We start from the raw sequence: 55886 nt of genomic DNA, 5'->3' as shown, positions 1-55886 counted from the left end.
CGGTCATGGTGCCTCTTGCCGAGCCCGATCAGCCGACGCTCATCGTGGTCCAAAAAAAACTGAAGCGTAAACTACGAAAAACGTCGTCAATGCCAATGCGAGGGCGAGCATTCCCAGCAGAAAAATAATTCTCGTACTGCTCCTCAATGTGCCGCTCCACTCGTGGCTCACGTTGCGCGAGTGAAAATGGAAACTACTCTTCTATCGCGCGCGCGATAAGTTGCAGCTGAACCTGACGTCAACCTTAAGGCACTACACGATCCGCGCGCCAGGCGGCTATAACTACGCCCCCTATTGCAACTCCCTCAAGCGCCGAATTGGCTCAATCGCCGTTTCGCGCAAAGTGTTGGCGACGGCACCCGCTACAGCCATCAACGCCGCAATCCCAACTATTGAAAGAAAGCCCCAGGGAACCGAAACGGCTTCAGGTGGCGGATCGAAGACCCCTTGCAGGACCGAAACTAGGACTTGGGCGACTGCCAGCCCAGTGGCGGCTCCAAAAATTACCCCACCCGTAACGATAACGAGGGCTTCTGCGACAATGAATGTTCCGAGTTGGACTTGACGTGCCCCAAGTATGGCAAGAATTGCAAAACTCCGCCTCCGATCGGCGAAACCCAGTGCAAGGACAAGTCCCGTCGAGCCCGCCGCGAGCAATACGGCGGCGCTGAGTTCTAACGCTGTTAGTCCGGCAAGGTCGACCGATGTCAGGCTAGAACCCACCAGATGAATGGCCTGACCTAGCTCCGTTACGTTGGCACCCGGCATCGCCTTCACAATGTCCGAGGCAGCTGACTTCACCGCTAGACGGTCCGCTGAGGTTCGCAAGAGGGCGACTTCCGAAGCATCAACCCCCGTCATCTTCGCGACATAGGCGGCGTTGGCAACCAGAAAGCTATCGCGTGGTGCAGTCGGAAATTCGCGCACCACACCGACGAATGTAAATGGGACACGTCGATATTGGCCGTCGGCACCCTGGAGCCGTAAGTTGATTGTATCACCTAGCGTCAGCTGAAAGTCTCCTACCGTCTCGTCTGAGACCAGGACGGCGTCTGGTTTGCCAGCTAGCGTCGCGATGGTGCCCGCCGCATCGCCATTTTGGAAATAGGCATTCGAAAGCGTTGTGGCATTGCCAATGAGGGCGGGATCTATGCCGTAGAGGTCCTGTAAGTCGGTCCCGACGTAGGCGAAGCGATGCTGCATGAGTTCGGCACTGTCCACCCCCGAAATAGCCCGAAGTTGGTTGATGACCTGACTGGCGGGAAATGACGTTGTGCCAGTTACGGTCACGTCCGCGCCGTTTGTTAGCAGAGCGTCGACCCTGGCCTGACCCTGGTATGTCGTGTTGAACACGGCGGTTGATACCGCAAATGCAATAGCGAGAGCGGCGAACCCAACTCCGGCGGCGAGCCGCTGCCTTTGCCGCGACAGTGAGGACGCCACGGCGGGTGCAACCCCCGCAGCACCTGCCAGCAGCTGATCTAGTGATTTGCGTCCATACTGAAGCAACGAACGAACCAACCGCAGCGTCAGAAGCGCCGCCCCGATCCAGAGCAGGAGTGGGGCGAGGAATGAAGCGTAGTCGACCGATATGGCCGTCACACCCTCAGTCGCAAGTACCACCTGATAGCCGGTGGCGGCGGTGTTCCAAAATACGACTGCTGCGATGCCGAGGCAGATCAAATCGAGATAGAGGCGTTCCCAGATCGGTGTGGAGTTGGTTAAGAGCGTTTGTCGGACTGCGGCAACGGAGAGACTGCGCGCTGAGCGCCACGACGGAACAACCACCGCGCCGACAGCAAGTGCGAGACCACCAACTCCGGCAACAACCGACCAGTGCGCGCGAGTGACACTAAACAATTCCTGACCAAATAGCGGAGCGGTAAGCGCAGCAATTGCAGCGCCGACGCCAGCGCCGACGATGCCAACGGTTAGCGCCTCGAAAGCCGCGAACCTAATGATCGTGGCCAGTGAAGCACCTCGTAGACGAAGCAAGGACTGGTCGCGCCGGCGTCGTTCGCCACCAGAAGCCGCCAACGTGATCGTGAGCAAGCCCGCAAGTACAACACCAGGGGCACCGAGGAAAAGGAACAAGACCCGCGCATAGAGGGCGTCACCACGAGCAGCATCGAGTTGCGCTGCAATGTTGTTGGCAAGGAGGGCAGATCCAGCGATCCGCGCTTCGAAATTATGGCCAGCCTGGAGGACGTATCGATAGGCGTCGTTTGGATCGGAAGGGAGGTTTTGGTGGTCGAGGACGACATGAATCTGTGTCCTTACGCTTTGTGGTCGGGCGATAGCCTCTGCGTCGAATATTGCATGCCACTCTGGCATTGGCAGCAGCACTGCGTTGTCCGGCGGCGCTTGTGGAGCAGCGCCTGGCGGCACCCCGATGGCCTGGAACAGGCTATCCGCCGTCTTCAAATCTACGATCCCCGATATAGTGATGCTCGCATCATCGAGTCCTGGTCGATGAACCAGGACTTTGTCGCCCGGTACTGCGTGCAGATTAGCGGCGGTCTGCTGCAGGAGCAGGGCGCCAGTCGCGTCTCCTGACAGCATTCGAAATCCGGCGGGTAGATTGGTCGCATACGAGGGCTGGAACCCCACTACCTGACCGCTCCCAGTTGACTGCGTGCCACTTGCAGTGGTGAGCTCGAAGCCGTCAACGTCGGCATATCCGACCAGCTCTTTGTGTTTGGTGGGCATAGCGGCCTCAATCGCCGCCGATACGGTCTCGATGCTTCCACCGTGGACAAGCTCCACCTGCCAATCCACAGGGATGGCGGCTATGGCTCTGGTAGTCATGGTGGAAGCGCTGTGTTCGATGAATGTCCCGAGGTCTGCGAGGAGTGCTACCGCCAGCGCGATCCCGGTCGTCATCCCGAAAAGTCGTCCGGCTCGAGTTCTTACCAGTCCGAATAGCCAGGGGCCGATCATGATGCGAGCCTCTCCAGTTCGGTGGTCAGTACGCCGCGGTGCATCTGCCATCTGGTAGCTAAACGCTCTGCGACCGTTATATCGTGGGTAGCAACGACGATGGCAGTATGTTCCTCGTCCGCCCACGCAAGCAAAATGTCTAGCAGGTGCGCGGCGGTGCTATGGTCCAGCTGTCCGGTCGGCTCATCGGCGATCAGCAACGCCGGACTCGTAACTGTGGCGCGTACCAAGGACACGCGCTGTGCTTGGCCGCCTGACAGCTCTTCCGGGAGTTTTGAGGCGAGGTGGTCAAGGTCGAAACGACGCAACGCGGCTTTTACAACCTGCTGGGCCCCGAAGCCTCTTCCTGCCAATTGCAATGGCAGCGCAACATTTTCAGCCACATCCAGCCAAGGTATGAGGCTAGGGGATTGAAAAACAATTCCGACATGTTTCGGGCGAAGTGTTTCTCTAGCCCCCAAGGCAGGCCAAGAAACCACTCCGGATGTGGGGGTCTCCAGCCCTGCAATAAGGTGCAGGAAAGTTGATTTCCCGCTGCCAGATCGGCCAACAACCGCGATCCGATCGTTGCCACTAATTTGGCAAGTTGCGTGCGCAACTGCCGCTAACACAGTGCCGCCTAGAGCGTACGTACGTCCCGCGTCGCGGACGTCGACGAGGATCGAGCGGTTCGTGATCATTTGACGACCCTGCCGTCGTCCAGCATTACGACACGGTTGCACTCCTTCGCCAGGACTGCACTATGGGTGGCAACCAATACAGCAGCGCCGCGGCCCGCCTCTTCATGCAGCAAACGAATGATGTCTCTTTCCGTCTCGGCGTCTACCTCAGCAGTGGGTTCATCGCAGATCAGCAGGCTCGGCTCCCCTGATATGGCAACCGCAAGTCCGGCCCGTGCGGCTTCACCTCCTGAAAGTTGTGAGGGAAACGACACGCGGCGATGCGATAGACCCAGCCGACCAAGAAGCTCCGATGGGTCCTTGGTAGAGCGGTTCTTTGCCAGACTGCGTTGCAGCGCCATGTTGCCCTCAACGCTTAGATGTTCGAGCAAATTTCCAGATTGCATCAGCATGCCCACGAACCGCGCGCGAATACTGGCCCGTTGAGATTCCGGCCGTCGGCTCAGCCGCTCTCCATTTAGTTCGACCGTTCCGCCGTCGGGATCGTCGAGGCCTGCGAGGCAGGAGAGGAGCGTAGACTTGCCACTACCGGATGGTCCCATCAGGGCGACGAACTCACCGGCCGCCAGTCCAATATCTACGCCTTTGAGAGCGGCCGTCTCTGCGTCACCGTTGTGAAAGAAGCGGTACAGCCCACCGGCCACGAGCACCGTCGTCAATCGAGTTTCACGGAGTTTGCCATGACCAGCCATTGGTCGACGTTGTCCGCGCCCGCCGGCGCAGCCATATCGAGGCGCACTAGCTTGCCACCCTTAAAGTAGAGGTAGCGCACGCGTTCCAGTCGAACCTGTTTGCCGGTCACATCGTTGGGATCAGAGTTCGATTGATACTCGATCTGGATAGCTTCACCCCCGTCGAGGGCAACCGACTTGATGCCAGTTATTTCTACCGCATGCCCGCTTGCCGACATCGCGGCGGCTTCATCCAGCTTCGCACTCTCCACGGTGGGCGCTACCGGTGCGTCGGCAATCGTCACCGCAATCAGGTTGTATTTATCGGAGAAGGTAGCGCCACCAGCGACGTTGTTGCGCGACCAGCCTTCCGGTACCTGCATCGAGAACCCAGGGCCGGTGTAAGCGATGAAGACCTGACTATCGGAGATATCTCCTGGCGGATTTCGTTCGGGTGACACTGCCTGTTCAGCGGCCAAGACAAAGGTCGGCAATATAGCGAAAGAAGTCGATAACACCGAAGTCACGACGATAGCTGCTGTGAGGACGATTGAGCGACGTTTCATGAGAGGGCTCCTTATTGGACGCAAAGCGCCCAGCACCCGCACCGTCCACTGCACGTGTCACGCCGCGCTGTCGTCCTCCTTACAGATTTGTAATCGAAGAGCCGACGCTGGATGGAAATCGGACTGTGACACAGAGGCCAGGACCATTTTCCGAGAGCGCCAAGGTTGCGCCATGAAGGTCGGCAACTGCTTTTACGAGGCTGAGTCCCAGCCCAGTCCCGGGGGTGGTACGGCTCTTTTCGACCCGGTAAAGGCGCTGAAAGACCTTGTCGCGTTCGCTCTCAGGAATACCGGGTCCGGTATCTTTTACGATCACTGTGACGTGCTGGCTTTCCATTCGGCACAACAGCTCGATTTGTGTTCCCGGCGGACAATGGCGGATGGCGTTTTCCACCAGATTTGCAAACATCTGAACCAACAGATCCCGGTCCCCAGAAATGTCCAGCGTGCCGACCAGATCCAATTTCAGCGTTTGGCCGTGTTCTCTTGCAACCTCACCGTAGGCATCGGCGATGGTTTCCAGCAGGTCCCCCAGCCCAAGCGCTGTAAACCGGGAGCGACGTGCACCGGCTTCAATGTTGGCGATGCGTAGCAACGCATCAAAGGTCGCGTTGAGCTGGCGAATTTCCCCTTGAGCCTCAGCCAGAAACTCCGCTGCCGGGCGCCCCGCCTCTTCCGCCTCGACGGCGTCTTCTACAGTGATCGATAACCGGTTGAGCGGAGTCTTCAGGTCATGCGCGATGTCAACACTGACTTGCCTCATCCCCTCGACCAGACCAGCGAGCCGGTCGAGGGCCGCATTGACTTCGGACACCAGCGCATCGACGTCATCATTACGGCCGCTGGTCGCGATGCGCGCGGTAAGTTCGCCTCTCCCGATACGGTGCATCGTGGCGGCGATCCCATCAAGGCGCCGCTGTCCGCGATTAGCGATGATCAGTCCCGTGATCACTACTAGGGCAGTGAGCACAACTCCCGCCCAGCCAAGGCTCGTAAACGTCAGGCGACCGATGGCGTTAGTTTCGCTAAAACTGGCGCCCACCAGGAGTTTGTAGATGCCAACGTCGCCAACAAAGAGACGATAGTCATTGGACTCATCGGTAACACCAATCATTTCGGCCTTAGCGGTCAACCACCCGGCCGCTGGCGGTACCTGCGTGACGTTGCCAGCCAATATCCGACCAGCAGAGTTGGCTAAGGCGTAGACCTTGTCATGGTGAGGCGTCGTTCGGGCGTGACTGTTGACCGTGTCGATAAGGTCGGTGAGGTCGTTCTCTCCGTAGGACTGGGAGATAACGCTGTAGCTATCGGACACGTTGAGGTCGATGCGTGTCGCAAGTTCCTGGCGGATCAACTCAAACGCCGTGATTCCCGCGATTGTAAGAGCTATGAGGAATACCGCGCCAAGTATAAGCGTAAGCCGGAGTGGCGTGCTGGGAAGCAGCCCCTTACGCATGCACGCTGTATCCGGTGTTTCTAACCGTGTGTAACAACTGCTGCTCGAACGGCCGATCGATCTTTGCCCTCAGACGGCTGATGTGCGTCTCGACTACACTGGTTTGTGGATCAAAATGAAATTCCCAGACCCGCTCAAGCAGCATCGTCCGCGTAACGACCCTACCCTCGTTACGCATCAGGTACTCAAGTAGGGAAAACTCGCGCGGGAGAAGTTCGATGGCTTTACCCGCGCGGCGGCAGGTCCGGCGCATCACATCGAGTTCAAGGTCCAGCACTGCAAGCTTAGACCTCTCGGCTTGTGCAGGAGGGCGTCGTGCCAATGCATTCAAACGTGCCATGAGTTCTGAGAATGCGAAGGGCTTGACCAAGTAGTCGTCCCCGCCGGCCTCGAGCCCATCCACCCGATCATCGACCCCTCCCACCGCAGTCAGGAATAGTACTGGGGTTGTGTTGCCGGAGGCGCGAAGTGCTTTTACTAGCGACAGACCGTCGAGTCCGGGGATCATGCGGTCGATGACCAGCACGTCGTATGGCTCTCGTGAGGCGTGGGCCAGCGCATCTTGTCCATCGACCAGCACGTCGGCCACATGGCCCGCCTCCGCGAACCCTTTCCTGACGTATTCGTAGGTTCGCTTGTCGTCCTCTACTACCAGGATGCGCATGAGAGAAGGATGTCCTCGGGATTGACGGTTCATCGCGATAGCGAACCAGATTAGGCTGCGCCACCGCGATGTCGGTTGCAAGGCGTCGAGCGGTCCGCGCCGGTGCTACTAAGTCGTAGGTCCGGAAGTGACGAGCTCACCCTCGCGGTTCATCCAGCTCATGTAGAGCACGATGGCCGCAATAGCCGCTAAGAACAGCAGGCTGGTGACTATAGTGCCGAGACCTAGGCCACCATACTCGACCGGTTGTGAAAGCAGATCGCCGAACGAGGCCCCAAGTGGCCGCGTCAGGATGTATGCCAGCCAGAAGGCAAGGATACCGTTGATCTTCAGGACGAAGTACGCGAGGGCAATCAGCGCGATGACAGCGGCAAAGAGAAGTCCGGTGTTGAGGTACCCGACATCAAGTTTTTCAGCCACGAAGTCGCCCGCCGCAGTTCCGAGTGCGAAGGTGAACAGGATGGCTAGCCAGTAAAAGGCCTCCCGCTTAGTTGTGATGATAGTGTGGATCGAAAGGGTACGCTCGCTCCAGTACCAGGCTGCGAAAGTGCCTGCGAGCAGGATGGTGCAGGCCACCGTGGTCACGACGAGGGGGACGCCAAAGTTGTCGACGAGATTGTCGGTCAGCAGCGTGCCGACGACACTGATCAGCACCACGGCAAGCCAATAGGCCCAGGGCACGTAGCGCTTCTGAGCGAACTGCAAGATCAAGGCAATGATAAGTACGCCGGTCATGATCATCGAGGTGAGCGGCAAGCCGAGGCCCAGATTGACGGCGAGATAGTCCGCAGCGGTTTCACCGACGGTAACCGCCATCAGCTTGATCAACCAGAAGTCGATGGTGACGCGGGGTACGCGATTGAAGGCGGCGGTGGCCATAGTAGTCGCAGACATGTTGTTCACTCCTGCTGGTGATCAGTGGCCAAGAATGGCAAGCGCCTGGGAGAAGAACCCATCGGCACGTTTGTCATCGTCAGCGTTACAGCGCTCGATACCCTTGTTCTGGAGCTCGTCGACTTTCGCCTTGTCAGCCGCAGGGGGTGACGTCGCGTCCAGCACTGTGCGCAACTCCTTCAGCGTCACCTCGCAGGGGACTGGGCTGCCATCGGCATTGGTGATTGCAAATGGGAGGGCAGCGTCGGCCGGCATAGCTGCAGCTGTTCCGCCCGGACTTTCAAGGGCTGCCAGCAGCGCCTGCAGCGCCGGTGTCACCGTAGCAGGATCTGGCGGCGAACTCCGAAGCGCCTCGATTGCGGCATCGGCAGCGTGATCGATGAACGTCCACTTGTCAGTGCTGAGCGGTCGTAAGGCCGCAGCGGCGGCATCCCAGGCCGCTTCGAAATCGGTTATGCGCTTTTCCGCGGCGGTCAGATCGCCGGTTGTTGCGATGTCGATCGTGTCAGCAACTATGGTCTGGAAGTTGGACATGTCGCCCAGCTCAGTCACCACAACGGCGGCGAAAGAAGGCGTTGCTAACATGGTGGAAGCGCCTGCGGGCAGCATTACAGCCATGGCAACAGCCAGAAGCAGTCTGTTCATTTTTGGGTGCTCCAAAGCGAGGGCCTACAAAATGTCAACCCAGCGCCTTCGGAAGTTGCCTGCATTCGATCACTGAGACCTGTATGGCACCTTACAGTTCTGTAAAATTTGCCGCCTCATCAGGCGGAGAGTGGACAGCCGGCGCAGCAAAATGTTAGTCCCTCGCCGCTCGCGCCAGCCGTCGTTTTTGCAAGTCCGCTACGCCATTTTGTCGATGGCAAGCCCGGTGCCAGCAGGCGGTGCTGCTTTCGGAGCAGCAGTGGCAACTGCCCCCGGCAGATCATCTGCATCGTGATCGTTGACAGGGGCGCTTGTCTTCGGAGCAGCCGTGAGTATTTGTGGGGGCGAAGAGGCTATGCTTGAGATACTCATTTCTTGGGTCCTTTTCGGAATGGGAGGCTACTGCCTCACGCGAAAGCTGCTCCCCAAATCTTACAGGGACCTGTCAGACGCGATACAAATCTCCTAATAGATTATTAACATCAAAGGGTTGAAAATCGCCTCTCAACTGGATCGGAGCGCCAGGCCGCAGATGCGGACTGGTGCTTGGTGCATCTAAATCGGGCATCTGCAAAAACAAGCGATGGCGCATAGTACATCCATTTTTACCACGCAGGGGCGGTAGTGGGTGACCTATCCACCAGCAGTGCGCAATGCCTGAGGCTAGCCCCATTGCCAAGTAAAGTCGGCAACTTTCGGCCGCACCTGGAGCTAGAATGCTTAGCAGTCAGAGAACCGACTGGACTCCGCCTCCATAGCAAGCATTGCTGTTCGTCGCGGACTTCGGACTCCACGACCCAGGCCAGCCCGGTTCCACTCCGGGCTTCAGTCAGTGCAAGCCCAACGATCAGCGTTGGGCTCCTGACTGAAGGAGGGGCATATGCCCAAACCAAACCTTACCGATGCCCAACGCGTCATCCTCGCGGCCGCAGGAGCCCGCGACAGCGGCCTGGTCCTGCCAACGCCGAAGTCACTTGGAGATAACCGCGGAACACTAGGCGTCATCCTGAAAAGCCTCCTTACCCGAGGGCTCATCACGGAGCGCCCAATTATGCCTGATGAGATGCTGTGGCGAGACACCGCGGAGTTAGGACGAACAACTCTGGTCATCTCGGCGTCGGGTCTGGAGCAGATGGGAATCGACCCCAACGAGCATGTGAAGCATGAGAGTGACAATTCTCGGCTGGTCGACGAGACGCATGAAACGGCGACCACCGGGCGCCTCGGCGGCGCTCTAGGAACAGCCGCACCCGCCCAGGAGAGCGCGCCCAAGCCAGGCAGTAAGCTCGATGCCTTGATCAATGCGCTTCGCACGAGCGACGGAGCGACCATCGCGGAGTTGATGACCGCGACAGGGTGGCAGGCCCACTCGGTGCGCGGCGCGATCAGTGGCAACCTCAAAAAGAAGCGCGGTCTCGAAGTCACGTCTGAGACGGTCGAGGGTCGAGGACGAGTCTATCGCATTGCGACAGACGAGGCGCCCGAATGAAGCGGCCAACGAGAGAAGAGGTCGAGCGCGAGATTGTCGCCCTCGACGGCCTCGACACCAAAGCGCTGCAGGTGAGGTGGCTTGAAGTCTATGGGAAGGAGCCACCGTCCCGCATCAGGGCCGGTCTACTGCGGCTCGGCATTTCCTATCGCCTGCAGGAGAAGGCGTTCGGTGGCCTCAAGCCCCAAACCGTTCGGCACCTGCGAAAGCTCGCCGCCGAACTGGGCGCTGAAAGAGCATCGAAACAAGTCGGGTCGGACGGCACACTTGCTGCAGCACCCCATTGGCCCGCGGAACGGACTCTGCTCTCTCCGGGCACACAGCTCATGCGCGAATGGAACGGCACCACTGAGGTCGTCGATGTCGCTTCCGATGGCTACACGTGGCGGGGGGGTACCTACCGCACTCTATCGGCCGTCGCAGTCGCCATCACCGGTACAAAATGGTCAGGCCCGAAGTTCTTCGGGCTCACTGGTACGGCAAAGGATCGGGTTCGGGCCGAAGGCACAATGGCGCCGGCGCCCCGACGCCCTGCCATTCACGATATGAAGGCAACCTGATGGCCGACAAGACGACGTTTCGCTGCGCCATCTACACCCGCAAGTCATCGGAAGAGGGTCTGGAACAGGACTTTAACTCGCTGGAGGCCCAACGCGAGGCCTGCGAGGCCTATGTGAGATCCCAGGAGCACGAAGGTTGGCGGCTCCTGCCAGAACGCTTCGATGACGGCGGCTTTTCTGGTGGCAATATGGAGCGCCCGGCGCTCAAGCAACTGATCCAGCTGGTGGACGATGGACGCATCGACATCATCGTCGTTTACAAGATCGACCGGCTGACCCGATCCCTCACCGACTTCGCCAGACTGGCAGAAACGCTGGACAAACGCGGCGTGTCCTTCGTCTCAGTCACCCAGCAGTTCAACACCACCACCTCCATGGGTCGACTGATGCTGAATGTGCTGTTGTCCTTCGCTCAGTTCGAGCGTGAGATCACCGGCGAGCGGATCCGGGACAAGATCGCAGCATCAAAGAAGAAGGGGATGTGGATGGGTGGTGTGCCACCCATGGGTTACGACGTCATCGGCCGGCAACTGGTGATCAACGAGGCAGACGCAGCGACCATCAACCGGATATTCGCCCTGTACCTGGAGGAGGGCAACGTCCCTGCCCTGCTCGAACGTCTGGAACGGGAAGGTATTCGAACCGCGGCTCGATACTCGACTAAGGGCAACCACTACGGCAATCGACCCTTGACCCGCGGCCATCTCTACAAGCTCTTGTCCAGTCCCATCTACATCGGGCGGGTTCCGCACAAGGCGATCTCGCACCGCGGGCAACACACCGCCATCATCGAGAAGTCAACCTGGGACAAGGTGCAGGCACAGCTTGCCGAGAACACCCAAGGCTCTCGGAGCCGTCGCCGCCGCATTGCTCCGAAGGTCCACCTTCTTGAGGGCTCGCTCCACACGCAGGCGGGAGCGCGGTTCATCGCAAGCGGCGCCAACAAAGGTGCGAAACGCTATCGGTACTATGTCGAGGATCAGAGCGGCGAGGGCGATAGCAATCTTCCAGCGGTCCGGATCCCCGCGACCGAGATAGAGATGGCGGTCATCACCGGCCTCAGGGGCATTCTGGCCGATCACCGAGCCCTGCTCGCTCACCTCGAAGTCGCGAGTTCGGTCGAGGCACCTGCAGCAGTGCGAGCTGCCAGCGTACTGCAAAATGCACTGGCCGGTCGCATCGACGGGGAGCTGATGACAAAGGTACGCCAGGTCCTTCGCAGGGTGACGGTTGGTCACGACCGCTTGGTGCTCAGCTTCTCAATCAGAGGCCTCCGGAATGTTCTTGGAATTGCGACATCGACAACGCTTTGGCCAACTAATGAACCTGAGGCTGACGAGGGCTTCTCCGTCACCGTGCCGTATCGAGCTGCGCGGCGTGGGCGACAGATGAAACTGATCCTGCCGAATTCCGGCGGCGGAGGAGCCGTTGACCGCTCATTGGTCACGGCCGTGGTCCGGGCCTGGGACTGGGCGGAGCGGCTCAAGTCAGGCGAGGTCCCGTCCATGGCGGAGATTTGCGCGGCGGAGGGCTTCACCGACAGCTACGTCGGCCAGGTGCTGCCGCTCGCGTTTCTGTCGCCGGAGATTGTTGAGAGCATCCTCTGCGGTACGCAGCCGCCAGCGCTGACAGCCAATCGGTTGATTTGGGGCGGTCGTTTGTCGGCGGTTTGGAGCGAGCAACTGGCGAGAGTCGAGTACTAGAGTGGGTCTGAGTTGCAGCTACCACTTAGCCAAGCCTCGCGAAGAAGCGCTCCATATCGCATATTATGCGAATCAGGCGGCCGGCGCGACCGGGGCGCCTACCGTGTCCCTCGCAATCCAATTTGACACTGGCCATATTCCAATTTGGCACTGAGGCTCCCATCCCGAACCTGCCCCCAGAAGGTCACCTAAGATCGTGCGGCGTCTTTCTGCGGGCTTGGACAGTGGCTACGACGATGCTGTACTCGGTCGCCGAGGTCTGGGGGATCTTTCGTTCAACGCTGATCTGCTCAGTGATATGGCGCTGATGCCCATGGCGGTCCGTTAGGTCTAAGACCAGCAGGAACCCATACCGAAGTCCCGTAGTGAGATATCCGGTCGCCTGACCGGCGTACCGCTTAGCGAGCGAGGCATTGTCGCGGACGTCATCGTCCTTTTTCACTTCGACGACGCTTTGACCGCCCTGATATTCCACGGAGATGTCCGCACGGCCGCCGCCCTTGTCGCGTTCTTCAGCTCGGAACGATGGACTGGCTCCCGTCTGCAGAAACTTCAGGAAATCCAGCTGCAGGTCGTGCTCCACGGGCAGATCTTTGCCACGTCGGAACAAGTATTCCGTTGCCGGCTCGGTGCTCACGCCGACGTTCGCTCGAGCCTCCAAGAACCGGAGCAATTGCAGCACCATGATTTCCATAAGTGTGCGACCTCGCGTGCCCCCATCGCAGTCCGGATGCCCTTTGAATTCGGCCGTGATGGATTGCCAGAGATCTGCAACTCGGCTGTTGCGGTCGGCGCCGGCATGCAATTCGGCTACGCCCATCTTAGCCTCTGCATCGGTGAAGCCAGCTTGGACCAGAACCTCGACCAACTGGCCAATGGTCGAGAGGTCAAAAGGGCGGCGGTAAAGCGAGGCCTCCATCGACGTTCGGACGGTCGCGCGAAGCGCCGCTACCGGAGCGGCCTTGCCGTGAGCCTGGTTGTCGGCAAGCCACTGGTCGATGGCTTGGAGATAGTAGCGTTGCTTCTGGAGGCTTTCGATGACGGCGCCCTGAGCCAATTCGTCGAATGCTGCTGCTCCCTCCAGGCCGAACACTTCGCGACTCGGATAGAAAATGGCCAAAAGTTCGTCTTCGATAACCAGTGCCGCGTTCAGCCACACTTCCTTCGTGAATGATCGAGTCAGCGAAGTGAGCTTGGCCGACAGCGATATCCAGTGGAACCGTTCGGTTTCGGATACTGCCAGCCAGGACCTGGCAGAGTGGCGAGTATAAGCGAACGCGGTGTACTCAAGAGCGGCCCTGCTCAGATCTGGCAAACGCGACGGCAGGTCCGCGCTGAGGCCGTGATTCTGCACGTCGATAAGGATAGACGTGCACAGTGCGTAGAGATTGGCGTCAGGTCGTTGCTCGCTGGTTTCCAACGCCTTTGTGAACCACCTATGCGCTGACGAAAGTGCATTTTGCACTCCATCGCGACTGGGTGCCGCCAACGCACTCTTGAGGTCATCAAGGCCCAATTCCAAAGAGGCTTCGTCGGCGGCGCGATCCAGTTCTGCCAACTGAGCCAGGAGATGCCGGAAGTCCGGGTCGGGATATTGACGAAGAACGGCGCCCGACACCTTGGCAACGTAACGTAGGTATTCGGCGTCATCATCTAGATGCACGTCGAGAAGGGCAGCCTGAAGCATCTTCACAAGGACCGGGGTGCCCTGCGCTACCAACATGGCGCCTCTTAGAGCCTGCGCCCTGCCCCAGTAATGCTCGTCCCGATTTTCGAATCGAACCTTCAGTCGATCCCAGGCCGGTCGCTTGAAGGCGTTGGGGACGTCCATCATCTCGAGGCAGTCGACCATTCCGGCTAAGGCCGGCGCATCGTCAGGCCAAGTAAGCATATCGAGGAGCACGTGCTGGACCTCGGCACTCGCAATCCATTGGGAAAGCCAGCAAAAACCTTCTGCCCGTGGTCCACCTTCCGGGAGCGACCGGACCGCCTTCAGCATCAGTTCGCCTGGTAACGCGGACGGATCGGCCGGCGAACTGGGATCGCCACGCAATATGTCGATGAGAGCTTCCATCGTCGGGCTCAGAAGAGGTAGTCGTCCCCCGTAGCGTGCAGTCGATGGTCGCGAGGCACAACGCCTAGTACGGAAGGTCGTGCGGTGGTGCCGATGATGACCTGAACGTCTGCCATTTCCGACACCACCGATGATACGCTGTCCAGCATCTGCTCGAAGTCGGTATCCACGACCTCCTCAGAGGCAGGGGAGTCGATGACCAGTAATCCGGGGTGGCGACCATGACCTCGCCGCTTCGCAACCTCAACGGCTGCCAGCGAGACGGCTATCTTGATTCGTAGCCGCTCGCCCATGGTCAGGTTGCTGAAATAGTCGTCAGCACCGCCTTGGTGCACCTTCAGCTTACCGCCATTGTCCAAGTGCATCGACGTCACATTGGACATGCCGAACTTGCGTGCCATTGCCATCACTGAATCGGTCAGTTCCGTGAGAATGTCAGCCTGTTTTGCGGTCATCAGTATCTTGCTGACGTCAGTCGCGGCTCGGAGGATTTCCACCTCTTCCGAGGAAACGGCGTCTTCAACGTCGTCTTGACCAAGACTACTGATCAAGTCCTTCAGTTGCGCGGCCTGTGCTTCGAGCTGCACCACCTCAACCTCGGGATCTGGGATGCGGACCGAAAGCTCGCTCTGGACTGCAGCGACGCTGTCCAGGAGCGCTTTTAGCGTCCTTGCTCTCTCTCCGGCAGCCTTCTCAGCCGCCTTGAATAGGGCTCTCGCGACCTTGAGCGAGGTTTCCAGTGCCTCAGCCTCTTCCTTGGCAGCATTGATGCGTTCGTCATCCTCGTCGTCTGAAGCGGGCGGCAGTTCGTTCTTGCACAGGGCACAGGAATTGGCGTCTACGACCTCGAGCGCCACGGGCGTTGTCTTGAAGGACGCTTCGCAGGCAGGGCAGCAGGACGGGCTGAGTTTTCGGAAGGAGTATCCGGCAGACTGCTCATCCTCCAAGCGCTTGATGCGTCGTCTGACTTCGTCAAAATTCTCGGAGACCATCTTCATGGATGTCTCAGCCTGCGCCAATGAGGAACGCGCGTCCCCCAGGTCCTTGCGGGCCGCCATGATCTGATCGTCTAGCTGATCGAGCTGTGATCTGAGGCCCGAGCGACGTTCTGGCTGGCTGGTTGCACTTCGAGCGGCCTTGAGCTTGGTCTCGATGTTTTCCAGCCTCTGGGTCAGGGCAGCATCAACTCCGGTCTTCCCGGACGACGTCACCCTGCCCTGCTCCAACTGCTTCGATGCCGTCAGGGCGGCGCTGTAGGTCGACACCCAGGGAAGCCCGATGAACAGCTGAAGCAGCCTTAGCGGTAGAGCATCCAGATAAATGTCTCCGAAGAGCGACTTCGCTTCACTAGAGCTGGACATGAACAGCGACGAAGAGATCGCCGGCCATCCATGCTGATGGCCCCCAGTGTTCTTGTTATGCGCGTAGATGATGGGAAAATCGAGCTCCTCCATCATAAGCCTATCCATCTCGGATTTCAGGCCTTCACCGCCTTCTCCTTCGTACAATGTGACCCAACCGTCGCCGTCTTCGGACCGACTTATTCTTGCAGTGCTTCTCGCGGGGTTCTCCTCGCCTGCTGGCTTGCTGAGCTCCGTGCGATGCAACACGCCGTCAATGGTGAAGGTGACTTCGACCGCATCCAGCCACTTCCAGACGTCTGACTTGACGCGCCCCGGAAACTCGCCGCGAAGGGCGGCGTAGAGCAGGTTCAAGATCGACGATTTCCCTCGCAGGTTGCGATCGGACATCGCGGCCCATAGGCCTGGGCCCAAGTCTTTCCATTCCCGCGAAAAGGGCCCGTCCCGATCGGACTCTGCCCTAACCCCCGAGAATCGGATGCTGCTGAAGCGCAACTTCTTAGCGCGCGGAGGAGTGCTCTGGGCGCGAACACCATACTTCAATAATGTCGACTTGACCGCGTCCAAAGGTGCACCGGAGTCCTCGGCTATCGCCTCCAGCCACGCCTTCTCGGTCGACGGGATTACGCGCTCTTTTGCCACTTCACGCCTCCAAATACTTGGCGAGACGCTGCTCGACATGAGCGCGGATACTGGGGATCAGGTCGCCATGCAGTGTATTGCTGTAGGACGGGTGTTCGTATTGCCATTCCTTCAACGCCGAACCGCTCTTGCCGGCGGCAACGCGCATGACAAGTTGCATGCGGTCACGGTACCACCCGAGTTCCGGGTGTTCGGTAACGCATTGGTCCAGGAAAACGCTCGCCTTCTTGGCTATGAGGTACTCATATCTCCGGATCTTGCCGTCCTCGGCCTTCAACTGCATGGGCTGGACCAAGCCGTAATAACTGAGCAGCGACAAGGCGTCCTCAATGTTCTCGTACGCCCCTCGCTTCCAGCGCACCATCTTTACCAACCGTACCGAAGGCTCATCCGATTGAAATATACTCTGAATCCGCTCGAGGAGATCGGGGTCGGGCTCCGCGTCCAGGATGTCGAGCAACGCATCGGCAAGATAGTCCGGATAGCGAACCAAGAAGTCCATCGCCATCAGTCTCTTCTCGGCGCGGAATATCTTCGCGACCTCCTCGGTTGGAGGCTCTGCGGCCTCGGACCCCGCCACCATGATGAAAAGCAGCCGCAGCGTATCGCGATAACGCGAGCTGGGGTCAGCGGAAGTCGGTGCCGGCTGGACCGGCACGGCGCCGGTGGCTTCCCCTTCGGTCAACAGATCCATTTCCATATGCGACGCTGCGCCCAAAATTTATGTAAGTATAACGTAAGTAGCTCGTCTCTGCGAATCTTTGAGCTGTGACGATGGTCGTTAGCTGCGATCAACTTAGAACCGATGGCGATCCAGCAGCTTCAATTGTCTCTTAGCTTACCGAGATAATGCGTTGGTCGCGGAAGGCGGCACAAGGGGGGCCACCATTCGCGCCATTCGTCGGCAATCCCAGAGACAAATAGGAATGGTGCCTCGGTTCGCTTCTAGCAGAGGGCACATGTGGCGCGCATTTGAGGGCTGGTAGCAGCGCTCAATTCGAATCGATAGGCTGACCACGCTTTTTGGAGTGCCACGCGATGGAAATGGAAGTCGAAGTTCCCGCTGAATTCCGGGCCCACGTTGGGGCTGCGACAATGCGTTTGGGCTACCTCCACCCGTCGTGGACCATCAGTGCGGCCAAGCCGGAAGCGATCGTGGTGAGTTTGGTGCGGGCCGAGGATGCGGGCGAAGCGAGGCGGGAGATCACCTACGCGCTCTATCGCGAGCGCATACGGTCCGAGGGCGCGCCGCTCAGGGAACTGCTGCTCAAGACGATGGTGGCCTGATGCACACCTGGCCGCTGCGATTCCGTGACGTCGGCGACGCCGTGGTGATGTCGAACGAGGCAGGCGCCTGGTTCCGGGCGTCCCACCATTTCGTCGATCGCTACGCCTCGGCACGCCTGACCGAAGAGGACCGGGGGTTCCTCCTCGCAAGCGGTCTGGCTTTCGAAAAGACGGGCGACCTGTCCTTCACGTCCCATGCCTACCGCTGGAGCGTACGTCGCACGGCGGCGAACCGCTCGATCGACTACGTGATCCTGGTCCCTACGCTGCGATGCAACCTGTCGTGCTCCTACTGCCAGGTATCGCGGGCAGCCGAGAAAGCCACCGGCTACGATTGGGACGATAAGACGCTCTCAGCGGTTCTCAGATTCCTGGATGGCCTGGAGACGGAGCGCGTTCAGATCGAATTCCAGGGTGGCGAACCCCTGCTCCGGCTGGACCTCCTGAACGCCGTGCGCGACTTCTGCCGGCGTCGGTTCAAGCAATCCCGGTTCGTGGTCTGCTCGAACTTCCAGGTCGTCGACGAAGCCATTTGGGCCTTCTTCGATACCGATGACACCCAGCTCAGCACCTCGATAGACGGCGACGTCGGCACCCATACGCGACAGCGCACCGGCAGCGAGGCGGCCACGGCGGCATTCTTGGGCAACCTCGAGAAGTTCGTGGGCAGGTTCGGAGCCGGACGGGTGTCTGCGCTTCCTACCATCGACCCAACCAGCCCGCCCGACCTGGAAGAGCTTCTGTCCACCTACGGCCGCTTCGGCATCCGGTCGATCTACCTGCGTCCGATCAATCGCCAGGGCTTCGCTCGCCGCCGGCCGGAGGCAGAGGGCGAGCTGAAGGCATGGAACGCCTTGCATGGCGCATTCATCGATCGGCTCGTCGAGCTGAACTACGGCCGGGACGAGGTCCTCGAGGAGTACTACTTCAGCCACCTGCTCAGGCGAATTCTCGGTCGGGGCGCCAATGGCCACGTCGACATCCGGAACCCCAATCCTGTAGGCACCAACTACGTCGTCGTCGACTACGACGGCGCTTTCTACCCGACCGACGAGGCCCGGATGATGTCCCGCGTCGGCCAGATCGATCTGTCCATCGGCAATGTACGCGACGGACTGGACTACTCGATGGTCGACCAGCTCAACGCGGCCTCTTTCAACGACCTGGACCCCGATTGCCAGCACTGCGCCTACCAGCCGTTCTGCGGCGTCGACCTGATCGACGACATCTCCAGGTACGGCAGGATCGACCTGCCGAGGCACCAGACCTACTTCTGCCGGCGCCACATCGCCTTGTTCGACAAGGCGTTCGAGATGATCATCAGCCCTGATCTGAAGGTCCAGCACTCGCTGAGCAAGTGGACCGGCGTCGACCGCTGGCCCTCAGCATTCCGCGAGGTCTGGGCATGATACCGCTGGTCTTCGCCGCCGAGGTCCGGGGCACCGATGCGCCCTTCGTCGTCAGGCTGTCCGCTACGGGGGAGACGCCGGACGATGCATTGCTGCGTCGGACGGACCAGAGCACCTTGGTGATATCGCACGGGCGTGCCCGGGCACGCATAGCGGGGAGCGACCCTACCCCCTTTCTCGGCGACATCGTGCTGCTCGATCCAGCCCGGTCCACGATGCAGCGTCTGATCCGCGCCGGGTCGAGGCACAACACCTTTCTCGTCACCGAACGGTGCGACCAGCTCTGCGTGATGTGCTCGCAGCCCCCCAAGAAGACGCACCACGACAATTTCGTCCACTACGAACGGGCAGCGCTGCTTGCCCCTCAGAACGCCGTTCTGGGGTTTTCGGGCGGCGAGCCCACCCTCTACAAGCGAGAGCTCTTTGGTCTGCTGGAGCGGGTGCATGCCGCCCGGGCGGATCTGCGTTTCCACGTCCTCACCAACGCGCAGCACTTTTCGAAGGAAGACATCCCGTTTCTTTCCTCGTCCGCGGGCCGCACGGTGCAGTGGGGCGTCCCTCTCTATGCCGCTGATGCCGACCTGCATGACGACATAGTCGGCAAGGACGGAGCCTTCAGAACCCTGCTCGATGGACTGTCGGTCCTATGCCAGGCCGCGGCCAACGTGGAACTGCGGACGGTCCTGACGACCATGAACGCGGCGGTCCTTCCGCGCCTGGCGCACTTCATCACCAGGTTCGTGCCGTTCGCCGCACCATGGGCGATCATGCAGCTCGAGCGGATCGGCTACGCCAGCAATCGATGGAACGAGCTCTTCTTCGACAGCAGTGCCGATTTCGAGCCCGTGGCCGCGGCGATAGACATCGCCAGGCTTTCGGAGATACCGACGCTGCTCTACAACTTCCCCCTATGCACGGTGCCGCCAGCCTACCGTGTATTGGCTCCGGCCACGATTTCGGACTGGAAGAACAAGTTTCTCGAAGACTGCAAAACGTGTAGTCTTCGCTCGTCATGCGGCGGGTTCTTCGCATGGCACACCGACCAGGCGTATTCGAGGCTCGAGCCGCAATGAGACTGAGGCGTTTCCTGATACCGTCGCTCGCGGCCGCAGGCCTGCTGCCCCAGCCGGCGGTCGCCATCCCGACCGAAGACTTCGCCGCGCCCGACTTGGCCAAGACCACGCTGTTCCAGGCGTTCAAGCTTCAGCACGTCTACCTGCTCGCCGGTCACCGTTCCCATTCCAGCCATGCGTCGCACTCGAGCCATCGGTCGTCCTCGGGCGGCTCCGTCTATCGCGCCCCGGTCTACACGGCGCCGGCAACGCCTGCGACGCCGCTCTACACCCCGCCCGCGTCCGACAGCACGGCCCCAGCCACGATCCTTCCGAGCTCGCCCGATGCGGCGCTTAAGACGCTGCCCGGCAATTCCGACAAGTTCGTCGAGATCGCCAAGCAGGTGCAGTTGGCGCTCTACAGCTGGGGCTACTATTCCGGCGTGATCGACGGCGTCGTCGGCCCGGCGACGCGAACGGCGATCTCGACCATGCAGGCCGACTGGAACCTCAAGGTCACGGGCACCATCACTCCGGAAGTCCTGAATGCTCTCAAGATTGTGGCGGAGTAGCCTGTTCGGCATCGCGATGTTCGTCGCCGGGGGCGCCACCGCCATCCTGGCGACCCCACTATGGCGCGCCGGCGTGACCGCAGCGTTCCAGGAGGAGTATGCCACCCTCACCTATCGCTGCGACTACGCCATGCGCGACCACCTCATCGCCAAGCAGCGGCTCGATCAGGATCCGTCCGCCGCCAATGTCGAGGGCTTGAGGGCAATGGAGGTCGGGCTGATCAGCTGCCAGGACTACGATCTGATGCGGAAGCGCCTGATCCAGTGGGGGCTGTCCGAGAACGACCTGAGCGAAATGGCCCTGGTGGCCGTCGAACAACGAGCCGAGAACCTGGCCGACGTGGTGCGCATCCATGAAATTCGCTACTAACCTCGCCGTGATCGTCGGCATCGCCGCCATGGTCCCGTTGGCGGTCCTCGCAGACGGAATGCGCGACAACGTCCTGCGCCAGGCGATAGTCCGTGGCGGCCTGCTCCCCTTCCAAGACACCCACGTGGCCGTCTCCGAGGATCTGGTGAAGGTGGGCAAGCTCCTGTTCCAGACCAAGGACATCTCGCTCGATCGTAAGACCGCCTGCGCATCGTGCCACGTCGACCGGTTCGGCTCGGGTGACGGCATCGCCAACGCGATTGGTACCGGTGGCGCCGGCGAAGGGCTGGAGCGCCTGGCGGGCGGCGGCGACATCATCCCGCGCAACACGCTGCCCTTCTGGGGTCGCGGCAGCAAGGGTTTCGACGTCTTCTTCTGGGACGGGAAGGTCGACGCGTCGTCGGGCACGATCCACAGCCAGTTCGCCGGCCAGGAGCCCTCCACCGATCCACTGGTGGTCGCGGCGCATCTGCCGCCGGTGGAGGTGGGGGAGATGGTCGCCGACCTGGCACAGAACGACCATCTCGAAGGCGAGAGCGTCGAGGCAGCCGGCGTGGTCTACGACATTCTTGCCGATAGGATCGCGGCACGGCCCGACATCGGCCCTGCCCTGGCCGCGGCGCGCGGAAAGGCGGTGGAGGATCTCGAGTTCATCGATATCGCCGAGGGCATCGCTGCATTTATCCGCACAAACTTCCAGCTGCAGGACAACCCCCTCAACCGCTTCGCCTTCGCCGAAGGGACCATGTCCGAGAGCGAGCAGAAAGGTGGGCTGATCTTCTACGGCAAGGGGCGCTGCAGCTCCTGCCACAACGGCCCCTACTTCACCGACTTCGAGTTCCACGCCATCGCCACACCGCAGCTGGGTTTCGGCAAGAACGGCTTCGGCATCGACTACGGCCGCTACAATTCCACCCTTCGGGAAGAGGATCGGTATCGTTTCCGCACCCCGCCGCTCTGGAACGTCACCAAGACAGCGCCCTACTTCCATTCCGGTTCGGTGCAGAGGCTCGAGGACGCCATCCTGCTGCATGTCGATCCGCTGGCGGGCCTTTCTCCCGAAACCATGACGGGCGAGCAGCGGGTGCAGTTCTACGAACAGCTCAAGGCGTGGTCGGGCGAGGTAGTATCCGGGGTCGCTCTGGATCGAGACGAGATCGCCGACTTGGTGTCGTTCCTGTCCCTGCTTTCGTTCGAGAGCCGTCAGCCGGTTCTCGAGACCGACTAGACAATTTGCCCGACCGACCTGAGGCGGAACCGCGACATGCTGTGGGTAGGGGTATGGTATCAGCCTAAGGCCGCAGTTGCGGATACTATAGTGGATTGTTCGCTCGACGGCTAACTGTTCAGTGCACTGGTGTGCTTGCATTCTGGATATCGGCTGCACCCCATGAACGACGCCCGCTTCTTCGAACGCCGCTCCACCAGATAGCCAGCGGAACACTTCGGACACGCCGGCAAAGCTTGACCATCCACGCCCTCGAACCGGATCTCCTTGCCGGCAATGTCGGCAAGCTCATCGATGTAGCGTGACTGCTGATCCGCGTTCGTCAGTAGGAAGACGCCGCGGCTGGCACGCGTCAGCGCCACGTAGAACAGTCGCCGCTCCTCGGCATAGGGGAAGGTCTCGGGCTCTGGTATTACCAGGTGGAGCAGCTCGTCGTCCTCGATGCGGCTGGGCACGCCGTAGTCGCCCTCGCTGACATCGATCAGGATGGTGTAGTCCGCCTCGAGGCCCTTGGCCCTATGGAATGAGAGAGCCTCTACTTCGAGGTGCTCGAACTTGGGTATTCGGCTCTCGAACGGGTCGAGGTAGTTATAGCGCCACAGCACCAACGCCTTCAGCTTCGGCTTTGCGTCGGTTCGCCATTGGCCAGCAATGCCGCCGAGGAAGCCGTCGAGGCGCTCGAGCACCTGCCGGCAGGCCGGACCGTAGTCGACCTTGCCGCGCACCGGCTTCACGGGGACGACGCGGATGGACTTCGAGATCGCCGGCCTTGTTGAGCGCACCGATTTCTTCAGCTGTGCGGGATTGCGCTGGACGAACTTCGCGGCGACATCGGCGATCAGCTGATTGCAGCGATAAGTCTGCTCGAGCCTGCCCTGCCAGCTGGTGCCGAAGTTCTCGTGGAAACGGGTAAAGATCGAGATGTCGGAACCAGCGAAGCGATAGATCGACTGCCAGTCGTCACCGACCGCGAACACCTTGGCGAAAGGATTCTGCTGTCGAAGCGCCTTGATGAGGTTGGCACGAGGCTCGGAGATGTCCTGGAATTCGTCCACGAGGATGAGCGAGTACGGGCTGACGTACTGCCGTGTTTCCACAAGCCGGGTGGCGTCGCCAATCATCGAGTCGAAATCGATCCGGCCAGCGTCGGCCAGCTTCTTGGAATAGGCCTCGGTGATCAACCATATGACCCGAGCAAAGATCCGGGCACGCTCCTTGTCGTGGAGGGACTTGGCGCGCTCGAACAGCATGTCGAGGGTCAGCTGGCTGGAGCGGATGTGCTTGATGCAGGTCCCAATAAGCTGGTGGTAGTGCTTGACCACCCGGGGGTTGAGCGCCTTCTGGATCTCGTCAGGCGACCGCTGGATCAGTGGTATCTCCCGGCGCTCCAGCTCCGACTTCAGAACGGTCAGCAGTGTGCCATCAGTGGCCTGTGCAGAGGTTGTCTCGAAGAAGTCCATCTCGGCCTCGCGATAGACGCTACGCTTGCTCTCGGCATGCATGACGTAATTGGCGAAGGGTGAGGTACCATCGGCGTTTATGGCGAAGTGCTCATGCACCGTGTTGGTGGCCGGATAGTAGAAGTCCGGGTGGACGTGGCGCACCGCGTCGGCCTCATCGTCTCCTTCGTCCTCAGCGCCACTTTCATCGCTGTCGTCTACATCGTCGACCGCAACCTGCTTCTCGTACTCGAACTCCACCGAGTTCAGCCACAACCAGCTGGCGATCGACTGCTCCTTCAGCGACTTCACATAGATGTCGCCAAGGGCGCGGATCGACGCCCTGCCCTTAGATCGCCGCTCGCTGACGTAGCGCTCGTAGTCCGTGTCGGAATCGAAGACCTCCCGGGGAATGTCCGCCTTCGGGTGCAAGATCAGCAACTCGATCCATAACCGCTGAAACTCGGAATCGGCCTTGGCGAGATCCTGTATGATCTCCTCGATGGCCTTTGCCTCGCCGGCGGGGTGCTCGACCCAATTGGCCAACTGCGGCGGCTTGCCCTCGATTTCCTGAATGATGCCGCGACCCAGCGCATGAAACGTCGTCACTCGACAGCCAACCGCTTCCTCGTCGACCTTCATCTGTTTCGTGATGCGGGCCTTCAGCTCATCCGCTGCGCTCTTGTTGAAAGCGAGGACGAGTATCTCAGCGGGCCGATAGAGCTTCTTCTCGAGAACGTAAGCCACCTTGCCAACCATGGTGGCCGACTTGCCAGAACCTGCCGATGCAACCAGCAGATTGTTGTCCTCAAGGCGTATGCAGGCCTCGCGCTGCTGGTCCGACAACGAGCGGCCATCGAGATCGTCGAAAAAGGCGCGAAACGTCGCCAGCTCCGCGCTGAGGAATTCACGGTTGTATCGATCGCGGACTAGGGGATCCGTCAGCAGGTCGAACGACACCGGTAGCGCAGCCTTCAGCGTGGAGGCGGTAAGGTCCGGATCGAGCATCGAATGCGACAGGGCAGCAGCCGCCCTGCCCGGCACGCTGGCGATGGCCCGGCTGAGATCTGCGTGCGCCAGATACTGTGCCTTTGCGCCGACGATGGTATGCAGCCTGTTATCTATCTCGCGGAGTCTGTCACCGTCCGAGACGATGAGCTCGCAGAGATGGTCATTCACGAACCGCTTCAGGTCAGCGGCGAGCTTGGCCGCGGCGTCACCTGATAGTCCGGACAGCCGATCCACGCGAGAATGCGATCGGAGCTCCAGCGTGTGCCAGAGGAGTCCTTTCGTCGAGGATACGGCGACCACGCCGAGGCACGGCAGTTCGATATCGCCACCATCTTCCAGCCTGATGACGTCCGAGCTCTTTCGAGAGAGCGTGATCTTCCAACTGCCTGCATTGAACAGACGTGCGATCAGTCCGGGGCGATAGGTTCGATTGTGTCCAAGCATCGGGTCGAATTGGTCGCATAGTCAGGCTTTATGCTTTGATAAGTCGACGCCAATGGCCCGCCAAAACTGCGAAGGTGCCGCCCGCCGAAACCGAAGGGCCACTTGCGGTTCCCAGGACGCATGCAACCTCCCTTCGCCTCTTTTGACTGCGCCCTCCTGTATCAGTTCGGCTGTTTCACCGCGCGAACTGCACAGCCATCACGCCTTCCAGCTCTCGTTGGGGCTGCAGAGCAAAGTCTATATCATCTCTTCGCTACTGCTGCCGGACGCTCAGCCAAGCGGATCGCACGATTTGGGCAACGCTATCATCCGGAATTCGCCCGCCAGCGCTGTTCCTAAGGATCGCATATGCTGGCCCCATAATAAGCGCGTACGCAACATCCCAGGGTAGGTCCTGAACGAGCTTTGCGCTGACCCACCGCGCATAAGCGTCTCCTGCTGCCCGGCGACCTGAATTGAGCATGTCAGCTACAGGCCCGAAGTCTTCTGTCACGCGCGAGCGAGCAAGCAGATCGTCCATAAAGGCAAAGAGCCGAGGGTTCTCCTGCCCCCAAATAAGGAAGCCGGCAACTGAGGCCTTGATTGATCGTTCAGCATCTTCACCCAGTTCGACGTCCCGAGAACGCAGCGACCATTCGAGCGTCGCCTTTTCCAATAGAGCGGCCGCCATCTCCGCCTTGCCGTTGAAGAAGTGGTAGATGCTCCCGGTTGAGGCACCACTGCGCTCGCGGATTGCTGCCATGGTCGCGCCATCGAAACCGCGCTGAAGGAAAACCTCGAGAGCGCCGTCCAGAATTTCCTGTCGTCGATTTTCCATTGACATCCCCTAGAACGCCGTTCTATCTGAACTAGAACGATGTTCTAGTCTAGAGGATTGTGACAGTGACCCAGTTGATTGACGTTGTACGTGCCTACTTCCGTGGAATCGAGCAGGGCGATCTGGACGCAGTTTTGGCCTGCTATTGGCATGACGCGCTGCAGATCGAATGGCCAAACAGGCTGAAGTCGAAGGGGGACAGGAGGCTTGTAGGCCAGCTCGTAGCGGACTTTGCGAGGGGCCAGAGGATATTGTCGAGCCAAACCTATGAAGTGCAGCGCTTCGCCGAAACCTCAGACTTTGTCATGGTCGAGGTCCTTTGGAAGGGAGAGCTAGCCATTCCGGTGGGGAAACTCGCGCCAGGCGACCAGATGATCGCTCACAGCAGCATCGCTTTTGACTTCAAAGATGAAAGAATCGTCTCGCAGCGGAATTATGACTGTTTCGAAGAGTTCTGACCTCGACTATGGGCCACCAGCAAACCTGCGCCTCGGGTGAGAGTGCGAAAGCGCCAAATGCGGTCGTTCAATCGGCTCGATAGCGGACGGCATCGACAAACAACTGGAACGCCGCTGAGTGCTGCCGGCTCGGATAGTAGAGGTGATAGCCCTCGAACGTCGGCATCCAGTCGGCGAGCACCTGGACCAGTTCTCCTGTTGCAAAGTGGGCGGCGGCCATGTCGGCCGGTACGCAGGCGAGACCATGTCCGGCCAAGGCGGCCGTCAGGGCATGGGTAGAGCTGTTGAACTTTAATTGCCCGTCGACCCTCACGTTCAGCCGCCGGCCGGCTTTTTCGAACTCCCAGGCATAAAAGCTGCCCTTGGTAACGAGCCGCAGATTGATGCAGTTATGGCCTGTCAGATCGTCCGGCGTATTGGGCACCTGGCGGCCAGCGAGATAGGCCGGAGCACAGACCACCGCCATGCTCCAGTCCGGAGCGATGCGTGTGGCGATCATGTCCCGCGCGACCTGCTCGCCCAGTCGTACTCCCGCATCATATCCCTGCTCGACGATATCGATTAGCCCGTTCTCGGAATCGACCTCGACGTTGATATCAGGATAGCGCCTGGCGAAATCGTCGATCTTTGGCCATAGCACCGTGCGGAGCGCATGGTCCGCTGCATTGATGCGGATGCTCCCGGCGGGTGTATCCCGAAAGCTGGCGAGCGCGGCAACAGCGTCGGCGATCTCATCCATCCGTGGACCCACCGTGTCCAGCAGCTTCTGTCCGGCATGGGTCGGCGAGACACTCCGGGTCGTGCGCTCTAGCAGTCGAACGCCGAGCCGCTGCTCCATCAGACGGATCGTATGGCTCAGCGCTGATTGCGACACGCCAAGTCCGGCCGCCGCCCGGGTGAAACTCCTTTCCCGCGCCACAGCCAGAAAGGCCACAAGGTCACGGGTATCCACCCGGTTATTCATGCGAAATCCTCATAAGACTATGTCGATCATACTCCATTATCGCACATTCGGCGATGACCTATTCCTTGACCAGCGACGGTCGCGGTCCCCAAAGCGACGCCGCCGAATGGAGACCTGCATGACAGCCATACCGAACATCACACTTAACAATGGCGTCGACTTGCCTGCTATCGGCTTCGGTGTATTTCAAACCCCACCCGCAGAGACCGTGAGCGCCGTTTCAGAAGCGCTCCGCGTCGGTTATCGGCACATCGATACAGCCGCCCTCTATGGCAACGAGCGGCAAGTGGGCGAGGCGCTCACCGCTTCTGGGCTTCGGCGCAGCGACGTCTTCGTCGAGACTAAGATCTGGATCAACGATTTCGGCTATGACGAGACGCTGCATAGCTTTGACAAGAGTGCGCGCAAGCTCGGGGTCGAGCAGATCGACCTCCTCGTCCTGCATCAGGCGCTGCCCTCGGCCTTTGAGAAAACGCTCGGCGCCTACCGTGCGCTCGAAAAGTTGCTCGCTGGCGGACGGGTGCGCGCCATCGGGGTCAGCAATTTCATGGTCGATCACCTCGAACAGCTCCTCGCGGAAACCGACATCGTCCCCTCGGTCAACCAGATCGAAGTGCATCCGTATTTCCAGCAGCGCGCCGTACAGGACCATTGCAAGGCGCACGGCATCGTCACCCAGGCCTGGTCGCCCATTGGCGGCATAACCTTCTACCGCGGCAATGGCCGCAGTACGCTCGAAGATCCGACAATCGTTGCTATCGGCAAGGCTCATGGCAAATCGCCCGCCCAAGTGATGTTGCGCTGGCATGTCGAGGAGGGTCGGCAAGTGATCCCAAAATCGGTCAAGCCCTCCCGCATCGCCGAGAACTTCAACGTTTTCGATTTCAGTCTGACCGTCGACGAAATCGCCGCTCTCGATGCTCTTGAGACCGGCGTACGTGGCGGACCGGAACCTGCCAACGTCACCCTAGAAACCTTCAGCCGCATTATCCCGGAGTCATGACCATGAAAACCCGCATGCTCGGCACTGCCGGCCTCGAAGTCTCCGCCATCGGCTTTGGCTGTATGGGCATTAGCCAGTCCTATGGCGAGCCGCTGCCCACCGCCGACGGCGTCAAGCTGATCCGTGACGCCTTCGAGCGTGGCATCACCTTCTTCGACACCGCCGAAGTCTATGGTCCCTACAAGAACGAGGAAGTGGTTGGCGAAGCGCTGGCCCCAATCCGAGACCAGGTGGTCATCGCCACCAAGTTCGGCTTCGACATCGACGGGAGTGGCGTGCCCGACAGTCGTCCCGAGCGTATCCGCCACGCCGTCGAAGGCTCGCTGCGTCGGCTCCGGACCGACCGTATCGATCTGCTGTACCAGCATCGCATCGACCGCAATACGCCCATCGAAGACGTCGCCGGCACGGTCAAGGACCTGATCGCCGAAGGCAAGGTGAAGCATTTCGGCATGTCTGAAGCTGGTATCGCCAATATCCGCCGCGCCAATGCCGTACTGCAGGTCACGGCGCTACAAAGCGAATATTCTCTGATGTGGCGCGAGCCCGAAGATCAGATCCTGCCAGTGCTCGACGAGCTCTGCATCGGCTTCGTGCCCTTCAGCCCGCTCGGCAAAGGCTGGCTTACCGGCACGATCGATCAGGCCACTACGTTCTCGCCCAAGGACTTCCGCAACTCCGTACCGCGCTTTGACCCCGAGAACCGCGCCGCCAACCAGGTGATGGTTGAGACGGTCCGCCGCATCGCAGCCGAAAAGCTCATCAGCCCCGCACAACTGGCGCTCGCCTGGGTGCTGGCGCAGAAGCCTTGGATCGTGCCGATCCCGGGCACCACAAAGCTGCACAGGCTCGAGGAAAACATCGGCGCTGCCTTGGTCGAACTCTCCGCCAAAGACCTAGCAGAGATCGAGGCCTCTGTTTCCGGCATTGCCATCAAGGGCGACCGCTATTCTGCGGTGAACCAGGCCAGGATCGATCGTTAGGCTATGTCGGACGCTGTCGCTCCACCCGCCTTGCCGCTCCGAACACACGGCCTACGGCTGACGTTATTGCTCAGCCTGCTACTCGGCTTTGCGTCGATTTCGACCGACCTCTACCTTCCTGCGCTGCCGACCATGGGGCGCAGCCTCGGAGCGGCGCAGGGCACGCTCGAACTTACGGTCTCCGGTTATCTGCTTGGCTTTGCGATCGGGCAGTTGTTCTGGGGGCCCCTTAGCGACCGGTTGGGCCGCAAACTCCCGCTGCTGCTAGGGGTCGGGATATTCGTCCTCGGAGCGGCAGGATGCGCACTCTCCAGCGATGCCACGCAGCTCATTGTCTGGCGTATCGTGCAGGCGCTCGGGGCCAGCGCGGCAGTGGTGCTGGCTCGCGCGATGGTACGAGACCTGTTCCATCGCGACGAGGCGGCGCGCAAGCTCTCAACTCTGATGATGATTATGGGAATCGCGCCCATGATCGGCCCGAGCCTCGGGGCGCAGATCCTAACGCTGTCCTCGTGGCAGATGATCTTCTGGCTATTGGTCATGGTGGGGTTTGCCACGGCGCTGGGGGTCTTCCGCACCGACGAGACCTTGGCGGTGGGGCAGCGGGCGCAGCAATCCCTTCTACAATCCTTCTCGGTCTACCTCGTCCACCTGCGCAACTGGCAGCTCATGGCGCATGCCGGGATTCTAGGCTTCAGCGCCGCAGGCATTTTTGCTTACGTCGCCGGCTCGTCCTTCGTCTTCATCAGCTACTTCGGACTCAGTCCTCAGGCATATGGGTTCGTGTTCGCCAGCGGCATCGTCGGCATCATGCTGGCTAACGCTCTCAACCGCAGGATCGTCGGGCGGTTTGGCTCCACCCGCATGGTCTTGGTGGGGACCATCATCGGCGCAGGTGCAGGGCTTTTCCTCATCGTCGAAACCTTGACAGGATGGGGCGGCATATTCGGTTTCGGTGCCCTGCTCTTCGTCTTCGTCGCCATGAACGGTCTCGTCGGCGCCAACGCCATCGCTGGTGGACTTTCCTCGGTTACGGAGGGTACCGGGGCAGCGTCGGCACTGCTTGGTTGCGCGCAGTATGGCGGTGGAATGATGGGCAGCGCATTGATCGGCTTCATGGCCAACGGCACCCCAGTCCCGATGGCGGTGATTATCGCAGGCGGCTCTTTAGCCGCGGTCGGTTGCGCCTCATATCTGGCGAGGAATGCGATTCACTAGGGGGCCGCTTTGGGCCAGAAGCGGCCCCTCAAGCTGACTGCCGCCGAGCATGTAGTCCGCCAACGAACCGGTGGTGGAATTAAGCGCACCAATGCCAAGTGCCCATTTGCCCATTAGAGAATTGCTCAAATGCATCGCGAACTCGGCCTCAAAATTGGCCGTCTCCAGTTGGGTTCGCGTGATGGCCACGGCGAATAGACGCGACCTTCCCGAGGGTTAGCCGAGGCACCCTCGAGAGACAAAAAACACCAGCAATATCAATGATTTAGTGGCGGGGGGGGAGGGATTCGAACTGGCGGTGGAGTTCGGCTTCCTAACCCTCGGATATGTCGAAGGAATTTCCGACACAATCTCGCTAAATGGCTGCTAGAGAATAACAATCTACCATCACGTTCGGGTCAAACCCTTCGAACTCAACCAGTTTGCGGTATGTGGCTGCGCTAGGCAGTTCGTGGAAAGCAATCCTCCAATAGGCGGTTGCTGCCGGATGTCGGCTCCGCGCCAGAAGTGGCCATTCATGTCCGTCTGCTCACTTTTCCATCACCAGTGACCGATGCATTGCCATCGCTGCCATCACGCCATCCGCGCAGGCAAAAGTGATGTTGTGCATGGAGCGAGAGATGTCGCCGGCGGCAAAGACACCTTCGACTGACGTCATCTGCCAGTCGTCGACCGTGATGACTTGACCAAGGGGGCCGCTCTGGACGTCGCAGTCTAGCTTGTCGGCGAGCGTGCTGTTGAGGCGGTTGCGTGGACTGATGAACAGTGCATCGAGGGGTTGAGTGTCACCGCCAGAAAGCCGGATGGCAGACAGCGCCTGCCCCATCCCCTCCAGTCCGGCGACCCGCCCGCGCTCAATGGCGATCCCACGCCGGTTCAGCTGACCGAGGCCAGGTTCGTCGATATCCTCACCGTTCAGGTAATAGGTGGTTGGACCCCAGTCCGACACTAGCAGGGCTTGCTGCAAGGATGCCGACGAGACACTCAAAACACCGAGGCGCCGACCACTGACCTCGTATCCATGGCAATAGGGGCAGTGGAGCACCGACTTTCCCCAACGTTCTGGCAGACCTGGGATAGTCGGCAGAATGTCGGAGATCCCGAATGCCAGCAGCAGTCGAGCTCCTGTGATTGTTGACCCACCGGATAGGCTAACCTGAAATCCGCCGCCATCTTTGGCCGCATCGATAGCGGCCTCGTTGATGAACTGGACCTTCGGGTAGGCTGATATCTGCTTTCGCATCGTGGCGAGCAGTGTTCCTGGATCAGCTCCATCGTGAGCAAAGAAGCCATGGGACGCCTCGGCGAAGCGGTTGCGCGGTTGTGACGTGTCCAGAACGCACACCGATCGGTGCGCCCGGCCGAGGTAGAGTGCGGCAGCCAAACCGGCAAAGCTTCCGCCAACGATGACGACATCGTAATGCATCGAAAGTCTCCTGCTGAGGTTGCGCAAGGGCTAGGTGTGGTCAGCGCAGGGCCACGGGTACGAGGCGTGGCGGCACATCCTTTGAGGTCCTGGCCCGCCACTTGGCCGTCGTCTCCCACTGCCTGTCCCCCACAGTCAGGACCACACTGCCGCGCTTGCGGCCGGTATCCACGTAGGCGTGGGCCTCTGCTGCGTCCTCCAGCCGGTAGATGCGATCAACCACTGGCTTCAGTTCGCCGTTCGACGCCAGACGGACGATGTAGCGAAGATCTTCAGGCCTTGCCGGCACGTAGCCGGCAATGACCGCTTTGCCGCTCGCCTTCGACGGCTTGCCGATGCCCAGCGTTTGCGCGAATGACCCCTGGATGGCGACGAGACGGCCGCCGGGCCGCAGCGACGTGTCACAGCGGGCGAAGGACACCGTCCCGGTGGTGTCGACGATGATGTCCCAGGTGTCGCCGGTCGTGGCGAAGTCGGTCTTGGTGTAGTCGAGGACCCGTTGCGCACCGAGACCGGCCGCCAGCTCCACATTCGAGGTGCTTGTGACACCCGTGACCTCGGCACCAAAGTGCCGTGCGATCTGAACGGCGGCCGTGCCCACCGCCCCGGAGGCGCCAACGACGAGAACTTTGTCTCCGGCCTTGATCCGCGCCTTGTCGCGCAGGAACGGCAGGGCAGTCATACTGCCAAAGGAGAGCGAGGCGGCCTCTTCAAAGGAGAGGTTCCCCGGCTTGAGTGCAATCGTGCCCGCCTCTGGCACCGTCCGATATTCGGCATGGCTGCCGTAGGCGCCGCCGGTGAAGGCGATGACTTCGTCGCCCGGGTTGAAGTTCACCACCTCGGCACCAACAGCTTCGACGATACCCGCCAGTTCCGTCCCCAGTATCGGCTGCCGCGGCCGCGTGAGACCGAAGACGAGGCGGCCGATCAGGCGAAAGCCGGCTGGCATGTTGAGGCTGCGGGCCCGGTGGTCACCAGACGTGACGGTGGTGGCGAGAATGCGGATCAGGACTTCGTCCGGCTTGGGCGTGGGCTTGTTGACGTCGCTGAGGGTGACGACTTCGGGGCCACCATACTGGCGGTAGGTCATGGCTTTCATGGCAAGTCTCCTTGATGCGAGACCGCCTTCGAGGGGGCTCGCGGTTGGTTGGTTGAGGCGTTTGAGGATCGGCGGTTAGTCGTCGGCGCGGACTAAGGCCACCACGTCGTCAATGGCCTTCGAAACGATGGCTGGATCTTCGAGTTGAACCGCATGGCCACTGTGCTCTGCGACGACCAGTCTCCCCCGCGTGCTGAGCGCGGCCATCTTGTGCTGGGCGGCCGGCCAGTTCGGGATCTCTGCCATGCTCGCTGCGGCCGCAATGACCACGAGCGGCCGTGAGCCCAGACTGGTGTTGGCAAGCGCGGCATCGTCGGCGGCCCGCGCCAGCCCCTCACTGGTCGTTTCGTCGATGGCAGAGGCCTGGGTCTGCAACAGCACCATTTCTTCGGCTTCTGCCGGCGAGAGCAACGGCGCGCTGGCAAGGCTGGCACCGAACATCCGCGCCACACCCAGGTGACGCGCCACCCCATAGAGGCCCCCCTGCATACCGAGTGCTGTGCTGAACGCGTCGGCCTCGGCCTTCGGGGTAAGACTGTCGACCAGCTCGCTGCGGGCATCAACGAGCACCATCCCTGCCACGTCATCGGGATGCGTGGCCGCAAACATCCGGATGTTCTTGCCGGCCAGCGAATGACCGACGAGGACGAAGGGGCCGGGAATGCCAGCGTTCAGCAGGAGTATGTGGAGTTCATCGGCGATGTGTCCGGGAGTGCGCGGCAGTGGACTCTCATCGCTCCAGCCCATCCCAGCGCGATCATAGGTGCACACCTGCGTCGTGGTTGTGAGTTCCGCGCGCACCAGGTTCCAGTCGAGCGACGACCCGCCCAGACCAGCATCCATGACAACGGTCGGTGAGCCTTCCCCGCGGCAGTCGAGATGGATGCGATAGCCGCCAACATCGACGTGACGACCAGCCGGCGGATAGAACGAGAGGTCCTGGGACCCAGAAATCGCTTCGTAAGTCGCTCCCAAAGCCGCGACCACTGGAATAGCGCCGACGCTGACAGCGGCTGCGCGGAGCAAGATGCGAAGACCTCGGGAGCCCTTGTCCCGTGCGGTCGGCTGGGCCGTTTTGCTGGTGGCTGGTGCGGCTATATGGAACGGTCTGTCTTCTGTGGCGACGCTCATTTTGTGATCCCTCTCCAATCGATGTTGAATGGATAAGCGACTTGGCGATGTTGGGATTGAACGCAGGGGCTACCCGGCCGACTTGTCTGTCGGGAGCGCCGGAGCTGTGGTTCCGCTCAGGAAGTCTGCCTCAGGCGACTGCACATAGAGCCGCCGCACCTCGCGCACCTTGCTCATGGGCATGGTGACAATGACATTGCCCTGGGAGATCAGCAGGTAGGCCGATGTCACCCTGACAACGCTGCCGCTCAGGACGCCCCTGTCCGTTTCGATCTGGGACACCGGTCGACCATGGCCGGACGCCACGATGCTGTCAGAAATCCCAACGGCAGTCGGGATGTAGATCAGCGAAAATACCAGCCAGGCGAACGGCATGTGCCGGGACTTCATCAGGACATTGGCACCTGCTGCCATGACGCCGAGGATCAGGTAGCCGCACGCCAGGTGGCCCAGTGTCCACTGCCAGGGGCCGCTGAAGAACATGCAGAAGCCGACGCCTCCCACGACAAGCAGGGGCAGGCCCACTGCCAGTGCAAGACGCTTGCGCTCGGGAGCCGACCGAATGAGGCGCCCGATCAGCATTGCGATCCATGCCGCCGCAGCCATCGGCGCCGCGGCGACGCCAGCCCCCACCAGCAAGTCCTGGACTGTCAGCAGGGAAATCAGGCTCCACTCGATCGGAGCAAAAAAGCCGAAATTGTAGAGCGTCGCGCCGACCACTGCGGCAGCGCTGAGGCCGGTCGCGATCTCGGTGATCGAGCGGCGTTCGAGGGCAAGATGCTCCTTGATCATCGTACGGTCGATCATCACTGGCCTCCACCGACACTGGTTTCGGTCAGCGTTCCGAGAAAGGCCTCGAGCGCCGTGAGCTCTGCCTGGCTCATGGCCAGGGGCTTGAGCTCGCTGTGCCCGCCGGGTGCGCCCGGCGCCTCATTGTAGTGGCGGAGTACCGCCGCGAGGCTATCGAACTGGCCGGCGTGCATGTAGGGAGGCCGGGCCGCAACCCCGCGCAGCGATGGCGGCTTATAGGCACGGACCAGGTCCTCCCCATCCCGGTCCATGTAACGCAACTCGGCGCAATCGTCGGGACCGGCATCACTGTAAGCGCCGAGGCAGTTGAACGGATCGGAGAGAACCTGCGCCGTCGCAACGATGCGCCCCTGATCGTCCGGCAATCCGGGCGAAGCAGGGACGCCCGTATTGTGGAAGTGCTGGTCGGTGAACAACGGGCCGTTGTGGCACTTGGTGCACTCGGCCTTGCCGACAAAAAGCCGAAGCCCATCCGCTTCCTCGGGGGTGAGAAGGCCGTTTGTATCGCGCCCGGCGACCAGCGCATCGGCAAAGGCATCGAACCGCGTCGGACGCGGATTGATCGTTCGCTCGAATGCAGCGATGGCCTTTCCGACATTGGCAAAGACGCGGTTCACGGCATCCCGCTGCTGCTCGGGGAGAGCAGTCCACGCCACCTTCGCGGCATCGGTGCCAAGCGGTGTGGCGTGCTCCGGCAGTGCCGTCACTTCGGGCAACAGGCCGAACAAGGCTTCGTAGACCGCGGCATAGTTGGCTGCGACAAGCCGCGTGATCTGAGTGCGGTCGGCGCCATGCTCCACGAGACTCTCGAGCGGCCCGAGAGCCTGCGCCCATTGGCTGTCCCGCCGCCCGTCCCAGAACAGCCAGGGGCTGTAGGCGGTGCCAGCGATCGGCATGGTGCGCCGATTGGTCTTGCCCATGCCGGTCGCCCGCGGGGTGCCGTCCTGGAACTGCCGATCGGGCAGATGGCAGGACGCACAGGCGACCTTGCCGTTGCCGCTGAGCCGCGTGTCAAAGAAAAGCGCCCGCCCGAGTGCGGCCGCGGCAGGGTCGTCACCGACAGCATTTGACGGATCGGGTGGCAGCTTCGGAAGCGCCGATAGCGATAGCGACGCAATGAGCTTGGTCTCTGCCGGGCTCCAGACGGGCTTTCCAAGGTCAAAAAAGGTCCAGCCGGCCACGAGAGTGCCAAGCACCCCCGCGGCGAAAAGCAAAGGCAAGCGCATGATCGGCCTCACAGGGTAAGGTTGAAGGTGGCGCTGTCAGTGCCGGCGGCTCCCGAGACCTTGAGCGTGATCGTCCACCAGCCAGGCATGTTGAACTTCATCCCCTCGACCTTATAGCGCCCCCCACCGAGTTCTTCGGTGACCTGTGGTTCGGTTGGGAGGCCGTGACCGTGCTGCGGCATGCCGCCATCGATCGAGAGGTTGGCGTGCTCGAGCGGTGTGCCGTCCGGATTGGTGACCGAGACGGTCCAGGTCTGCATCGTGCCGACCGGAATGGGCGAGACGCCGGGCTCGAGCGTCCCGACATAAAGCCCATGCTCGGTCGCATGAGTCAGCGACAGGTCGAGATCGGCGGGGGGCGGCTGCATCATTGCGGCGACGCCGATTCCGCCAACCCCGATCAGGGCGACTGGCAGCAACCAGAGCAGGCGGAGCGATGACTTGGACATGGGCATGGGAACCTCCTTCGTTTAACGATGGAGGGGAAATAGACACTCGGGGGCCGCCGCGATTGAACGTAGGGGCTAGATGGTGGCCTTCAGGCTGACTGCCGAAGCTCCAGGTCCACGACGCGGGCCGAGGTGGGCGCCAGGCCGAACATTCGCCGGCAGGTGCGGGAGAGGTGCGCCGAGTCGGAGAAGTTGGCGGCGTGGGCCGCCTCGGTCCAGGACCCTTCAGCAAAGCCGATCGACAAAGCCCGGTTGAGCCGCTCCCACAGGACAAAGGCCCGAAGCGACACGCCGGTCTCGGCTACGAACAGATGCCGGAACCGGCCCGGCGAGAGGCCGACCAGGCGCGCCAGCGGTGCGAGCAGGATCGGCTCGTCGATACGGGCGCGTATCTCGGCGATCGCCCTGATGATCCGAGTGTCGACGGGAGCTGGTTGAACCGACACGCCGGCCGCGGCGGCTATTGTACGCTGCGCCAGCTTGCGCAATTCGTCATCGCTTGCCCCTCCGAAATAGGCAGCAGCAAGGGGCGCGGCAAGGGGAGCCATGGTTGCCGCATCCAGTAGGGTTAGGCCCCGACGGACGCACTTGGCCAGCAGGCTTCGTCCCAAAGCCGATTCAGGCTCAAACAGGATATTTGCGACGACCTTGCCAGGAGCCTGAAAGGCATGCGGCGCATCCGGCGTGATCAATGCACCGTGGCAAGAGATCCAGTCTCCATCAGGCTCGGTCTGGAACTGCGCCATGCCGTCGAGGGGCACCGACAACTGCACGGCATGATGCGCGTGGCGCTTGGTAATACCAGTGATCAGCGCAAGCCAGAGGCTCCCGCCTTCCCAGAACACGACCCTGCCGAACCCCGCGATGTCCATGAGGTATATTAGGCGATTTTTGGTGTCTGGAAAATGGGGTGCAAGTCAGAGAGGTCAACGTCCTTCCAAGGGACCCGAAGTTGACAAAGTGCATCCCGCAAGCACGGGCAGTTGTCCTTCCTGCGTGGACCATGTTGGTCTGCGGGAGGCTAGGGGATGGCAACTGCACTCTTGGCGCCAGTGAAGCGCAATGGCATGGTCTGTCGCGGTGTTGGGAGGACGCCGCAGTGCTGATTTCGGGGTTTGGGCAGTTTATCTTCTGGAAGGACGGAAGCCTCTATATCGGTTCGGCCGTTTCACCGAGCGAACTGCACAGCCATCACGCCATCCAGCTCTCGTTGGGACTGCAGGGCAAAGTGCAGTTCAAAACCACCCCTGCATCAGACTGGATTGAATATGACGGCGCAGTCATTCCGCCGGACTTGCTCCACACGTTCCAGGCGCCTGGAAGAGTGCTGGCCCACATTTTCACGCAGCCAGAGTCTCAGCTAGGCCGGCGAATTCTCAGCCGGTTCGGGTCTCAAGAGATATCACGCCTATCGACCGAAGAAGCACATAGGCTCGCTGCACCGTTGAAGCACGCCTATTTCAATGACGTTCCAGATGCAGACCTCATCCAGATTGCACGACAGACGTGTGCGCAACTGGTTGGAGCAATGGAGCCTGAACACATTGTCGATCCGCGCATTCTGCGCGCCTTTACCGAGATCGACCACCGTCTGGATAGTTCATTTTCGCTTGGAGAAATTGCCTCCCGCGTTGGCCTGTCCGAGGGACGGTTTCGGCATCTTTTTGTGACGGAAACGGGAGTGGCTTTTCGCCCGTATGTGCTCTGGGCGAGACTGAACCGGGCGCTCGCGCTCGGCTACTCTGGCGTGTCTTGGACGGAAGCCGCTCATGCAGCGTATTTCGCCGACTCGGCCCATCTGACTCGAACCTGCCGTCGGATGTTTGGCATCGCACCCAGTTCGATCAAGGATGCTGGCCGAGCCGTCGCCGGGATCAAAACGGCTTAGACTGCGACACCTGCATCGCCGAGTTCACCCGGCTTCACAGGAGAGTCCCTTGGCCGCAGAGTTCAGCCCCTACGTTCAATTCTGCAAATGAGAGCGTGCGTATATCGGCCCCATTCGATCATGGAGGTCTGAAATGTTCACCACTCGTATCCTGAACTACCTGATTGCCAACCGCCGCCGTAGGCGCACCACGCTCGTGCTTGCAGACCTCAGTGACCATCAACTGAGGGACATTGGCATCTCTCGCCACGACCTTGTCGCCGCCCACGGACACCGGTGACTCGAGCAGAAAGGAGAAGAATTCCATGAGCGAAGCCCTCATCGGCGCGCGGAACGCGCTACGCCTCCCTGCAACCCTACTTGTGGCGAGTCAGCTTGCATACATTGCCGTCACGCAGTTCCATGCGGGCGGACACGCCAACGATCATCACGAGATTTTCGAGACCTACGCCCATGATGCTCTTTGGGGTGGGGTTCATCTGGGGCAGTTCGTCGCGATGGCAATTCTTGTTGCCGGACTTCTGGCTCTTGCGTCTTTGCTGGCCTCCCGAGACGCATTGACACTCTGGCTCGGGCGCCTCGGTGCCGCATCTGCCGTGACTGCGTTGGCCCTCTATGGTGTTCTTCAAGCGGTTGATGGCGTCGCGCTGAAGCAAGCCGTCATCGCTTGGGCAGGTGCACCGGCGGCCGAGCAGTCAGCGCGCTTTGCAAGTGCCGAGACAGTGCGCTGGCTGGAATGGGGAATGCGCAGCTATGAAGATTTCGCGATCGGAATTGCGCTGGCTCTATTCGCGGGTGCTATCACAGCGAGCCAAAGGTTCCCCAGAGGCGTCGGGCTCATCATAGCTCTTTCGGGTGTGGCGTATCTCGCGCAGGGATGGATCGCTGGAGCAGAAGGATTCTCGCCGGCTCAGTCATTGGCGATCGTGCTTGGCTGGAGCTTGTGCTTGGTCTGGATGACTTGGCTGGCCATTTGGGCTTGGCTTCCCTTCCCTTCAGGGAAAGGATCCGCTGTCCATGTCGATCAAGCCCACCTTATCAATAACTAGCTGCGCCCGCCCCTGCCAGTCCAGCGACCGAGGCATCGCCCCCCTTGCAGGACTCAAGTACGATGTATCCTGCCGGGTGTCTGACGAATTTCCGTTTTGGGCCACAAGCGGCCTTGGACAATGACCACAAACCGACTGCTCACCAGTCGTCACTCAGCGCAAACCGGTGGTGGAGTGAAGCGCCCTAATGCCAAGTGCGAAATAGGCCATAAGAGAATGGCCCGATTGCATCACGATTTCGGGTTCCGAATTGGCCGTCTCCAGTTGGGTTCGCGCGACCGCCGGGGCGAATAGACGCGACCTTTCCAAGGGTTAGCTGACGCTCCCTACGGAAACCAAAAACACCATTAATATCAAGGGGTTAATGGCGGGGAGGGATAGACTCGAACTGGCGATGGAGTTGAGCTTGCTAACCCTCGGAAATGTCTAGCGAATTTCCGCTGCTACCAGTCTCTAAGTTATTGATCGCGTTCAGCTTATCGACTTGTCCTGCGCCCAGACGACGACCCCACTCCACCACCGGTTTTCGACACGTCCCTGTCTCCGACCAAGGAGTCAGTTCAGTAAACGGGTGGTGGAGTGAAGCGCCCTAATGCCAAGTGCGAAATAGGCCATTAGAGAATGGCCCGACTGCATCGCGATTTCGGGTTCCGAATTGGCCGTCTCCAGTTGGGTTCGCGCGACCGCCGGGGCGAATAGACGCGACCTTTCCGAGGGTTAGCTGACGCACCCAACGGAGACCAAAAACACCAGTAATATCAAAGGGTTAATGGCGGTCCGGGAGGGATTCGAACCGGTGGTGGAGTTCGGTATCCTAACCCTCGGAAATGTCTAAGGAATTTCCGACACAATCTGGCTAAATGCCTGTCAGAGAATAACAATCTAGCATCATGACGACATCCGTGACCAGGTATGCGTCGTCAAGCGGCAGCTTTTGGCCAAGACGGCCCGACTACGCGATCAAGATCTCAGGGCCTTGCGCACCTTTTCAACCGCTCCTCCCATTCCGGGATGCGCACTGGAGTGAGTGCAGTGCAAAAGTCCCCCCGATAGTCAATCTGTGATTAGATTTGGCGGCGCCACGAAAGGGTATTTTCTTGTCACAAGCAGTATGTGACACCTGCTCTTCTGAGTAGCGACGCGTCCATCCCAATAGCAAGATTTCTCTTAATGTAGAGGAAGCCGCAATGGATCGACCACAGGTTTCCCAGCGATACGGTGTTACCCTTACGCCTTCGCCGGCAATTGGCATCCTCGTGCGCTCACCAGCATTCGTAGTGGTGCTCGTCTACGCACTGTTGTTTCAATTCGCACCTGGGCAGCTGCTCGAGGTACTTCGGATCCTGATCGGCGATCCGGCCAAACTCATCTTTACGGCGCTCATCCCTCTGGCGGTATTCGCAGCGGTGCAGTTGGCGGTGATCGCCGGCGCTGGCCCCATCAATCGGATTGCTGATGCTGCCTTGGTGAGCCTGCCTGGGATCATCCTCGCGGCACTCATATTCGAAGCTGCTCCGTCCGTTTTCGCCGCTGAGGCCGCGATCCTGGCCTGCGCAGCGCTGTTTGCGTGGTCATGGTGGGTTGCCTCGATCATTCCTCGCCCCTCGATCTGGCTGTGGGCAGCCGCTGCATTTGCGGTCGCGGTAGCTTTCCTCGCCCTCGAGTTTGCGACCGTTCACTCGCCGGTCTTCTGGCCCCGGACGTTCGGCTCAACCGGCATCCTCATTGCTGCCCTTGGCTTGGCATCGGTAGCCGCCAGCTGCCTGCTCCGATGGCCCAGATGGGCGCTAGCAGTCTTTCTGTCCATGCTGGTCTTCACCTTTCTCGAGGCGCCGCCTGCCTCGCTGAGACGGCTTGACTACACGCCTGCGAAACCCGAGCCACTCGAAGCTGCCTTCTACGACTGGCTGAACGATCGAAACGATCTCGACGCCTACAAGACTGCCAGGCGTCCGTACCCGATCCTGGTTTCGGCTGCGTCCGGGGGAGGCATTTACGCAGCCGCCCACGCCTACGGCGTGCTTGCGACGGCAGCGGCCGCTTGTCCGCGCTTCGCGAGCCATCTTTTCTCCAGCGTTGGCGTCTCAGGCGGCAGCTTTGGAACCGCGCTCTATGCCGCTGATATGGCGGCCAAGCCAGCAGCGAGCAGTGGGCCGAAATGCACCAGCGCGACGGTCAGCAATCCCACACTCGAGGCAGACCATTTGGCGCCCATCCTCTCCTGGCTGCTCTTCATTGACATCCCAAGCATCCTGCTGCCGGGCCGGTTTTCTGAATACGACTCCGGAACCGCACTCGAATGGTCGTTCGAGGATCGCTCGCAGGGCGAGGACGCCGCCTCATTCTTGACGAAGGATGTCGCCGAGGTCTGGTCGGCAAACGGCGACGTGCCGCTACTCAACTTCGTTTCCTCCAACATCGAGAGTGGAGGGCAGTTCGTCTTCGGCGAGCACGAGCCAGCATTCTACGAGAGCCTCTCGGACTGGTTCGGTCGCTACAAGCCGGTTGAGGAGGGCAGCGTTCGCGTCGTCACTGCCGCCGGGATCAGTGCGCGTTTTCCATGGGTGACGTCATCGGCGGCGCTGGCTCTCGACCCGACACCACAAGTGGACATGAGCAGCGGGGAACCGGTGGAACTCCCAATGACCACGGACTACCGGATGTTGGCCGATGGCGGGTACTTCGACAACGCCGGCACTGACGCCACGTCTATTGTCCTTGGGACTATCGAAAACCTCGCCACCGTGACCGACGAATGTTTTGCCGGCACCTGGAGAAACTGCCCCAGATGGACGTCGAAGGCAGAGCGATGCCGACTAGTCATCCACAGGGATCCGTTCGAGGTCGTCGACTGGAATGGGTGCGACAAGCACGTATTCCTAGGCGTCATGTTGATCGGAAAGCGAGGGGGAGTCTTCCCAGGCTACAGCTACGGACCCCAGCCGATCGGCCAGCGCTCGGCGCTCTGGGAGCCGATCAAGATTCTCCTCAATGCCTGGGTGGCACGGGAAACTTTGAGTGCGGAACGTCTTCAGGTGAATCGGAGCGGTCCGAACGGCGATGGCGTCTCGGTGTTTCCGTTGGACACCTCGGTGCTGCCGCTGGGCTGGACCCTATCCTCCGGAACCGTCCGGCAGATTCTCAATACGTCGATCACCGACACTGACCTCGGCACGTTGTCTGACTTGCTCGATCCATCGGTGAAGCGGGAGCCGGCGCAAACGCTCTAGGAGGAGGACAGCTGGAGCAGCCGCAGAACAGCTGCTGCGCCACGCACAATGGTCATCGTCTACGCGACGTGAGAAAGCTCGCGCCAAGACTGGGGGCGGGACGTCGCGCCCATGTTGGCCATCAACGACCGTTCATGGCGCGCCTGCGGACTTTACGCCTACCACTAAGTCAGCACGGTAAACCGGTGGTGGAATGAAGCACCCCAATGCCAAGTGCCAAATTGGCCATTGGAGAATGGCCCGAGTGCATCGCGAATTCGGCGTCGGATGGGGCCGTCTCCAGTTGGCTTCGCGCAGCCGACAGCTCGAATAGACTCGACCTTTCCGAGGGTTAGCCAACACGGTTCACGGAGACAAAATACACAAGTAATATCAATGAGTTAATGGCGGAGCGGGAGGGATTCGAACTGGCGGTGGAGTTCGGCTTCCTAACCCTCGGAAATGTCGAGCGAATTTCCGACACAATCCCGCTAAATATCTGCTAGAGAATAACAATCTACAATCAGGCTCGGATCACACCCTTCGAACTCCACCGGTTTGTAGGTCTCTCCCGCTAGGCACTTAGTGCAAAGCAATCCCTCCACTAGGCGGTTGCTGCCCAATGTCCGCTTTGCGCGGTGGGTTCAACCGATCGCTGCAACACACTCGGCGAACTTCTCTGCTGGCGTCTGATAGAGCAAGGTCTTTCTGGGGCGCTCGTTGAGCTGTCGCGCTATGGCGCTGAGTTTTGCCTGGCTGTGCTCGGACAGGTCGGTGCCCCTCGGCAGGTATTGGCGCAGCAGTCGGTTGGTGTTCTCGTTTGAGCCGCGCTGCCAGGGTGATCGCGGATCGCAGAAGTAAACCCGGACGTCGGTGGCCAGCGTCAGCCGCTGGTGGTCAGCAAGCTCCTTGCCGCGGTCCCATGTCAGCGATCGATACAGTTCGCCGGGAAGTTTCTGTGCGTTCTTGATCAGCGCGCTGACAACGCCTTCGGTATCCTTGTTGGCAACCTTGATCAGCATCACGAAGCGCGACTGGCGTTCGACCAGCGTCGCCACATAGCTGTTCTTGGACCCGCCGATGAGGTCGCCTTCCCAGTGGCCCGGAATGGCTCGATCTTCGACAGACGCAGGCCGTTCACTGATCGGAACCGCATCCTTGATCTGCCCCAGCCCGCTCTGCTTCATGCTGGCGTGCCGGGAGCGGCGGATTGTTCGCCGGGCCCTAAGGTGCTCAAGCAACTCCTTCTTCAGCACCCCACGGGCCTGGATGAACAGGCTGCGGTAGATCGTCTCGTGCGACACCTGACGATGCGCCTCTCCCGGATAGGTGCGCTTCAGCCAGCCGGCGATCTGCTCGGGTGACCACTTCCGCTGCAGCTTGGCAGATACTGTCCGGGCCAGGGATGGACAGCAAGCCAGCTTGCATGGCTTGGGCCGCAAAGCACGATCCCAGGCGGCCTGGTCGGAACGGGCCGCTCTATATCGATCGGGGCCGCCGTTGCGGCGAACTTCACGGCTGACGGTGGATGGCGACCGACCCAGCGTACGGGCGATAGAGCGCAAAGATCGTCGTGTACTCAGGCCTATCGAGATCTCCTCCCGTTCGCCCAGGCTGAGTGACTTGGGTGCCCGTCGTCGGTCGGCCGGACGTATGCCACCGGTCGGCGAGATAACCGAAAAGACCGAGGACGACGCTCGGTCAAACCGGCGTCCGATCGACTTCATCAACTCCCCTGCCTGCCATCGATCCCAGATCTCAGCGCGCTGAGCTGAGGAATAGTAGATGCGACGTCGCTGCTTCATGGCCCACACTCCATCTCCAATCGAAGACTAGTGTGTTGCGCTCACCGGTTGAGCCCACCGCCAGAAGCGGACCCAGAGCTTCTCTGATCTGAGTTCCCATCTCTAGTGTGCCTTGTGGACCACCGACCTTGCGGCGGCCGACGTCGCCCCAGGCTGCCCTCGTCAGGCCGCGAGCGCCGTGACTCCGGCCACTGCTATGTCTAGCGCCGCTTCGAGCGGCCGCACCGTACGCTCCACCTGAGCCAGCAACAGTCCGCCCTGAAGCGCAGCCAGCGTGGCAATCGCCAGCTGTTCGGGGTTGGCCGATGGCCGCAACTGTCCGCTCGTCCGCATCCGACCGTAGCCGGCCACGAGGAATGCCTCCCAGCTCGAGAAGCCCTGTGCAATTGCTGCACGAGCCCTCGGCGACTCTCCCAGTTCGCCCACCAGTGAGCCGAGCGGGCACCCTCCGGCGCAATCGACCTGGCGCGACGAGGCGACGAGTTCATCGCGCCAGCGCACCAGATGGGCCAGCGAATTCATGTCCCGCAGGAGGGGCTGGTGCGCGTTCAGGACCATGTCGATCTTCCGCGCCACCACCGCCAGGATGAGATCCTCGCGGTCGGCGAAGTAGTGATAGAGCTGCGACTTGCTCGTATGGGACTCCGCAAGCACCGCGTCGAGGCTCGTATTGGCCAGCCCCTGCGTCTCGATCAGATGTGCTGCCGCGTCGACGATGCGGGCTCTGGTCGCCGCCCCGCGGCCGGTCAGTTGCGTTGGTTCGATAGCCATACGCCGAAGTTACTTGACCGCGAACGTGCTGGCAAGCGAAGTGGACTGATTAGTCCAATTCGCTAAGGAGGCGACACAGGATGAAACTGCAGAACAGGGATCTCTTCCCCGAGATCGAGGTAACGACCATCGACCACGGGACGTTGTCGCTTCCCGGTTTCCTTCACGGGCAATACGGAGTGGTGCTGTTCTACCGGGGAGCGTGGTGCCCCTACTGCAACGCCCAGCTGGCTGCGTTCGTGCGCGCCAGCGACCAGCTCGAAGAGGTCGGGGTCCGCGTCGTCGCCCTGTCGGTGGACGATGCCGAAACCTCAAGGGCGACTGCCGAGAAGCGCCGAATCCTCTTTCCGCTCGGGCATAGTGCCGATGCGGGGGCGCTGGCCGGATTGACGGGCGCCTACCTGGGCGGCGGCGGCAGCTACCTCGAGTCGACCGGTTTCCTGCTCGACCCGGAGGGCCGGATCGTAACGTCGGTCTATTCCAGCAACGCGATCGGCCGCCTGTTGCCGGAGGATGTCGTGGGCTTCATCAAGCACATGCAGGAAGCGGGCTGACCCCTCCCCGCTTCCAGCAAGGGGGAACCCGCCGTCGGCTCCCCATACTACGCGGCGTCGGCCACGCCATCCTGGCGCGGCGTCAGAAGCGCGATGCCATTAAGTGACGCCAGGCGCTGGGGTCGCTTAGTCCTGCGTCTGGCCGCGGAACAGGAAGAAGGCGGCGGTCGCCGCGCACAGCGCAATGCCGCATGCGCAGAGCAGGCTCGTCTGCATGGCCTGCTGGTACGCGAGCCGCGCCGCCGCCAGTAGCGACGCGCCGGACGCTCCGAGCCCCGACGCGGCTTCGCTGGCCGCGCCGATCCCCCGCAGGGCGATGACCCTGGTGCTCTCATCGAGGCCGGCCGGAGCCGCATGGACGAAGCTTGTCCGGTAGACATAGGTCGCGAGGCTGCCGAGCAGCGCAATGCCCGTCGCTCCGCCGAATTCAGAACTCGTTTCATTGAGGGCGGACGCCGCGCCCGCCCGCTCCGTCGGCGAGGCACCGACGACGAGATCGGCAATGATCGTGGCGCAGGGGGCGAGCCCGACGGAGAACAGCGTGATACCGGCGACGAGGACGTAGAGGCTGCCAGGGCCACCGACCAGCGTCATGACGAACAGCCCGAGTGCTCCGACGATCAGCCCAAGACAGAGGACGTAAGCCGGACGCATCAAGCCGAGCCAGACCGGCGTCAGCAACGATCCGGCGACGAAGCCCAGACCGTCGGGCAGGCTCCACAGCCCGGCCTCGAGCGGGGAGAGCCCGAGCACCAGCTGCATGTACTGGGTGGTGATCAGCACGATGCCAAAGATCAGGAAGAAATCCACGAGGTTTAGGCCCAGCGCGGCGGAGATCTTGAACTGCCGGAACATGCGCAAGTCGAGTAGAGGCTCATCGAGCGTGAGCTGCCGTCGCACGAACAGGACGCCGCAAGCAACGCCCGGAAGGGCCGAGGCCGCGGCCAGGGCCGGCGTGCTGCCCTCGGCCAGAAGCTTGATGCCGAAGATCACCGGCAGCACCGTTGCTACGGACAACACGGCGCTGGCGATGTCCAGACGGCCAGCAGTGTGGTTCCGATACTCGGGCAGCAGCCTGGGGCCGACCACGAGGAGCATGAGCATCACCGGTACGGGCACGAGGAACAGGACACGCCAGGGAAAGAACGCCAGGAGGATGCCGCCGACCACCGGGCCGACCGCGGCGCCGAACGAGAAGCTGGCAATCCATATGCTGACCGCAAGGGTGCGCTGCCGATCCTGCCGGAACATGCTGCTGATGAGCGATAGCGTCGAGGGGGCGAGGGTCGCGCCGGCGAGACCCAGCAACGCGCGCGCCGCGATCAGCATCGGTGCGCTGGAGGCGAGACCCGCCAGGATCGAGACCAGCGCAAAGCTGGTCGCGCCCGCCATCAACAGCCGGCGGCGACCGATCCTGTCGCCCAGCGTGCCCATCACGAGTAGTGACCCGGCAACGATGAAGCCGTAGATGTCGACGATCCACAGCAGCTGGGCCGCGCTCGGCATCAGCTCCCTGGTGATGGCCGGGACGGCGAGGTTCAGGATCGTCAGGTCCATCGTGTAGAGCATGCAGGGCAGAGCGATGACGCCGAGGCCGATCCACTCTCGGATCGTCGCGTCGCCGACCGGCGTTGCTGCGGTGGGAATGCTGGTCATGGGGTACTTTCGGGGGGCAAGGGTCCCTCGCCACGGGGGTGTGGAACCACCTTCGATCAGGCTACTGCCATCTGGTGGGACGACTGCTTTCGGTTTGCCGCCTGGAGGGCCTCGCCGGCCGACCACAGCGCGGCGCCAAGGAGCGTCAGGTCCTTGACGATAAAGGCGCCCAGCGCCGGATCGAGCCCCGGCGTGGTCACGAGAAAGCTCAACGTGATCAACAGCGCGAAAGCAGTGCCGAGACCACCCAGAGCCGAGAGGCGCGGCGTAATCGGACGGGAGGCCATCAGCAGCGCCAATGCGATCTCGATCACCCCAATCACGTTCGAAGACCCCTGTTGGCCGAACAACGTGTCGAGCCAGAAGAGGACCGGGCTATGTGATAGCGCAGGGTGAATGGCCGCCGCTTCGCCCGGAGTGAACTTAAGGATGCCGAAGCCCAGGAAGAACAGCACAAGGCTGTAGCGCAGGACGACCTGCCCGATGCGCAAGCCCCAAATTTCAACGCGGCCCATCACAATCTCCTTGTACTTGCGTGCAGCACGCACCTATAAGCATGCAGCATCTTGCTTCGTCAAGCGCGTATCGACGAGAGTACGACATGTCCCGACTGAGAACCGCAAATCTGCTGGCCGCTTTCGCCCGTGACGTCACGACGCGAGCGGAGGAACAGCTCAAGACCCACCACAGCCAGACTGACTCCGCGTTGGCGGCGCTCAATACGATGAGCTACTGGGAGGGCATCACCAACTCGCAGCTGGCGAGGGCCTTGGGACTCTCCCACACCGCTACCGTCAGGCTGGTCGACAAGCTGGAATCGCAGGGGCTCGTGGAGGCCTCTTCCGGCACCGACCTTCGGGCCACCCATCTCAACCTCACCGCTGCCGGCAAAGCGGCGGCTCAGCCCGCATTGACCGCGCGTTGTGCCGCGGTGGGCAGCTACCTCGATGGGCTCGACGCGGCAGAACAGGACCAACTGGCGCACCTCCTTGAAAAGCTCATCAGGCCGCTGGCGACCGACGACGAGGCCGTCAGCCATTTCTGCCGCCTCTGCGATTTCACCTCGTGCCCGGACGATCAGTGCCCGATGCACGCAGGCGACCATGCATAGCCGTCAGAACATTCAGGGGATGCTCATGCAGTTCGAAACCAGCTCGTCGGGAGCGGCAGAACCGGGGATCCGGATCCGCCCGAGCCGCCTCGAGGAGGCTGGTCGCATGCTGGAGATCTGGCGCTCGTCGGTAGCGGCCACGCATCACTTCGTGCGGCCCGACGACTTCGAGACGATCGAACGGGACACGTTGCACTACCTGTCGAATGCCGAACTCACGGTCGCCGTGGACGAGGCGGATATGCCGCTGGCCTTCATGAGCTTCGGTCCTGGTCGGCTCGATGCGCTGTTTGTGGACGCGGCACACCGCGGCAAGGGGATCGGCCGTTTGCTGGTGATACATGCCATGGAGCAAAACGCGTTCCTTGACACAGAGGTGAATACCGACAACGAACAGGCCCTTCAGTTCTATCGGCGCCTTGGATTTGAGGAGACCGGGTACTCAGCAACGGATGACGATGGTCGCCCCTACCCCATCACACGCATGCGGCTGACATCGGGGCCGACCTTGGACAAACCGCCCGCCGCTCCGCGACCGCTCGTGACCATCGGCCGGGCAACGCTTGAGGACGCGGAGGACCTGGGCGCTCTCGCCGCGAGAACATATGCCGATACGTTCGGCGCCGAGTTCATGCCGGACGAGCTCGAGCGCTATCTCGATGACACGGTCTCCGTCGTCCGCTGGGTGGAGTATCTCGCCCACGACCGTGTGCTACTGGCGCGGCGAGACGGCGTTTCGATCGGCTTCGTGCAGTTCGGCCCCGGTGAGGCTGCCGGCGAGGTGACGATCCATCGGCTCTACGTCGATAGGTCCATGCACGGCATTGGCGTGGGAACCGAGATGCTCGTTACGGCACTGGCGGACGAGATGGTGCGCCAAGCCACCACCGTTCGCGTCGAGGTGTGGGAGAACAACCACGGGGCGCGCCGCCTGTACGAGCGATTCGGGTTCAGGCACGAAGGAGAAATGGAGCCGTTTGTCTCGGAAACCGGTGACATTAAAGGCTACGATGTAGTTTTGCGTCTTCGGCATTGACCTATGCCTCCCGGTTTGGACTGCAAATGGCCACAAACGAAATGAGGTCGACCTCGTGGCCGACTTCGCTGCCGAGGTGCTATCCACCTAGAAGTGTATCCCTTTCGATTTGCGAGTTTTCGAAAGGGACCCACGGTCTGGTGTCCGCATAGGGCCAGCAGCAGCCGCTCGCTGAAGACCGCTATGCGCTAGTAGCTATCGCTGACCCAAGACATTGAATTGCCACCGCAGTGTCCAGGCCCGTCCAGTGGAAGTCGAACCCTACTTCGCCCAGTAGCGGAACTAGGCAGCCGCGGCGAGATCGAGGAAGTTCCAGTCTCGCGTCGCCACCGCCTGCTCCAGAAAAGCGCGGACCTTGACCGAGAGCAGGCGGGAGGTCGGGTAGACGATCTGGACGGGATAGGGTTGAGGCTCGAAATCCTCCAGAACCACGCTCAGTCTGCCCTCTCGCACCTGATCGGCGACCTGATAACTCAACGCCAGCGTCAGGCCCCCGCCTTGCGAGGCGTGCCAGATCGCGGCATCCGCACTGTTTGTGACCAGCCGCGGCCGCACCTGAACATCATGTTGCGTGCCAGCGCTCCAGAAACTCCAGCGATCCGGCCGTGCCAGCGCGGTAAAAGCGATCAGGTGATGCTCGCTGAGCTCTGCGGGCAATCGTGGGACGCCCTGAGCCGCGAGATAGTCAGGCGACGCAACGAGGACACGCCGCACCGCGCCGACCTTGCGCGCAATATCGCTTGAGTCGGTGAGTTTGCCGATGCGCACGGCCAGGTCCACGCCGTCTTCGACCAGGTTGACCATACGATCTGAAAGCAGCAGCTCGGCCGTAATCTTGGGATGGCGGGTCATGAACGCGCAGACCAGCGGCGCGACGTGCAGCCGCCCAAAAACCTGCGGGGCCGACACCACCAATCGGCCCAAGGGTGCGCCCCGTTCGCTCCCCGCCATTTGATCCGCGTCGTCGAGATCGGCAAGGATCCGCCGGCTTCGTTCGAGGTACCGCATGCCCGCATCGGTAAGGCTCACCGCACGCGTGGTGCGATTGAGGAGGCGCACGCCCAGCCGGTCCTCCAGCGCCGCAACGTGCCGCGTGACCGCCGATGTCGAGAGCCCGAGCTTGCGGGCCGCCGGTGCAAAGCCGTTGAGGTCGGTCACCGCGATGAAGGCCGCCATCGCATCAAAGCGATCCATGTCATTGTCCCGATTTTTGCAATAGTAATTGCTATTGTTGGCATATTATCATTAATAGAGGAAGCGACCAGATTACGACCTGTCAGCGCGGCAATTGCCAAGCGCCCTCAGGAGTTCACCCCAATGCCCCGTATCCCTACCCCGCCGACCATTGCCGCAGCCCCCGCAGCGGCTCAGCCGTTCCTCGAAGCCGTCAAGAAGCAGATCGGCTCGGCCCCCAACCTGTTCCGCATCACGGCCACCAGCCCGGCCGCGCTTGAAGGCTATCTCGGCCTCAACGGCGCGCTGGCGAAGGGCGCACTGAACGCTGCCACCCGCGAGCGGATTGCCCTCGCCGTCGCGCAGATCAATGGCTGCGGCTATTGCCTTGCCGCGCACTCCTATATAGGCAGCAACGTCGCCAAGCTGAGTGACGCAGAGCTCATCGCCAATCGCAGCGGCCGGTCCGAAGATCCCAAGGCAAACGCAGCCGTGGCCTTCGCCGTCGCTGTGGCCAAGGATCGCGGCGCGATCACCGACGCAGACTTCAGCCTGGTACGCGCCGCCGGATACTCTGACGCCGAGATCGTCGAGATCGTCGCCCATGTCGCGCTGAACACCCTCACCAACTACATCAACGAGGTGTTCCAGACCGAAGTCGATTTCCCCGTCGTGCCCGTGATGCTCGCTGCCTGACGATCGCATAGAGAGGGGCGCTTCGCGGCGCCTCTCCCCCTGCCCATAGGGAGGACAAGTCATGATCCACACAGATGAAGTGCGCCCGCCTTTGCCGCCATTCACGGCGGTCAGTGCTGCCCAGAAGGCCAGACTGGCCGAAGACGCTTGGAACAGCCGCGACCCGCAACGCGTCGCGCTGGCATATACGCCAGACAGCGCATGGCGGAACCGTGCGGAGTTTGTAATGGGCCGCCCGGCGATCATCGCCTTCCTGACGCAGAAGTGGGCGCGCGAGGCCGAGTATCGTCTGGCCAAGGAGGTTTGGGCGTTCGAGCATAATCGCATCGCCGTCCGCTTTGCCTACGAGTGGCAAGACGCGGCGGGACAGTGGTTCCGCAGCTACGGTAATGAAAACTGGGAGTTCGACCCCAGCGGCCTGATGAGCCGGCGTATCGCCTCGATCAACGATCTGGCCATCGCGCCAGGCCAAAGGATGTTCCACTGGCCGCTCGGCCGCCGTCCGGATGACCATCCCGGATTGGCAGAACTTGGCTTGTGAGGCGCGCATGCTAACCGCCCCCTCAAGCGACATCGCGTTCACGCCGAGCGTCAAGACCATCCAGAGCCGCAAAGGCTCGCGCACCGCTTACGCGAGAATGGAAACGGCTGGCGGCTGGGAAACGACGATTACCCCTGACCTTGCAGCCTTTGTCTCTGAAGTGCGCAGCTTCTTCATCGCGACGGCCAATAGCGAAGGCCAGCCCTATATCCAGCACCGCGGCGGCCCTCCGGGCTTTCTCAAAGTGCTGGACGAAAAGACCCTGGCCTTCGCCGATTTCAAGGGCAACCGGCAATTCATCACCCAGGGCAACCTTGAGGAAAACCCGAAAACATTCATCTTCCTGATCGACTATGCGCATCGTCGGCGCATCAAGCTCTGGGGCCGCGCCGAGATCGTGGAAGACGACCCCACGCTTCTCGCGAGCCTCATGCCGGCGGACTACAGCGCCAGGCCCGATCAGGTGATGATCTTTAAGCTCGAAGCCTGGGACTCCAACTGCCCCCAGCACATCCCCCAGCGCTTCGAGGCCGAATACGTAAGTCGCGCTCTTGCCTCGCGAGATGCGCGTATCGCAGAACTGGAAGCGCTTCTTGAGAAAAAGGGCGGTGCCAGGCCATAGACTTAGTCAACTCCAGACAGCATGCGTCGACTGGCTGTCGCGGAGGCAGTTCCTGGATGGCAGCAACAAAGGCGAACCGGACCGCCTCTCGCTGCTCGTAGCGCGCCTCCGGGCCTGGAGTACTGTCCTGTGGATCGGGCAGTTCCGTGTCGGGGTAAGGCTCGAGCCACAAAAACCCTGAAGCAGCGCCAGCGCTTGCCGGCCGCTCCTGGGATGGCGATCCGGTGCAACGATGATCCGGCGCGAGCGCCCCCTCGCCTTTATGGCGTTTAGGCAGGAATTGGTGGCGATGCTGTAGAGCCAGCCGCGCAGCGAGCCCCGGCCGTCAAACCCGGCGCGGGCCCGCCAGGCCCGAAGCAGCGTGTCCTGCACCAGGTCGTCGGCTTCGTGCAGCGATCCCATCATGCGATAGCAGTGCACCTTCAGTTCGCGCCGATAGGTAGCGGCGAAATGCGCAAAGGCCGGCCGATCAAGAATCGGTCGACCTTCGAGGTCGTCGTCGGCACCTGGTTCGTTCATCCGGCTATTACCGTCCCTTGCGCCGATCTGCTGCACTTCATTCCACGGCCGCAAGGCCGTTGCCGTCCACCACAAGCTCCTGGCGCCGTATCCGCTGCAGACACCATGCCTTCCTCAAGCCGGTCGTAATTAGAAGCGACCGCCACAGAGTATTTTGCAAATCCGAACGACACTGATGAAGGAAACATCGACTAGATTCGGACCTCCAGGACGGAAGGGTCGCTGAACCAGCGGTTAACATGGCGACCAGAACGGGTTCAGACGGGCGACGTAGTATCGTGATTGTTCAGTCCAAACTGGGATACTATCTATGCAAAAACGTGTTGTCGCAATTTCGTTATTCGCACTTTTGTCTATGTCTGGCGGGATCTCAAACAGCATAGCAATGAACTATGAGCCTTGCTATCCTGATGGAGTTTCTATCGATAGAATGTATAGTAACATAAGATTATATGGATATTATTCACATCTAATACATCAGAGATTTGACAATAATACCAAAATTCTGGGTTTCGGAACAAAACTTGGACCGTATGGTAAAGAGTGGTACTCGTTTGTAATCGAACTTTGTCACGGGGAATTTATAAAAGAAGAGCGCTTGAAATACGGCAAGCCAGGCTTCATTGGCGGAGATGACTAACGTTAGTGGTGGACTTCCCATCTACTTATTCCCAAACTGACTCTCATCCTCGACGCCGTAACAGTTCACATGGTGTCGAGGCAAGCGCAGCTGAGGGAGTAGTCGAACCACACGCCCGGACGGCAGTGTGAGTTCGATTCAGCGGTCAAACGCCAAACAGTAGATTCGGTTTCCTCGGGTAACCCTAGAGTAGCTGGGTATAGCGCAAGGCACCTTCCGTTGGTAACTCCTGAGCCGACGAGCCAGGCATAAACCACCAAGAGGGAGAGCCAGCTGAAGATGCACGCACTGTTCGGGGCCAGTTATCCGATGTCGGGCAATTTGAAGGCAGTGCGCCACCTATGGAATAGTGTGCGCCTGGGCTCCGGCAGATGGGACGACAGGACCGCCAAACTATCGACGCGATCTATACGAAACTGGCGCCAGTCCATCCGGAGCGTGCACCAGGCAATCAAGACCTGACGGTCGCGGAAATAACCGAGGGCGATGGGATAGACGATACGATCAGTGGGAGCGCCCGCGGCGTCGCGGTATTGTATGGAGACTTGCAACTCCTCGCGAATAGCCCGCCGCATTTGGCCAAGTCGAGGGTCGCCGCTGTTCGCGTTGCGTGGCATAGCGAAAAGGCCCACAGCCTCCAATTCGTCGCGCCGCCCCGCAGGAAGAACAGCGGACAGCTTCGAAGACACATCTCTTGCTGTGGCGCTCATCTCGTCGTCCGGCCCCTGAACCAGCGTACGAAGTCCCAGCACCAAGGCCTCGACCTCCTCGTTGGTAAACGTTAAGGGCGGCAGGAAGTAGTCGGCCCTCAGCTGGAAGCCAAGGCCTGCCTCACCGCCGACCGCAGCGCCCATCGATTTAAGCGTGGCGATGTCCCGGTATAGCGAACGCAGGGACACGCCCAGCTCGTCCGCGAGCACCTGTCCAGAGACCGGGCGTCGCCTTCGGCGGAGCGACTGCATGAGGGCAAGCAAACGTTCGCTTCTCTTGGCCATGTTCGATGCTGACAAAAACTGGTGCGTATAGGGGCTAGAGCGGTGTCATTGCAACCAGAGGTGACGACCAATGACCACCATCATTACCATACTGACAGAGGGCTACGCGGACTGGGAGACGGCACTGCTCAATGCTGTGGCTCGATCCTATTACAATATCGACACAAAGTTCGCGACGCCAGGCGGCGAGCCGGTGACGTCGTCGGGTGGGTTGAGAGTGACGCCGGATCTGGCAGTGGAAGAGATCAACGTGGCCGAAATCGACGCTTTGGTGGTGAACGGCGGCACGGCTTGGAGTCAGCCTGCTGCACCTGACATCCGGCAAGCTTTGGTCTTTGCGACAAAGGCTGGAAAGATCGTTGCAGGCATCTGCGACGGGACGCGCCCCCTCGCCCTTGCAGGGTTACTTGACGGGGTGATGCATACCTCCAATTCGGCGGCCACGCTTTCAGGCACCGGCTATATGGGGTTACCCCGTTATCAGGATCAGCCAACCGCCGTTGTGGACGGCAAAATCGTTACGGCCCCGGGCACTGCCCCCGTTAGCTTCGCCGGCGGCATTATGCAGGCTTTGACCCTTCGCGATGGTAATCTTGATTTCTACCTGAAAATGCACGGTGCTGAGCACAGGGTCGCCTAGCAAGGGTAGCCATCTTGCAGAGAATCTGCGCCAAGTTCGACGCACTGTGAGCTTGGCGCTCTACAAGCAGCGGGGGTGCACTAGCCGGACATCCCCTACCCCTAGAGGCCGTTATACCACTAGCGCCGTCGTAAGGTGCTCGCGAGGTCCGCTCTGGGCCACAAGCGGAACTTTAGAGAACGAGTGCGAACCAACTGCTCACCGGTCGTCATTCCACGCAAACCGGTGGTGGAGTGAAGC

The 55886-nt window shown here is 61.0% G+C and carries 54 protein-coding genes (1 of these 54 only partly in view); 25 read left to right on the top strand and 29 right to left on the bottom strand.

Annotated features, from left to right (window positions below; genetic code table 11):
- The 9 genes from ACO06J_RS18425 to ACO06J_RS18385 form a co-directional block, all read right to left on the bottom strand.
- Positions 1 to 7, bottom strand: the start of a protein-coding gene (locus ACO06J_RS18425) for a COG4280 domain-containing protein (RefSeq protein WP_421762170.1). The gene continues 740 nt to the left of window position 1, outside the view; the window shows 7 of its 747 coding nt (coding positions 1–7); the start codon lies at positions 5 to 7; its stop codon lies beyond the left edge, outside the window.
- A gap of 284 nt (positions 8 to 291) precedes the next feature.
- On the bottom strand, positions 292 to 2883 hold the full coding sequence (locus ACO06J_RS18420) for an FtsX-like permease family protein (protein ID WP_421762169.1): 2592 nt from the start codon (positions 2881 to 2883) through the stop codon (positions 292 to 294).
- 53 nt (positions 2884 to 2936) lie between these two features.
- Positions 2937 to 3620, bottom strand: coding sequence for an ABC transporter ATP-binding protein (locus ACO06J_RS18415; RefSeq protein WP_421762168.1), 684 nt, complete (start codon positions 3618 to 3620; stop codon positions 2937 to 2939).
- Positions 3617 to 4270, bottom strand: a complete 654-nt coding sequence (locus ACO06J_RS18410) for an ABC transporter ATP-binding protein (protein ID WP_421762544.1) — start codon at positions 4268 to 4270, stop codon at positions 3617 to 3619. Before ACO06J_RS18410 ends, ACO06J_RS18415 begins: the two co-directional genes overlap by 4 nt.
- Positions 4271 to 4275: 5 nt before the next feature.
- Positions 4276 to 4857 (bottom strand): hypothetical protein, encoded by a 582-nt coding sequence (locus ACO06J_RS18405; RefSeq protein WP_421762167.1) that lies wholly within the window; start codon positions 4855 to 4857, stop codon positions 4276 to 4278.
- Between the two features lie 79 nt (positions 4858 to 4936).
- Positions 4937 to 6313 (bottom strand): ATP-binding protein, encoded by a 1377-nt coding sequence (locus tag ACO06J_RS18400; RefSeq protein WP_421762166.1) that lies wholly within the window; start codon positions 6311 to 6313, stop codon positions 4937 to 4939.
- The gene (locus ACO06J_RS18395; RefSeq protein ID WP_421762165.1) at positions 6306 to 6977 is read right to left on the bottom strand and encodes a winged helix-turn-helix domain-containing protein; all 672 of its coding nucleotides are present in this window, start codon (positions 6975 to 6977) and stop codon (positions 6306 to 6308) included. Before ACO06J_RS18395 ends, ACO06J_RS18400 begins: the two co-directional genes overlap by 8 nt.
- A 108-nt stretch (positions 6978 to 7085) precedes the next feature.
- Positions 7086 to 7871 (bottom strand): hypothetical protein, encoded by a 786-nt coding sequence (locus ACO06J_RS18390; RefSeq protein WP_421762164.1) that lies wholly within the window; start codon positions 7869 to 7871, stop codon positions 7086 to 7088.
- 21 nt (positions 7872 to 7892) lie between these two features.
- Positions 7893 to 8516 (bottom strand): hypothetical protein, encoded by a 624-nt coding sequence (locus tag ACO06J_RS18385; RefSeq protein WP_421762163.1) that lies wholly within the window; start codon positions 8514 to 8516, stop codon positions 7893 to 7895.
- Between the two features lie 880 nt (positions 8517 to 9396).
- Between ACO06J_RS18385 and ACO06J_RS18380 the strand changes: the two genes are divergently transcribed.
- From ACO06J_RS18380 to ACO06J_RS18370, 3 genes are read left to right on the top strand one after another with little or no spacing between them, the layout of a single operon-like run.
- Positions 9397 to 10005, top strand: coding sequence for a DUF3489 domain-containing protein (locus ACO06J_RS18380; RefSeq protein ID WP_421762162.1), 609 nt, complete (start codon positions 9397 to 9399; stop codon positions 10003 to 10005).
- Positions 10002 to 10565: a DUF2924 domain-containing protein gene (locus ACO06J_RS18375; protein WP_421762161.1), complete on the top strand. Its 564-nt coding sequence runs from the start codon at positions 10002 to 10004 to the stop codon at positions 10563 to 10565. The genes ACO06J_RS18380 and ACO06J_RS18375 overlap by 4 nt, the downstream gene beginning before the upstream one ends.
- Positions 10565 to 12268 carry a recombinase family protein gene (locus ACO06J_RS18370; RefSeq protein WP_421762160.1) on the top strand — a complete coding sequence of 568 codons (1704 nt, stop codon included), beginning with the start codon at positions 10565 to 10567 and terminating at the stop codon, positions 12266 to 12268. Before ACO06J_RS18375 ends, ACO06J_RS18370 begins: the two co-directional genes overlap by 1 nt.
- Positions 12269 to 12452: 184 nt before the next feature.
- Here ACO06J_RS18370 and ACO06J_RS18365 read toward each other — a convergent pair whose 3' ends face one another.
- From ACO06J_RS18365 to ACO06J_RS18355, 3 genes are all read right to left on the bottom strand, one after another.
- On the bottom strand, positions 12453 to 14342 hold the full coding sequence (locus ACO06J_RS18365; RefSeq protein WP_421762159.1) for a hypothetical protein: 1890 nt from the start codon (positions 14340 to 14342) through the stop codon (positions 12453 to 12455).
- Between the two features lie 8 nt (positions 14343 to 14350).
- The gene (locus ACO06J_RS18360) at positions 14351 to 16093 is read right to left on the bottom strand and encodes an ATP-binding protein (RefSeq protein ID WP_421762158.1); all 1743 of its coding nucleotides are present in this window, start codon (positions 16091 to 16093) and stop codon (positions 14351 to 14353) included.
- A gap of 253 nt (positions 16094 to 16346) precedes the next feature.
- The gene (locus ACO06J_RS18355) at positions 16347 to 17039 is read right to left on the bottom strand and encodes a hypothetical protein (RefSeq protein ID WP_421762157.1); all 693 of its coding nucleotides are present in this window, start codon (positions 17037 to 17039) and stop codon (positions 16347 to 16349) included.
- A 401-nt stretch (positions 17040 to 17440) separates the two neighbouring features.
- Here ACO06J_RS18355 and ACO06J_RS18350 point away from each other — a divergent pair, with 401 nt between their 5' ends.
- Genes ACO06J_RS18350 through ACO06J_RS18325 form a run of 6 tightly spaced genes read left to right on the top strand, consistent with a single transcriptional unit; the run spans position 17441 to position 22263 of the window.
- A complete protein-coding gene (locus tag ACO06J_RS18350; protein WP_421762156.1) occupies positions 17441 to 17632 on the top strand; it encodes a hypothetical protein in 192 nt (63 codons plus the stop codon).
- On the top strand, positions 17632 to 19041 hold the full coding sequence (hxsB, locus tag ACO06J_RS18345) for a His-Xaa-Ser system radical SAM maturase HxsB (RefSeq protein ID WP_421762155.1): 1410 nt from the start codon (positions 17632 to 17634) through the stop codon (positions 19039 to 19041). Before ACO06J_RS18350 ends, hxsB begins: the two co-directional genes overlap by 1 nt.
- The gene (gene hxsC / locus ACO06J_RS18340; RefSeq protein WP_421762154.1) at positions 19038 to 20114 is read left to right on the top strand and encodes a His-Xaa-Ser system radical SAM maturase HxsC; all 1077 of its coding nucleotides are present in this window, start codon (positions 19038 to 19040) and stop codon (positions 20112 to 20114) included. Before hxsB ends, hxsC begins: the two co-directional genes overlap by 4 nt.
- The gene (hxsA, locus tag ACO06J_RS18335; RefSeq protein ID WP_421762153.1) at positions 20111 to 20665 is read left to right on the top strand and encodes a His-Xaa-Ser repeat protein HxsA; all 555 of its coding nucleotides are present in this window, start codon (positions 20111 to 20113) and stop codon (positions 20663 to 20665) included. The genes hxsC and hxsA overlap by 4 nt, the downstream gene beginning before the upstream one ends.
- On the top strand, positions 20652 to 21035 hold the full coding sequence (locus ACO06J_RS18330; protein WP_421762152.1) for a TIGR03982 family His-Xaa-Ser system protein: 384 nt from the start codon (positions 20652 to 20654) through the stop codon (positions 21033 to 21035). Before hxsA ends, ACO06J_RS18330 begins: the two co-directional genes overlap by 14 nt.
- On the top strand, positions 21019 to 22263 hold the full coding sequence (locus tag ACO06J_RS18325) for a His-Xaa-Ser system-associated MauG-like protein (RefSeq protein WP_421762151.1): 1245 nt from the start codon (positions 21019 to 21021) through the stop codon (positions 22261 to 22263). Before ACO06J_RS18330 ends, ACO06J_RS18325 begins: the two co-directional genes overlap by 17 nt.
- Positions 22264 to 22373: 110 nt before the next feature.
- Here the strand turns inward: ACO06J_RS18325 and ACO06J_RS18320 are convergent, their stop codons facing one another.
- Together ACO06J_RS18320 and ACO06J_RS18315 are read right to left on the bottom strand one after the other, a co-directional pair.
- Entirely contained in the window at positions 22374 to 25157 is a 2784-nt protein-coding gene (locus ACO06J_RS18320; protein WP_421762150.1) for a UvrD-helicase domain-containing protein, read from the bottom strand.
- A gap of 253 nt (positions 25158 to 25410) precedes the next feature.
- Entirely contained in the window at positions 25411 to 25974 is a 564-nt protein-coding gene (locus ACO06J_RS18315; protein WP_421762149.1) for a TetR/AcrR family transcriptional regulator, read from the bottom strand.
- 65 nt (positions 25975 to 26039) lie between these two features.
- On the opposite strand from ACO06J_RS18315, the gene ACO06J_RS18310 reads away from it, so the two are divergent.
- Positions 26040 to 26432, top strand: coding sequence for a nuclear transport factor 2 family protein (locus ACO06J_RS18310; protein ID WP_421762148.1), 393 nt, complete (start codon positions 26040 to 26042; stop codon positions 26430 to 26432).
- 67 nt (positions 26433 to 26499) lie between these two features.
- Here the strand turns inward: ACO06J_RS18310 and ACO06J_RS18305 are convergent, their stop codons facing one another.
- Positions 26500 to 27396 carry a LysR family transcriptional regulator gene (locus ACO06J_RS18305; RefSeq protein ID WP_421762147.1) on the bottom strand — a complete coding sequence of 299 codons (897 nt, stop codon included), beginning with the start codon at positions 27394 to 27396 and terminating at the stop codon, positions 26500 to 26502.
- A 118-nt stretch (positions 27397 to 27514) separates the two neighbouring features.
- Between ACO06J_RS18305 and ACO06J_RS18300 the strand changes: the two genes are divergently transcribed.
- From ACO06J_RS18300 to ACO06J_RS18290, 3 genes are read left to right on the top strand one after another with little or no spacing between them, the layout of a single operon-like run.
- Positions 27515 to 28399 (top strand): aldo/keto reductase, encoded by an 885-nt coding sequence (locus ACO06J_RS18300; RefSeq protein ID WP_421762146.1) that lies wholly within the window; start codon positions 27515 to 27517, stop codon positions 28397 to 28399.
- A 2-nt stretch (positions 28400 to 28401) separates the two neighbouring features.
- Complete coding sequence (locus ACO06J_RS18295) at positions 28402 to 29382, top strand: aldo/keto reductase (RefSeq protein WP_421762543.1); 981 nt, start codon at positions 28402 to 28404, stop codon at positions 29380 to 29382.
- Between the two features lie 3 nt (positions 29383 to 29385).
- Positions 29386 to 30600: a multidrug effflux MFS transporter gene (locus tag ACO06J_RS18290; protein ID WP_421762145.1), complete on the top strand. Its 1215-nt coding sequence runs from the start codon at positions 29386 to 29388 to the stop codon at positions 30598 to 30600.
- 529 nt (positions 30601 to 31129) lie between these two features.
- Here ACO06J_RS18290 and ACO06J_RS18285 read toward each other — a convergent pair.
- The 7 genes from ACO06J_RS18285 to ACO06J_RS18255 all read right to left on the bottom strand — a co-directional run bounded on the left by ACO06J_RS18285 (position 31130) and on the right by ACO06J_RS18255 (position 37613).
- Complete coding sequence (locus ACO06J_RS18285) at positions 31130 to 32026, bottom strand: NAD(P)/FAD-dependent oxidoreductase (protein WP_421762144.1); 897 nt, start codon at positions 32024 to 32026, stop codon at positions 31130 to 31132.
- 40 nt (positions 32027 to 32066) lie between these two features.
- Entirely contained in the window at positions 32067 to 33125 is a 1059-nt protein-coding gene (locus ACO06J_RS18280; RefSeq protein WP_421762143.1) for an NAD(P)-dependent alcohol dehydrogenase, read from the bottom strand.
- Positions 33126 to 33200: 75 nt separating this feature from the next.
- Positions 33201 to 34256: an alpha/beta fold hydrolase gene (locus ACO06J_RS18275; protein WP_421762142.1), complete on the bottom strand. Its 1056-nt coding sequence runs from the start codon at positions 34254 to 34256 to the stop codon at positions 33201 to 33203.
- 69 nt (positions 34257 to 34325) lie between these two features.
- Positions 34326 to 35063: a hypothetical protein gene (locus ACO06J_RS18270; protein ID WP_421762141.1), complete on the bottom strand. Its 738-nt coding sequence runs from the start codon at positions 35061 to 35063 to the stop codon at positions 34326 to 34328.
- Positions 35063 to 36292, bottom strand: a complete 1230-nt coding sequence (locus ACO06J_RS18265; protein WP_421762140.1) for a cytochrome-c peroxidase — start codon at positions 36290 to 36292, stop codon at positions 35063 to 35065. The genes ACO06J_RS18270 and ACO06J_RS18265 overlap by 1 nt, the downstream gene beginning before the upstream one ends.
- A gap of 8 nt (positions 36293 to 36300) precedes the next feature.
- A complete protein-coding gene (locus tag ACO06J_RS18260; RefSeq protein WP_421762139.1) occupies positions 36301 to 36747 on the bottom strand; it encodes a FixH family protein in 447 nt (148 codons plus the stop codon).
- An 83-nt stretch (positions 36748 to 36830) separates the two neighbouring features.
- The gene (locus tag ACO06J_RS18255; protein ID WP_421762138.1) at positions 36831 to 37613 is read right to left on the bottom strand and encodes a helix-turn-helix domain-containing protein; all 783 of its coding nucleotides are present in this window, start codon (positions 37611 to 37613) and stop codon (positions 36831 to 36833) included.
- Positions 37614 to 37840: 227 nt separating this feature from the next.
- Here ACO06J_RS18255 and ACO06J_RS18250 point away from each other — a divergent pair, with 227 nt between their 5' ends.
- From ACO06J_RS18250 to ACO06J_RS18235, 4 genes are all read left to right on the top strand, one after another.
- Complete coding sequence (locus ACO06J_RS18250) at positions 37841 to 38629, top strand: helix-turn-helix domain-containing protein (RefSeq protein ID WP_421762137.1); 789 nt, start codon at positions 37841 to 37843, stop codon at positions 38627 to 38629.
- 133 nt (positions 38630 to 38762) lie between these two features.
- A complete protein-coding gene (locus tag ACO06J_RS18245; RefSeq protein WP_421762136.1) occupies positions 38763 to 38909 on the top strand; it encodes a DUF1127 domain-containing protein in 147 nt (48 codons plus the stop codon).
- A 25-nt stretch (positions 38910 to 38934) separates the two neighbouring features.
- Positions 38935 to 39678, top strand: coding sequence for a hypothetical protein (locus ACO06J_RS18240; RefSeq protein WP_421762135.1), 744 nt, complete (start codon positions 38935 to 38937; stop codon positions 39676 to 39678).
- A 1187-nt stretch (positions 39679 to 40865) separates the two neighbouring features.
- Positions 40866 to 42908 carry a hypothetical protein gene (locus ACO06J_RS18235; protein WP_421762134.1) on the top strand — a complete coding sequence of 681 codons (2043 nt, stop codon included), beginning with the start codon at positions 40866 to 40868 and terminating at the stop codon, positions 42906 to 42908.
- Positions 42909 to 43531: 623 nt separating this feature from the next.
- Here the strand turns inward: ACO06J_RS18235 and ACO06J_RS18230 are convergent.
- Positions 43532 to 44692 (bottom strand): IS30 family transposase, encoded by a 1161-nt coding sequence (locus tag ACO06J_RS18230; protein ID WP_421762133.1) that lies wholly within the window; start codon positions 44690 to 44692, stop codon positions 43532 to 43534.
- A gap of 162 nt (positions 44693 to 44854) precedes the next feature.
- Positions 44855 to 45463 (bottom strand): TetR/AcrR family transcriptional regulator, encoded by a 609-nt coding sequence (locus tag ACO06J_RS18225; protein WP_421762132.1) that lies wholly within the window; start codon positions 45461 to 45463, stop codon positions 44855 to 44857.
- A gap of 80 nt (positions 45464 to 45543) precedes the next feature.
- Between ACO06J_RS18225 and ACO06J_RS18220 the strand changes: the two genes are divergently transcribed.
- Entirely contained in the window at positions 45544 to 46017 is a 474-nt protein-coding gene (locus tag ACO06J_RS18220; protein WP_421762131.1) for a peroxiredoxin family protein, read from the top strand.
- A 126-nt stretch (positions 46018 to 46143) separates the two neighbouring features.
- On the opposite strand, the gene ACO06J_RS18215 is transcribed toward ACO06J_RS18220, so the two are convergent.
- A complete protein-coding gene (locus ACO06J_RS18215; protein WP_421762130.1) occupies positions 46144 to 47673 on the bottom strand; it encodes an MFS transporter in 1530 nt (509 codons plus the stop codon).
- A 56-nt stretch (positions 47674 to 47729) separates the two neighbouring features.
- A complete protein-coding gene (locus tag ACO06J_RS18210) occupies positions 47730 to 48188 on the bottom strand; it encodes a DUF417 family protein (RefSeq protein ID WP_421762129.1) in 459 nt (152 codons plus the stop codon).
- A gap of 86 nt (positions 48189 to 48274) precedes the next feature.
- Between ACO06J_RS18210 and ACO06J_RS18205 the strand changes: the two genes are divergently transcribed.
- Positions 48275 to 48784 carry a MarR family winged helix-turn-helix transcriptional regulator gene (locus ACO06J_RS18205; RefSeq protein WP_421762128.1) on the top strand — a complete coding sequence of 170 codons (510 nt, stop codon included), beginning with the start codon at positions 48275 to 48277 and terminating at the stop codon, positions 48782 to 48784.
- A gap of 25 nt (positions 48785 to 48809) precedes the next feature.
- Entirely contained in the window at positions 48810 to 49820 is a 1011-nt protein-coding gene (locus ACO06J_RS18200; protein ID WP_421762127.1) for an acetyltransferase, read from the top strand.
- 282 nt (positions 49821 to 50102) lie between these two features.
- Here the strand turns inward: ACO06J_RS18200 and ACO06J_RS18195 are convergent, their stop codons facing one another.
- Positions 50103 to 51014: a LysR substrate-binding domain-containing protein gene (locus ACO06J_RS18195; protein WP_421762126.1), complete on the bottom strand. Its 912-nt coding sequence runs from the start codon at positions 51012 to 51014 to the stop codon at positions 50103 to 50105.
- Positions 51015 to 51137: 123 nt separating this feature from the next.
- Between ACO06J_RS18195 and ACO06J_RS18190 the strand changes: the two genes are divergently transcribed.
- The 3 genes from ACO06J_RS18190 (at position 51138) to ACO06J_RS18180 (ending at position 52852) form a co-directional block, all read left to right on the top strand.
- A complete protein-coding gene (locus tag ACO06J_RS18190; protein ID WP_421762125.1) occupies positions 51138 to 51689 on the top strand; it encodes a carboxymuconolactone decarboxylase family protein in 552 nt (183 codons plus the stop codon).
- Between the two features lie 61 nt (positions 51690 to 51750).
- On the top strand, positions 51751 to 52230 hold the full coding sequence (locus tag ACO06J_RS18185) for a DUF1348 family protein (RefSeq protein WP_421759063.1): 480 nt from the start codon (positions 51751 to 51753) through the stop codon (positions 52228 to 52230).
- A gap of 7 nt (positions 52231 to 52237) precedes the next feature.
- A complete protein-coding gene (locus ACO06J_RS18180; protein ID WP_421762124.1) occupies positions 52238 to 52852 on the top strand; it encodes a pyridoxamine 5'-phosphate oxidase family protein in 615 nt (204 codons plus the stop codon).
- A gap of 6 nt (positions 52853 to 52858) precedes the next feature.
- Here the strand turns inward: ACO06J_RS18180 and ACO06J_RS18175 are convergent, their stop codons facing one another.
- Entirely contained in the window at positions 52859 to 53407 is a 549-nt protein-coding gene (locus ACO06J_RS18175) for a sigma-70 family RNA polymerase sigma factor (RefSeq protein WP_421762123.1), read from the bottom strand.
- A 274-nt stretch (positions 53408 to 53681) separates the two neighbouring features.
- Between ACO06J_RS18175 and ACO06J_RS18170 the strand changes: the two genes are divergently transcribed.
- Entirely contained in the window at positions 53682 to 54011 is a 330-nt protein-coding gene (locus tag ACO06J_RS18170; protein WP_421762122.1) for a hypothetical protein, read from the top strand.
- A 302-nt stretch (positions 54012 to 54313) separates the two neighbouring features.
- Here the strand turns inward: ACO06J_RS18170 and ACO06J_RS18165 are convergent, their stop codons facing one another.
- Complete coding sequence (locus tag ACO06J_RS18165; protein ID WP_421762121.1) at positions 54314 to 55006, bottom strand: helix-turn-helix transcriptional regulator; 693 nt, start codon at positions 55004 to 55006, stop codon at positions 54314 to 54316.
- Positions 55007 to 55076: 70 nt separating this feature from the next.
- Here ACO06J_RS18165 and ACO06J_RS18160 point away from each other — a divergent pair, with 70 nt between their 5' ends.
- Positions 55077 to 55646, top strand: a complete 570-nt coding sequence (locus ACO06J_RS18160) for a DJ-1/PfpI family protein (protein ID WP_421762120.1) — start codon at positions 55077 to 55079, stop codon at positions 55644 to 55646.
- Positions 55647 to 55886: the final 240 nt, after the last annotated feature.

Source organism: Devosia sp., from assembly GCF_965229025.1.
Classification (GTDB): Bacteria; Pseudomonadota; Alphaproteobacteria; order Rhizobiales; family Devosiaceae; genus Devosia_A.
The sequence above is the reverse complement of the archived record's forward strand: the minus strand, read 5'-3'. Positions and strand labels throughout refer to the sequence as shown.

Bases quoted from the DNA above. Each gene is read 5' to 3' on its own strand.
- ACO06J_RS18420 (WP_421762169.1), bottom strand. From the start codon at position 2,883: ATGACGACCGGGATCGCGCTGGCGGTAGCACTCCTCGCAGACCTCGGG.
- ACO06J_RS18415 (WP_421762168.1), bottom strand. From the start codon at position 3,620: ATGATCACGAACCGCTCGATCCTCGTCGACGTCCGCGACGCGGGACGT.
- ACO06J_RS18405 (WP_421762167.1), bottom strand. From the start codon at position 4,857: ATGAAACGTCGCTCAATCGTCCTCACAGCAGCTATCGTCGTGACTTCG.
- ACO06J_RS18400 (WP_421762166.1), bottom strand. From the start codon at position 6,313: ATGCGTAAGGGGCTGCTTCCCAGCACGCCACTCCGGCTTACGCTTATA.
- ACO06J_RS18395 (WP_421762165.1), bottom strand. From the start codon at position 6,977: ATGCGCATCCTGGTAGTAGAGGACGACAAGCGAACCTACGAATACGTC.
- ACO06J_RS18390 (WP_421762164.1), bottom strand. From the start codon at position 7,871: ATGTCTGCGACTACTATGGCCACCGCCGCCTTCAATCGCGTACCCCGC.
- ACO06J_RS18385 (WP_421762163.1), bottom strand. From the start codon at position 8,516: ATGAACAGACTGCTTCTGGCTGTTGCCATGGCTGTAATGCTGCCCGCA.
- ACO06J_RS18380 (WP_421762162.1), top strand. From the start codon at position 9,397: ATGCCCAAACCAAACCTTACCGATGCCCAACGCGTCATCCTCGCGGCC.
- ACO06J_RS18375 (WP_421762161.1), top strand. From the start codon at position 10,002: ATGAAGCGGCCAACGAGAGAAGAGGTCGAGCGCGAGATTGTCGCCCTC.
- ACO06J_RS18370 (WP_421762160.1), top strand. From the start codon at position 10,565: ATGGCCGACAAGACGACGTTTCGCTGCGCCATCTACACCCGCAAGTCA.
- ACO06J_RS18365 (WP_421762159.1), bottom strand. From the start codon at position 14,342: ATGGAAGCTCTCATCGACATATTGCGTGGCGATCCCAGTTCGCCGGCC.
- ACO06J_RS18360 (WP_421762158.1), bottom strand. From the start codon at position 16,093: ATGTCCGATCGCAACCTGCGAGGGAAATCGTCGATCTTGAACCTGCTC.
- ACO06J_RS18355 (WP_421762157.1), bottom strand. From the start codon at position 17,039: ATGGATCTGTTGACCGAAGGGGAAGCCACCGGCGCCGTGCCGGTCCAG.
- ACO06J_RS18350 (WP_421762156.1), top strand. From the start codon at position 17,441: ATGCGTTTGGGCTACCTCCACCCGTCGTGGACCATCAGTGCGGCCAAG.
- hxsB (WP_421762155.1), top strand. From the start codon at position 17,632: ATGCACACCTGGCCGCTGCGATTCCGTGACGTCGGCGACGCCGTGGTG.
- hxsC (WP_421762154.1), top strand. From the start codon at position 19,038: ATGATACCGCTGGTCTTCGCCGCCGAGGTCCGGGGCACCGATGCGCCC.
- hxsA (WP_421762153.1), top strand. From the start codon at position 20,111: ATGAGACTGAGGCGTTTCCTGATACCGTCGCTCGCGGCCGCAGGCCTG.
- ACO06J_RS18325 (WP_421762151.1), top strand. From the start codon at position 21,019: ATGAAATTCGCTACTAACCTCGCCGTGATCGTCGGCATCGCCGCCATG.
- ACO06J_RS18320 (WP_421762150.1), bottom strand. From the start codon at position 25,157: ATGCTTGGACACAATCGAACCTATCGCCCCGGACTGATCGCACGTCTG.
- ACO06J_RS18315 (WP_421762149.1), bottom strand. From the start codon at position 25,974: ATGGAAAATCGACGACAGGAAATTCTGGACGGCGCTCTCGAGGTTTTC.
- ACO06J_RS18305 (WP_421762147.1), bottom strand. From the start codon at position 27,396: ATGAATAACCGGGTGGATACCCGTGACCTTGTGGCCTTTCTGGCTGTG.
- ACO06J_RS18300 (WP_421762146.1), top strand. From the start codon at position 27,515: ATGACAGCCATACCGAACATCACACTTAACAATGGCGTCGACTTGCCT.
- ACO06J_RS18295 (WP_421762543.1), top strand. From the start codon at position 28,402: ATGAAAACCCGCATGCTCGGCACTGCCGGCCTCGAAGTCTCCGCCATC.
- ACO06J_RS18290 (WP_421762145.1), top strand. From the start codon at position 29,386: ATGTCGGACGCTGTCGCTCCACCCGCCTTGCCGCTCCGAACACACGGC.
- ACO06J_RS18285 (WP_421762144.1), bottom strand. From the start codon at position 32,026: ATGCATTACGATGTCGTCATCGTTGGCGGAAGCTTTGCCGGTTTGGCT.
- ACO06J_RS18280 (WP_421762143.1), bottom strand. From the start codon at position 33,125: ATGAAAGCCATGACCTACCGCCAGTATGGTGGCCCCGAAGTCGTCACC.
- ACO06J_RS18275 (WP_421762142.1), bottom strand. From the start codon at position 34,256: ATGAGCGTCGCCACAGAAGACAGACCGTTCCATATAGCCGCACCAGCC.
- ACO06J_RS18270 (WP_421762141.1), bottom strand. From the start codon at position 35,063: ATGATCGACCGTACGATGATCAAGGAGCATCTTGCCCTCGAACGCCGC.
- ACO06J_RS18265 (WP_421762140.1), bottom strand. From the start codon at position 36,292: ATGCGCTTGCCTTTGCTTTTCGCCGCGGGGGTGCTTGGCACTCTCGTG.
- ACO06J_RS18260 (WP_421762139.1), bottom strand. From the start codon at position 36,747: ATGCCCATGTCCAAGTCATCGCTCCGCCTGCTCTGGTTGCTGCCAGTC.
- ACO06J_RS18255 (WP_421762138.1), bottom strand. From the start codon at position 37,613: ATGGACATCGCGGGGTTCGGCAGGGTCGTGTTCTGGGAAGGCGGGAGC.
- ACO06J_RS18245 (WP_421762136.1), top strand. From the start codon at position 38,763: ATGTTCACCACTCGTATCCTGAACTACCTGATTGCCAACCGCCGCCGT.
- ACO06J_RS18240 (WP_421762135.1), top strand. From the start codon at position 38,935: ATGAGCGAAGCCCTCATCGGCGCGCGGAACGCGCTACGCCTCCCTGCA.
- ACO06J_RS18235 (WP_421762134.1), top strand. From the start codon at position 40,866: ATGGATCGACCACAGGTTTCCCAGCGATACGGTGTTACCCTTACGCCT.
- ACO06J_RS18230 (WP_421762133.1), bottom strand. From the start codon at position 44,692: ATGAAGCAGCGACGTCGCATCTACTATTCCTCAGCTCAGCGCGCTGAG.
- ACO06J_RS18225 (WP_421762132.1), bottom strand. From the start codon at position 45,463: ATGGCTATCGAACCAACGCAACTGACCGGCCGCGGGGCGGCGACCAGA.
- ACO06J_RS18220 (WP_421762131.1), top strand. From the start codon at position 45,544: ATGAAACTGCAGAACAGGGATCTCTTCCCCGAGATCGAGGTAACGACC.
- ACO06J_RS18215 (WP_421762130.1), bottom strand. From the start codon at position 47,673: ATGACCAGCATTCCCACCGCAGCAACGCCGGTCGGCGACGCGACGATC.
- ACO06J_RS18210 (WP_421762129.1), bottom strand. From the start codon at position 48,188: ATGGGCCGCGTTGAAATTTGGGGCTTGCGCATCGGGCAGGTCGTCCTG.
- ACO06J_RS18205 (WP_421762128.1), top strand. From the start codon at position 48,275: ATGTCCCGACTGAGAACCGCAAATCTGCTGGCCGCTTTCGCCCGTGAC.
- ACO06J_RS18200 (WP_421762127.1), top strand. From the start codon at position 48,810: ATGCAGTTCGAAACCAGCTCGTCGGGAGCGGCAGAACCGGGGATCCGG.
- ACO06J_RS18195 (WP_421762126.1), bottom strand. From the start codon at position 51,014: ATGGATCGCTTTGATGCGATGGCGGCCTTCATCGCGGTGACCGACCTC.
- ACO06J_RS18190 (WP_421762125.1), top strand. From the start codon at position 51,138: ATGCCCCGTATCCCTACCCCGCCGACCATTGCCGCAGCCCCCGCAGCG.
- ACO06J_RS18185 (WP_421759063.1), top strand. From the start codon at position 51,751: ATGATCCACACAGATGAAGTGCGCCCGCCTTTGCCGCCATTCACGGCG.
- ACO06J_RS18180 (WP_421762124.1), top strand. From the start codon at position 52,238: ATGCTAACCGCCCCCTCAAGCGACATCGCGTTCACGCCGAGCGTCAAG.
- ACO06J_RS18170 (WP_421762122.1), top strand. From the start codon at position 53,682: ATGCAAAAACGTGTTGTCGCAATTTCGTTATTCGCACTTTTGTCTATG.
- ACO06J_RS18165 (WP_421762121.1), bottom strand. From the start codon at position 55,006: ATGGCCAAGAGAAGCGAACGTTTGCTTGCCCTCATGCAGTCGCTCCGC.
- ACO06J_RS18160 (WP_421762120.1), top strand. From the start codon at position 55,077: ATGACCACCATCATTACCATACTGACAGAGGGCTACGCGGACTGGGAG.